Source organism: Bacillus sp. SIMBA_154 (assembly GCF_046536015.1).
GTDB classification, from domain to species: domain Bacteria; phylum Bacillota; class Bacilli; order Bacillales; family Bacillaceae; genus Bacillus; species Bacillus pumilus_P.
The window spans coordinates 57,672-114,736 of the sequence record NZ_JAWJBV010000007.1; the positions used below are offsets into that span (position 1 = coordinate 57,672).

Here is a 57,065-nt window from a genome sequence, read left to right on the forward strand (position 1 = left end):
GCGCATCAGGTTTTTCTTATGTAGCAAAAAGATCATTGACTGAAAGCGTTTTTAATATTATGATTTTTTAAAGTTAACCAACAGTTAACCAATAATATATCACTAATTGATGATATTGTGGTGTCATATTACATAAACAAGGGGGGATGGATCTGCGGCAAACAAGGGCTGACAGCACTTGACATTACAGCTTAGAGAAAGCTGTTTATCACAACGTCAACCAAAACAGCGGTTTGATTTGACAAAGAGTGTATACAGATGAACTCCCGTTAGATGAGACAATGACGATAAATAAACATCCTAAAAGCATGACATTCTTAACAAAGAGGAGAGAGAACATGACCAAAACAGATGTACAAACGTTGAAAAATTATATTGGCGGACAATGGATTGAGGCAGAAACAAGCCAAACGGAGGCTGTTTATAACCCGGCTACTGGCGAAGTCATCGCAGAAGTTCCACTTTCAACGAAAACAGATGTAGAACGTGCGGTACAAGCAGCACAAAAAGCATTTACCACTTGGTCTAAAACAGCTGTCCCTAGACGTGCACGTATTTTATTTAAATACCAACAGTTACTCGTTGAGAAATGGGATGAGCTAGCAGAGCTGGTCACAATTGAAAACGGAAAAAGTTTAACAGAAGCAAAAGGAGAAGTGCAGCGCGGGATTGAATGTGTGGAATTTGCTGCTGGTGCACCGACCTTAATGATGGGAAAACAATTGCCAGATATCGCGACAGGGCTGGAATCTGGCATGTACCGATACCCAATTGGCGTCATCGGTGGTATTACACCATTTAACTTTCCGATGATGGTCCCATGCTGGATGTTCCCGCTTGCCATTGCTTGCGGCAATACATTTGTCTTAAAACCTTCAGAGCGAACTCCCATTCTCGCTGCACGGTTAGCAGAACTATTTGAAGAAGCGGGACTGCCAAAAGGTGTTCTCAACATTGTAAATGGTGCTCACGATGTCGTAAACGGCCTGCTTGAACATCAAAAGGTCAAAGCCATTTCATTTGTCGGCTCTCAGCCAGTCGCAGAATACGTCTATAAAAAAGGAACAGAGCATGGCAAACGTGTACAAGCACTTGCCGGCGCAAAGAATCACTCCATTGTGTTGAAAGACGCCGATTTAGATGCGGCAACAAAACAAATCATTGGGGCTGCTTTTGGATCAGCAGGAGAGCGGTGCATGGCCGCAGCCGTTGTCGCAGTTGAAGAAGAAGTGGCGGACGATTTGATTCAAAAATTAGTCGATGAATCCAATCAGCTCGTGATTGGAAACGGAATCGATGAAGATGTCTTTCTTGGTCCAGTCATTCGAAAGGAGCACAAGGAGCGGACGCTTCAATACATCCAATCAGGGATTGAAGAAGGGGCCAGCCTCATTCGTGATGGCCGGCAAGACAATGAAACAAATGGAAAAGGTTATTTTGTTGGACCATCGATCTTTGATCATGTCACACATGAAATGAAAATTTGGCAGGACGAGATTTTCGCCCCAGTCTTATCAATTGTTCGTGTTTCATCACTAACAGAAGCGATCGACCTGTCCAATCAATCAAAATTTGCTAACGGTGCCTGCCTCTACACAGACAGTGCATCAAGCATAAGAGAATTCCGCGAAAATATAGAAGCAGGTATGCTAGGCGTTAACATCGGTGTTCCCGCACCAATGGCATTCTTCCCGTTTTCCGGCTGGAAAGATTCTTTCTACGGCGACTTGCATGCCAATGGAACAGATGGAGTGGAGTTTTACACAAGAAAGAAAATGGTAACCGCTCGTTATATGTAGTCTACATTCATTGAATAAAGAGGAAAAAATGCAGCTCCAGAATGGATGACTGCATTTTTTTGTTGCCTTCTAGTCAAAAGGTAAGGGTTTTCATCATGATGTTTGCAGTGATTTGCACTAGAAATCATCCTTTGTATTCATTCTTCATCACCACATATCAACATATTTTGAAATTGGGCGTAAACCCCAATATGAGGAAGATGAAAACAGGAGGAAAATGACACGATGAGGAAGAGGATGAAGTGCGGTGTAGGTTTTTTGATTCTTGCTTTGGTGCTGAGCTGTATACCGGTATATGATGCGAGTGCAGCAAGTACCCCCATTGCAAAACGAGTAGGAAATGCAAATCCGCTTATAGACCATCACTTGGGGGCGGATCCGTTTGCGCTCACCTATAACGGAAGAGTGTACATTTATATGTCGAGTGATGACTATGAATATCACAGCAACGGAACGATTAAGGACAATTCTTTTGCAAATTTGAATAGGGTCTTTGTCATCTCTTCGGCGGATATGGTGAACTGGACAGATCACGGAGCGATTCCAGTAGCTGGCGCAAATGGGGCCAACGGCGGGAGAGGGATTGCCAAATGGGCAGGCGCTTCCTGGGCTCCATCAGCAGCGGTGAAAAAGATCAATGGAAAGGATAAGTTTTTCCTTTATTTCGCAAACAGTGGCGGAGGGATCGGAGTCCTTACAGCAGACAGTCCAATCGGTCCATGGACAGATCCAATCGGAAAAGCGCTCGTCACGCCAAGTACGCCAGGCATGTCCGGTGTTGTATGGCTTTTTGATCCCGCTGTATTTGTAGATGATGATGGTACAGGTTATCTATATGCCGGCGGAGGCGTTCCAGGCGGGTCAAATCCAACGCAGGGACAATGGGCCAATCCTAAAACAGCAAGAGTCCTGAAACTAGGGCCAGATATGACAAGTGTTGCCAGCAGTGCATCAACCATTGATGCCCCTTTTATGTTTGAAGACTCGGGGATGCATAAGTATAACGGAACCTATTACTATTCGTATTGCATCAATTTTGGCGGCTCCCACCCAGCAGATAAACCACCTGGTGAGATTGGCTATATGACGAGCTCAAGTCCTATGGGCCCCTTTACGTATAAAGGACACTTCCTGAAAAATCCGGGTGCGTTTTTCGGCGGCGGCGGTAACAACCATCATGCTGTGTTCAATTTTAAAAACGAGTGGTATGTCGTGTATCATACGCAAACTGTCAGCTCAGCATTATATGGAGCCGGCAAAGGCTACCGTTCTACCCATATTAATAAGCTTGTGCATAATGCAGACGGTTCCCTTCGAGAAGTAGCAGCCAATTATGAAGGGGTGAAACAGTTATCCAATCTGAATCCATATCAACGGGTTGAAGCTGAAACATTCGCTTGGAATGGACGTATTTTGACAGAAGCTTCCTCAGCACCCGGAGGACCGGTCAATAACCAACATGTCACAAACATTCAAAACGGAGATTGGGTGGCTGTCAGTCACGTAGATTTCGGATCAAGCGGTGCTAGAACCTTTAAAGCCAATGTCGCATCCACTACAGGTGGAAAAATAGAAGTGCGCCTTGGCAGTGCAAACGGCAAGCTTGTTGGAACACTAAATGTTCCTTCCACAGGCGGAACGCAAAACTGGCGAGAAATAGAAACTGCGGTAAACGGAGCAACAGGCGTGCACAACGTATTTTTTGTCTTTACCGGAACAAGCTCTGGAAACCAATTTCAATTTGATTCCTGGCAGTTTACTCAAAGATAGCAAAAGAAAGACAAAAACAGATGCTGCTATTTCTATAAATGTTTGATGGAGGAGTGGGGAAACTTGATGTCAATTGTAAAAAAACCAATTTGTACTTTATTGGTCTGCTTTACGATGCTTTCAGTCATGTTCATTGGACCAGGAGTGGCTGAGGTTTCAGCAGCAAGTGATGCAAATATTAATATCAATGCGGAAAGACAAGTGATTCGCGGCTTTGGCGGAATGAACCACCCGGCTTGGATTGGTGATTTGACAGTGCCTCAAAGGGAGACCGCCTTTGGCAATGGACAGAATCAATTAGGTTTTTCTATTCTTAGAATTTATGTAGACGAGAACAGAAATAATTGGCACAGAGAAGTCGCCACAGCCAAAAGGGCGATAGAGCATGGAGCTTTGGTGATTGCTTCGCCTTGGAATCCTCCAAGCAATATGGTCGAGACCTTTAACCGTAATGGTACGTCTGCAAAACGGCTTAGATACAATCAATACGCAGCATATGCTCAGCATCTCAATGACTTTGTAACGTACATGAAGAATAATGGAGTAAATCTTTATGCCATTTCTGTACAAAACGAGCCCGATTATGCACACGAATGGACATGGTGGACCCCGCAGGAAATCCTGCGTTTCATGAGAGAAAATGCCGGCTCCATTAATGCCCGCGTCATTGCGCCAGAATCCTTTCAATACCTCAAAAATATATCAGATCCCATTTTAAACGATCCGCAGGCGCTTAGAAATATGGACATTCTCGGTGCACATCTTTACGGAACCCAAATCAGCCAGCTTCCATATCCTCTTTTCAAACAAAAAGGAGGAGGAAAGGAGCTATGGATGACAGAAGTATACTACCCGAATAGTGACAACAATTCAGCGGATCGCTGGCCTGAGGCATTAGGCGTTTCAGAGCATATTCACCATTCAATGGTAGAAGGAGATTTCCAGGCGTATGTTTGGTGGTACATCCGCAGATCATATGGTCCTATGAAGGAAGATGGAATGATCAGCAAACGCGGATACAACATGGCGCATTTCTCCAAATTCGTGCGTCCTGGCTATGTAAGGATTGATGCAACGAAAAATCCTGAACCGAATGTTTTCGTATCAGCCTATAAAGGTGACAATAAAGTCGTCATTGTGGCGATTAATAAAAACAACGCAGGAGTCAATCAACACTTTGTGCTGCAAAATGGATCTGCTTCGCAAGCGTCAAGATGGATTACGAGTAGTAACAGCAACCTTCAGCCTGTAACAGATTTAAATATATCAGGCAATCAATTTTGGGCCCATCTCCCGGCTCAAAGTGTGACAACATTTGTTGTGAAACGCTAAAGTCATCCGAATTGCAAAAAGCCAATTTTCTCACTCAAAAAAGAAAATTGGCTTTTTTCTGTGGTCAAACGGTGTTGATTTTTTCACTATGAATAAACATTGGGTATAATAATGACAATGACTTCATAGGAGTGATCAATGTATGTTACAGCTTCACAGCAAGGTATTAATTATAGATGACGAAAAAGAAATATTAGAACTGATCAACACCGTATTAACAAGAGAAGGTATTGATCGCGTGATCACTGCTTCGACTGCCCGTGATGGATTGGCAAAATTTCAGCAAGAACATCCCGATTTGGTCATACTAGATATCATGCTGCCAGACGGTGAAGGCTATGATATTTGCAAACAAATAAGAGAAATCTCCCATGTTCCGATTATCTTTTTGTCGGCAAAGGGTGAGGAAACAGACAAAATTGTAGGACTTGCGATCGGCGGGGATGACTACATTACGAAACCCTTCAGCCCTAAGGAAGTCGCCTATCGGGTCAAAGCGCAGCTGAGAAGATCATCTTACTTACAGCCTTCTCAAACCGATACCGTGATCAAAAAAGGACCCTTTGAATTAAACGAGCAGCAAGCAGAGCTCACCAAAAATGGAGCGGCAATTGAGCTAACACCGAAAGAGCTTATGCTCATGACCTATTTCTTACAGCACCCAAATCGCGTTATCAGTAAAGAAACACTTTATCAAACCGTATGGGGAGAAGACTTCTTCGGTTCTGACAATACGGTGATGGTTCATATACGTAGACTTCGGGAGAAAATAGAAGCCTCCCCGTCAACACCGGAGTTTCTCGTCACTGTTAAAGGGCTGGGCTATAAATTTGTTGTAAAGGATGCGTAAGGATGAATTGGCGATTAACAGGCAGATATATGGTCTCTGTCATTATCGTGACCATTATCACTGTCTTTATCAACTTATTTGGATTCATGATATGGCTTGTACTGCAAGCAAGCAGCCAGCATAGCGAAGAAAATACGCCCGAAACCTTCACAAGATCATTTGAGCAATATATCACCTTTTCCGATCAAGGAATCACCGTAAAAAAAGAAGGGCAGCAGGCTTTAAAACAGCAAAATGCGTGGGTTCAAATATTGGACGAAAATGGACAAGATGTGTATCATATCCGAGCACCTAAAGGATTAAAGGACAAATATACACCTTTAGAAATCGTGAACTTACATAAATATAAGGATAAGCAATTATTATCGACCATTTATGCCGGTGGAAAGAAAGTAAAGGGTAAGGAATACAGCTACTTTATCGGATTTAAGAATCCTTCACTCGGAAAATATCTATTCTCGTTCGACACGAAGGATTTAGTGACGAGATTCAATATCGGGACGATCATTTTATTATCAATAGATGCCATCATTGCGCTAATCATTGGCTATCTATTCAGCCGGCAGCTCACAAAACCGCTCGGCCGTGTCATTCATGGAATCCAGCGGTTAGCAAATGGCGATTACACGACAAACCTGCCAACTAAGGGGATGTATAAAGATGTCTTCTATAATGTCAATCACTTATCAGAACAACTAGCTTCAAGCAAAAAAGAAAAAGACAAATTAGAGCAAATGCGGGAAGAATGGATCAGTCATATTTCTCATGACATTAAAACACCATTAGCTTCTATTCAAGGCTATGCTGAAATCATCAAAGATCCAAACTATCCTCTTTCAGGTCATGAAATCAGACATTACGCCCGCATCATTGAAAATAAATCACTGTATATCAAAGATGTCATGGAGGATCTAAATTTAACGTCAAGGCTGAAAAATAACGACGTGATGCTGAATAAAGAGCTAGTGAACATTGTATCCCTGCTTAGGGAAACGTTAATTGATATTTTAAACGATTCTAGGTATGCGGATCAGTTGATTGAGCTTCAAACGAATGTAGAAAAACTGATGCTGAACATTGATGCGATATTGATTAGAAGAGCGGTCACGAATCTCATTTTAAATGCCCTCGTTCACAATGATCATGATGTGCAGATCGTTGTACAGATCGAACAAAAAGAACAAACCCATGTGACCATTAAAGACAACGGCAAAGGAATAGAAGAAGAGGAGCTAGAAAAGGTGTTTGACCGCTATTACAGAGGAACAAATACAGGAGTAACACATGCAGGCTCTGGTCTTGGGATGGCCATAGCAAAAGATATTATCCAAAAGCACGGCGGGGATATCACCATAAGCAGCACTTTAGGGAAAGGAACAACAATCGACATACAATTACCTTCATAAATGGCCATAAAAAAACGGTTCTGACCAATAACAGAACCGTTTTTTCCACTTATTATTCTGAAAACACTTTGATTCCTTTGACAATGTTCCAGATGAAGAAATAGATCGCCACAAGGAATGTCACAGCATACGTCGCAAGCACGAAAGGCCCAGCATGTCTGATATCGTTCATGCCAAGTAAACCTGAACCGATGATGCCAATACCAAAAATCAAATAAGGAATCAGATGCGTCCACAACGATTTTTTCGCATGATATTTCACATCTTCCTGACCTAAGAAATAGACAATAATCGGAAACAGAAACGGTGCAAAAAATATACTGAAGTAACATAATGAAGACAAAATTTTATTTTCTCTCAAACCTTTTCACCTCTATGATTTATTTAAGGGAGAATCTTTTGACTCAGCCCTTCACTGAAGTACAAACCTATTGTACAACCTCAACCTTAACCTGTATTAATCCCAACCTTACAGCAACCTTAAAAATGGCTAAAAATCTAATGATTATATTCTTGACCTTGAAGTATAGTTCAACCTTTATAATGGACATAGCAACAGGTGACTAACCTATTCATGAAAAATACGAACATAGGAGAAAGAAGATGGAGCTGATGACAAGAGGAGAACTTTCAAAAAGAACAGGAATAAGCGCTGCTGCCATTCGGTACTATGAAGAAAACGACATTTCACCTGTCCCAATACGCCATTCTAACGGTTATCGATTATATACAGAAGATGTCCTTTTAAAAATTGAATTCATAAAAGGGGCTAAATCGTTAGGTTATTCGTTAAAGGAAATCAAAGGAATCATGGGAATGCTAAGTGATGAGGTGAATCCAGTAACGTTAAGAGAGATCGTCCATCATAAACTTGAAGAGATTGAAGAGAAAATCAAAAGCTTACGTTTCATGCAAGACCTTTTATCTAACCTATTAAAGACTTCTGACAAAGACATACATGAATATCTTGAATTATTTCATGTGACAAAACAGGATGTTAAAGGAGAGGAAAGAAAATGAGTGTAGACATTTATCAAGGCGAACGTTCTAAAGAAAGTATTCAATTTGAAAAATTGTTATTTTCTCAAAGTAATAAAGAGAGTTTTTCTAGTATCGAAAACACCAAAATCTTTCTTGATCAAAAAAAAATCGAAAATACGCAGCCATATGTGATTGGGGATGATGTTCACTTTATTAGTGAGGTAAAGGAGCGAACATTCGAGGGCATGCAAGTCTTTACACTAAATGATCAATCGTCTCCTAAACAAAAAGTGATTTTATATGTACATGGGGGAGCATGGACAAATCAGCCTTTGAATTTGCACTGGTGGTTCATGGACAAAATGGCTCAATCCCTTCATGCGAAGGTGGTGGCACCTATTTACCCTAAAGTACCCCATTATAACTACAAAGATACGTACCCGAAAATCCTAACCCTTTACAAAGAAATGCTTGAAACGGTTGAAAGCCCTAATCAATTAACGATTATGGGAGATTCAGCTGGCGGAAACATTGCTCTTGGTCTGGCGCACCTCTTAAAGATGGAACAACTCGCGCAACCGAAAGATATCATCTTACTGTCTGCATGTGTTGATATGAGTTTGAGCAATCCACTAATCCCTGAATATGCTGAAAAAGATCCTATGCTGGCTCGTGAAGGAATGGAAGTCATTTCAAGCATATGGGCTGCTGATAAACACCTAACTGACCCATTGATCAGCCCAATTTACGGTGATTTTAAAGGGCTTGGGAAGATCACTCATTTTATTGGCACACATGAAGCTTTATATCCAGATGCGATAAAACTTGATGAAACACTAACCGAACAAGGAATTGCGATCAACACTTACGTTTATCCGGAAATGCTTCATGTGTTTGTTGTCATGCCAATCCATGAAGCAACAGATGCTCAGGAGAAAATCATTCAGGTTATGAATAGCTAAGGATTGTTTTTGAGTGATGAATTGTCTTTTCCCAATCAAAATAAATGTATATCCAATGTCAAATAATTTACCCTTAAATTTCTATTTTTGTTTACAAAATACACATTCACTATTAAGATGATGAATATTAGTTTCTTCAATGAAGTTGAACTGTAACCACTCAAATGACTGTTAAAGGAGAGTGACGTTATTAGTGTTTTCTTTCTTCAACCCATGGCTCTCATCTTATTTACGTTGCCATTATTGTATTTGGCTTGGGGGATTATTGGCTACTTAATCTTTAAGAAAGTTTATGTAGTTCTAATTATCACATTTTTATCCTCAACCATCTTCATATTTGCCTATACTGGGTTCGACATATCAAATATGTATTGGGTAGGGATTGTGACTTTTTTATGCATGTGTACGTCTGTCATAACAAAAATGATACGAGATATGTCAAAACGTTATAAATAAGCATAATCAAGAAGCTTATGTCCTCAAACATAAGCATTTTTTTGTCTCAAGTCGTAGGATGGGTTGCTCTTAATCTATACTCTACCCTTATTCACGTTCCCATATAATGAATGAGGACAAGGATGATATAAGTCGATGGAATATAGAAAAGCAGGCATATTCAAAGAACAGGGATGTAATGGTGATGGAAAAAATACTACTTAATGAAGCAGGTCCCAAAACGAGACCTGCTTTTCACTTATTCATTAATACAACAAGACGTTTTAACAACCGCAGACTTTAAAGCAACTGTTCAGACTCCCGTTTCAGGTAACTTAAGTTCTACACGTTTAGCAGATTCTTTATCACCAGTCATATAAGCAATAACAGAGCGAGCCTGCTCATAACCAGTGGCTAATAACATGTTGGTGCTCTTCCATTCTTTTAATAAGATGTGCAGCTGCAGCAATACCAACTGGGCCTCCGCCGATAATAACTACTGGTAAGTTCTCTTTCATTTTATGTAGCTCCTTATAAATCAATTTTTTTGATGAATAAATCATAAAATAAATAAAAAAAATCAATGTATTTATAAAAGAATTTACATAAACAATTGATTATATAATTAAATGATTATATAATCTTGGAGAAGTTAAGATTTCGTTCTTACATAAAGGAGGTTATTTAAAATTGAAAATGATCATCATTGGTTCTGTTGCAGCAGGTACCTCAGTTGCAGCTAAAGCACGTAGAAATAATGAAGAGATCGATATTACAGTTTATAATGCTGACTATGACATATCTTACTCTATTTGTGGTATCCCTTACTTTTTAGGGGGTGAAGTAGAGAACTTAAGTTCCTTAACACCAAGAAGTGCCTCATGGTTTAAAGATCGCTATAACGTTGATATTTTCACTCGTCATGAGGTTACTCAGGTCAATCCCGCTCAAAAAAATATAGCTGTTAAGGATCTTGAAACTGGAAAAACAAAAATTGACACCTATGATGTTTTAGTTTTGGCAACTGGCGCTTCTCCGGCTACACCAAATATTTCTGGCGTCAGCAAAGAGCATGTATTCCAAGTAAGAACCATACAAAATACATTTAAAATCGATCAATATATGAAAGAAGAAAATCCTCAAAAAGCAACGATCATCGGCGCAGGATATATCGGTCTTGAAATAGCCGAACAGCTAATTCATAAAGGCCTGGAAGTAACGATGATTCAACGCAGCAATCAAGTGTTGCCGAACTTGGATAAAGATATGGCATTCAGGGTTGAAGAAGAACTGCGAAGACATGGGGTTCAATTATTATTAAATGAAGAAGCAACATTAATAGAAGACAGGTCAGTAACGACAAAGTCCGGTCGGTCGATTCAATCAGATATTGTGATTTTAGCATCTGGCGTTCGCCCAAATACAACTTTAGCTGAAGATGCAGGCATCACACTAGGTTCAACAGGAGCTATAGCTGTCAATGCCAAAATGCAGACAAATTTTCATGATATATATGCAGTTGGTGATGTGGCCGAGAGTGTTTCAGTCATTACAGGGAAACCTTTATACAGACCGTTGGGATCGACAGCAAATAAAATGGGACGTATTGCAGGCGATGTCATTACCGGTGGCGATTTGGCCCACCGCGGTATTTTAGGCACAGGCATTTTAAGAGTGTTTAATTTAGCTGTTGGCCAAACTGGTCTTACCGAAAAAGAGGCGCAAGAACACGGCTATCATGTTGACATTTTATACAACATTAAACCTGCAAAGGCAGAATATTTAGGTGGAAAAGAATTAGTGATTAAGGCTGTTGCCGATAGAAAATCAGGACGTATTCTAGGTGTACAAATTGTCGGAGAAGAAGGTGTCGATAAGCGCATTGATGTTTTTGCTACGGCCATCACATTTAAAGCCAAGGCTGAAGATTTATTCCATTTGGATTTAGCTTATGCTCCGCCGTTTAGTACAACGAAAGACCCTGTAATGTATACCGGTATGGCCCTTCATAACTCTATTCAAAATAAAAATCGATTAATCACACCAAGGGAATTAATTGAAAGAATGGAAAACGAGGAAGAATTACAAATCATTGATACCAGGGTTGAAAAGCAATTTAAAGTATCACACGTACCTGGCGCTTTAAATATTCCTTTGTCAGAACTTAGAGAAAGTGCTAAGAATCTTCATCCTGATCTCCCAACCATAACCTATTGCAATAGTGGGGTAACAGGAAATGCAGCACAAAATATTTTGATCAATATGGGAATAAAAGAAGTTTACAACCTTTCCGGTGGGAATAAACATTTTCAAAGTTATTTAAAGAATTAGCAAACAAAATTTGTGTATCTATATATCACATGCATTTATATAAAAACACACTTATATACTGTGTTAAAGGGAGGGATTCAAATTTGACTACAGGAATGAAATTAGAGAGCACTAACATGTTGAACTGCTTAAAAATACTCAGTGATCAAACAAGACTGATGATGATGAAGCTGTTTTTAGATAAAGAGTATTGTGTATGTCAATTGGTAGATATGTTTGAAATGAGTCAGCCATCAATCAGCCAGCATTTACGAAAATTGAAAAACGCAGGCTTTGTAAAAGAGGATAGGAGAGGCCAATGGCGATTTTATTCGATCAACAGATCATGTCCTGAATTTGAGGTGATCCAGCATATTTTAGATCACATCGATGAGGAAGATAAACTTTTAAAAAGCATTAAACAACGAGAAACTAAAGCTTCTTGTTAGTAGGAGGGAGATTCAATTGATTTCAGCTGTTTTAGCTTGCGTCTTTTTTTTCATCACATTAGTGCTGGTCATATGGCAGCCCAAGAATTTATCTATTGGCTGGTCAGCCTGTGGAGGGGCCGTTTTAGCCTTAATTGCAGGAGTCGTGAATGTTCAGGATGTCATGACCGTTACAGGAATTGTCTGGAATGCTACCTTGGCTTTTGTAGCGATCATCATCATTTCTCTTATCCTTGATAAGATCGGATTTTTTGAGTGGGCAGCTCTTCATATGGCAAAGGCTGCTAATGGTAACGGTATTCGTATGTTTATTTATGTATCAATATTAGGAGCTGTTGTTGCTGCTTTTTTTGCTAATGATGGGGCAGCTTTGATTTTAACACCGATTGTCCTTGCAATGGTGCGGGCTTTAAATTTTGAAGAAAAACTGGTTTTCCCTTTTATTATAGCTAGTGGATTTATTGCTGATACCACATCATTGCCGTTGGTTGTCAGTAACTTGGTAAACATCGTATCAGCAGATTTCTTTAACATCGGTTTTATTGAGTATGCATCTAGAATGATTGTTCCTAACATGTTCTCACTAGCTGCCAGTATCATTGTTCTTTATCTTTTCTTTAGAAAAAGCATTCCTCGACACTATGATATGACAGATGTCAAACCCCCTGCTGAAGCAATAAAGGATCACAAAATGTTTCGAATGTCTTGGATCGTATTAGGAGTACTATTAGTTGGTTATTTTATTAGTGAGATTTTCTCAATACCTGTCTCTATCATAGCGGGTGTCATAGCAATCTTCTTTCTCATGATGGCTCAAAAGAGCTCAGCTGTTCAGACAAAGCAGGTGCTTAATGGTGCTCCGTGGGCAATTGTGTTCTTTTCCATCGGAATGTACGTTGTCGTATATGGATTAAGGAATGCCGGATTAACGGATGTCCTGTCAAATGTCATTCAAGCTGTAGCAGACCAAGGCCTGTTTACCGGGATCATAGGAATGGGATTTATTGCTGCCGTTCTATCCTCGGTCATGAACAATATGCCGACAGTTATGATTGATGCACTAGCCATTTCAGGAACTGATACTCAAGGAATCATGAGAGAAGCTCTGATCTATGCGAATGTGATCGGCTCTGACTTAGGCCCGAAAATAACGCCTATTGGATCACTTGCAACTCTTTTATGGCTGCATGTTCTTTCACAAAAGGGTGTGAAGATTTCTTGGGGAACATATTTTAAAACGGGTATTATATTGACGGTTCCAACCCTTTTTATTACCCTTGCTGGTCTTTATATTTGGCTACTGATTATTCATTAAGTTTGTGTAAAGGAGAAGATCAACATGTCAAAGAAATCAATTTACTTTTTATGCACCGGCAATTCTTGTCGCAGTCAAATGGCTGAGGGATGGGCTAAGAAACAGCTTGGAGATGAGTGGAACGTATATAGTGCTGGGATTGAGGCGCATGGATTAAACCCGAATGCTGTAAAAGCAATGAACGAAATTGGGATTGATATTTCTCATCAAACGTCTGACCTGATTGATCAGAAGATATTACATCAAGCTGACTTAGTTGTGACACTTTGCGGTGATGCAGCTGATAAATGCCCTATGACACCCCCTCATGTCAAACGTGTACATTGGGGCTTTGATGATCCAGCAAAAGCAGAAGGGACAGAAGAAGAGAAGTGGGCATTTTTCCAAAGAGTACGAAATGAAATTGGAGAACGATTGAAACAGTTTGCTGAAACTGGAAAATAACATCTTTCATATGTGAAGGGAGAAGTAAAATGAAAGAACCATCGTTCAGCACACATAAAGAGAGAACCTCAATCCGAACTTTATTCGAAATATTCATGGTTTCAACAAAACTTGGGCTCACCTCATTTGGTGGCCCAATTGCTCACTTAGGATATTTCCACGAAGAATATGTACGAAGAAGAAAATGGTTGGATGAAAAAAGTTACGCAGATTTAGTAGCCTTATGTCAATTCCTCCCTGGTCCAGCAAGCAGTCAAGTGGGGATTGGCATAGGAGTCATACATAGTGGGGTATTAGGAGGCATTGTGTCTTTTCTCGGATTTACTCTTCCGTCTGTTATCGCACTTATTACGCTCGCATTGCTGATGAAAGGAATGAATATTGAAACAGCAGGATGGATACACGGGCTTAAACTAGTTGCTGTAGCAATTGTTGCTCACGCTATTGTAGGGATGTCTCAAAATTTAACCCCTGACTTAAAACGAAAAGCTATCGCTTTAATGGCATTAGTCGTTACGTTATTATGGCAAACCACCTATACACAAATAGGGATCATACTAGTATCTGCTTTTATGGGCTATCTTATTTATCAAAAACATCGTGATCATCATCAATCCAATACCCATTTTCCCATATCACGTAGGTTTGCCATGATGTGTCTATCTTTATTTTTTGTCTTACTCATTCTTTTACCAATTTTAAGAGAAGTGACATCGATTCAGTGGATTGCGATGTTCGATCATTTTTACCGTTCTGGTTCACTTGTTTTTGGTGGCGGCCATGTTGTTTTGCCCTTACTTGAACGTGAATTTGTTCCAAGTGGATGGGTGAGCCAAGAAGCCTTTCTTGCTGGATATGGCGCCACACAAGCAGTTCCAGGCCCATTGTTTACGTTTGCTGCATATCTAGGAACTGTTATGTACGGTTGGGTAGGGGGGATATTAGCAACCATTTTTATATTTTTGCCTGCTTTTCTTTTAATTTTAGGTACACTACCATTTTGGAACCATTTACGCCGTCATCCAAAAGTAAAAGGAGCTATGATGGGCGTAAATGCAGCAGTAGTGGGCATCTTGATTTCTGCATTTTATCAGCCTATTTGGACAAGCGCCATTTTAAAGCCGATTGACTTTGCATTTGTGTCTATTTTATTCAGCATGTTAGCTTTTTGGAAGTTACCGCCTTGGTTCATTGTAGTAGTTGGTGCAGTTGGTGGTCGATTGTTAGCTTTTCTGTCATAAAACTTAGTTTGATAATGAATACAATACTTCGGAACGAAAAATGGATTCACCTTGAACACGGTGAATCCATGAGTGTTTATTTTAACCGACAAACACCTCTCCCTCAGGATAACGTATTGGGCTTTTCGTTCGTTTCATAAAGATAAATACGATGGTTAGAGAACCTACTCTACCAATAAACATAAGGATCGAAAGAATAACCTTACCTAAAAACGTTAAATCCGGAGTTAATCCCATTGAAAGACCTACCGTGCCAAATGCTGAAAAGGTTTCAAAAACAATATCAATGAAGGGGGCTTTTTCAGTCATTGTCAATAAAAAAATGGTGATAAATACAAAACATAAACTGATAAAGCTAATAGATAGGGCTTTAATGACCACATCGTGTCTAATTGTACGTCTAAATATGACGGGTTCTTTGTTTCCTTTCAGAAAATGGAGGACAGAGATCAAAATGATCATCATCGTTGTTAACTTAATCCCACTTCCTGTTGATGCACTCCCAGCACCAATAAACATAAGAAGCATCATCAGAGTTAAAGAACTTTCATGCATATGTGCGATATCAAGCGAATTAAAACCCGCGGTTCTTGTTGTCACAGCTTGAAAATAAGAGGCCCAGAATTTATCAAGAAGATTCATTGGACCTAGAGTATGTGGATTACCAAATTCCATTAAAAATATAAGTAACAGCGCAACACCATTTATTATGAGGGTTCCTATAATCATAAGCTTTGAATGGATTGATAATAATTTAAATCTCCGTTTATTCCAAATGTCAAAAATCACTGTAAAACCAAGACCACCGATGATAAACAGGAAGGTGATGGTCAGGTTAATCAGTGGATCATGTACATAGTTCATCAAACTATTTGAAAAAAGAGAAAAACCTGCGTTATTAAAAGCAGAAATGGCATGAAATAAACTGATGTATACCCCTTTAAAAAAACCATATTCCGGTATCCACCGAAATGATAATATACAAGTAGCTATTAACTCAAATGTTATTGAAAAGATAAACAAAACCTTTATAAGACGTACAATACCGCCTATATTTGTCAGATTAAAAGCCTCTTGAACCAATAACCTCTCTCGTAAACCTACCTTTTTACCAAATAACAAGATGACCATGACGGCTAAAGTTAAAAAACCAAGCCCGCCAATTTGTATCATCAGCATAATGACAATTTGTCCGAATAAAGTAAAGGTTGTTCCTGTATCAACCACAGCTAAACCTGTAACAGTTGTTGCTGAAACAGCTGTAAAGAAAGCATCAATGATTGAGATGGGTTCAACAGTAGAGATCGGTAGAGTTAAAAAAAAAGCTCCTATCACAATGACCGTCAAAAATCCAAACAATAAAATTTGAGGAGGCGTTAATTTTACTGGTTTTTTAAAAAAATGATCATATTTAAACATTTTCTAGCCTACTTTCAACCACTTGAAATTTTAATGTTATTATATAACGAAAAGGATTATGATTGTCTATCTATTATCAATTTGTTTTCATAACAAAATAAGTTTTATCCAAAATAATTTGAAAGACAACAAAAGGAGTCATCTATATGCCAAAAAAAGAATTTGCTGTTATCGGATTAGGCCGCTTCGGCGGGAGCATATGTAAAGCATTAAGCGAAGAGGGACTTGAAGTGCTAGCTATGGATCTAAATGAAGATCGTGTAAACGAATATGCGCAAATCGCTTCGCATGCGGTCATTGGTGATTCTACAGATGAAGCAGTGTTGAAAAACTTAGGAATGCGAAACTTTGATCATGTAATTGTGGCTATAGGTGAAAACATTCAGGCTAGTATTTTAACAACCATTATATTAAAAGAACTGGGCGTTAAACTGGTGACGGTAAAAGCACAAAACGATTACCATGAAAAGTTACTAAATAAAATCGGGGCCGATCGAGTTGTCCATCCAGAAAGAGATATGGGGAAACGAATAGCCCATAAAATCATTACAAATAATGTCATCGATTACCTGGAGCTATCTGATGAATATGGGCTAATTGAGGTTGAAGCAAACGGACATTTAGAAAATCAGTCATTACTTGACCTTGACATTAGAGCAAGATATCAAATCAATATTGTAGCTATCAAACGAGGGAAAGAAGTGATTATTTCCCCGATTGCTCATGAACAAATTCAGAAAAACGATATCTTAATTGTCATTGGAGCAATGAAAGATATCGCACGTTTTGAAAGAAATGAATTACAAAGTCAATCATTCTAACTATAAAGAGGAGAGAGGGTTCAAGACAAAATATTAAAGAACCCTCATTTTTTCACCCTGGGAAAGACATCAGGTATAAATTTGATTTTAAAAGATCACCCTTCATCCTCTAAATATCTGTATAGTGTTGTTTTACTTATACCTGTCTCAAGTGTAATTTGAGCAATGCTATATTTTTTGCTTTGATACATATCTAATGCACGCCTGACATTAGCATCAGGTTTTCTAGGCCGCCCAGTATTTTTCCCTTTTCGTTTAGCTTCATAAATTCCCGCTTTAGTACTCTCACTTAATACATCATGCTGAAAATCCCCAACACTCTTCATAAGCTTAAAAAACACTTTGCCTTCCACTGATGATGTATCTACTTGATCAATGATAGATATGAAATGAACATACTTACTTTGTAGTAATTGAACTAAATCAATTAGGTGGCGTGTAGAATCAGCAATACTATAAAATTTATAGACAATGACTTGATCTCCTGCATTTAAAGAATCCAGCAAATGATTGAGTTCAGGTCTGATTTTAGGAGATATGGTTTGTTCATAATAAATCTTATCACAGCCTTTATCTTCAAGAGCTTTCGTTTGTAGAGCCATATCTATATCATGACTAAATGGACGTGCATAACCGAAAATCACTTTATCATCTCCAAAGAATTGCTTACTGATATTATAACAAAAATTCAACTCGATGATTTCTAGTCCCAAAAAAGTTCGTTTTTGGGACAAAAAATGATGGACATTTAAATTGCGGTCTGTTAAATTTGAAGATGTTATCAACGGACCTGACTTCTATGAGAGTTAGAAGTCAATTCAAAAAAGAAGGAGTGTTTTTCATTTGTTCGTACAAAAACTTCATAACGAATGGTTTCCAAATGTAAAAGGAGACATTTTAGCAGGAATCGTTGTTGCTCTTGCGCTTATCCCAGAGGCCATTGCTTTCTCGGTGATAGCAGGTGTAGATCCAATGGTCGGACTTTATGCATCTTTTTGTATTGCCGTTGTTATTTCATTTATGGGCGGTCGCCCTGCAATGATATCAGCTGCTACGGGTGCTATGGCTCTGTTAATGGTGACCTTGGTGAAAGATCATGGAATTGAGTATTTATTTGCTACGACCATCTTAACTGGGATGATCCAATTCATATTTGGTGCACTGAAAATTGCTCGCTTTATGAAATTTATACCTAGATCGGTTATGGTCGGTTTCGTAAATGCGCTTGCTATCCTAATCTTTATGGCACAAGTGCCCCATTTTGTTGGAATATCTAACCTGACTTATATCGTGGTTGCGGTTACGTTACTCATTATTTATATTCTTCCCAGGTTCACTAAAGTAGTTCCTGCTCCACTTGTTGCCATTGTTGCAATGACGGTTCTAGCTATATTTGGTCATCTCGAATTACGCACTGTGGGCGATTTAGGAAAAATCACAAGCTCTTTGCCAAGCTTTATGATTCCTGATATTCCTTTAAACATTGAAACATTGATGATCATTTTTCCAACAGCATTAGCACTGTCTATTGTAGGGCTTCTAGAGTCTTTATTAACTGCATCTATCGTAGATGATATGACAGATACAGATAGTGATAAAAATAAAGAAAGCCGCGGCCAAGGAATTGCTAACATTGTTGCCGGATTCTTCGGAGGCATGGCGGGATGCGCTATGATTGGTCAATCAGTGATTAATGTGAAATCAGGAGGGAGAGGTCGCTTATCCACATTTGTTGCAGGCGTTTTCTTGATGTTTCTCATTATCGTCCTTGGCGATTGGGTCGTGAAAATTCCTATGGCTGCTCTAGTTGGTGTGATGATTATGGTTTCCATCGGTACATTTGATTGGTCATCATTACGAACACTTACAAAAGTTCCATTATCAGACTCTATTGTGATGGTTGTCACAGTTGTCACAGTTGTAGCAACTCATGACTTATCTAAAGGCGTTTTCGCAGGAATCATTTTGAGTGCTGTCTTCTTTGTAGCCAAAATATCAAAGGTCAGTGTAAAAGCTTCTTCAAAATCTTCAGATAAAGAAATAGTCTACGATATTAACGGTCAACTGTTCTTTGCCTCAGTACAGGATTTTGTTCAATCATTTTCGTTCAGTGATCAACCAAAAGAAAAAGTCACATTAAACTTTACTGAAGCCCATATATGGGATGATTCAGCTGTCGCAGCGATTGATAAAGTTGTATTGAAATTGAAAGAAAATAATAAAGACGTCCGTTTGACAGGGTTAAATGAAGCCAGCAAAAAGCTAATGAAGAAACTGGCTACTTATGATCAACCAAATGCAAAAGCATCAGGTCACTAATGAGGGGGATGAGAGATGTATAAAAAAATATTATTAGCTGTGGATGGTTCAGTTCATTCTGAGAGATCAACGGACCATGCGATTCAATTAGGGAAATTAACGACAGATGCAGAAGTAGAGCTCATCTATGTATTAGATTATTCTAAATCTAAAAGCGAAGTTTTGCATAGTGGAAGTGCAGAGGCACTAGAGCAAGCTAGAAGACTGAAGCTGAAAAAAATAGAAGAAAAATTTCAAACTGAAGAATGTTCCTATAAACTAACAATGAAACATGGTGATCCCGGGCCTACAATTGTTTCTTATGCCAATGACAATCATTTTGATCTAGTCATTATTGGCAGCAGAGGATTAAACTCGTTTCAAGAAATGGTCCTAGGAAGTGTCAGTCATAAAGTAGCCAAACGAGTGAACTGTCCAGTTTTAATTTTGAAATAACGAAGAGGCAGAAAGTAGAGTTTCACTTTCTAAAACACTTGAAATAAGCAGGTTTATCGCTTAAAATGAAAAATACTAAAGGCTTAAATATATAGGCGATGGAGTTCGCCGTAATTGCCATCGTGCTAATGACTCCTACCCACTTTATAGATGGGTAGGAGTCTATTTTTTTGCCTAAATGATTGAAAGAGGTGGTATAAAATGATTTATTTGTTAGTGGGAACAGGCGGAATAATTGGCAGTCTGCTTAGATATTACTTGGGAGTGTTTACCCATTCTTGGTGGGGATATGATTTCCCTTTAGGAACCTTACTCATTAATTTGATTGGCTGCTTTGTATTAGGCTGGTTTACGAGTAGAATTGTCAAACTTAAACAATTTCATCCACATGTGTTAGCTGGTCTAGGTACTGGATTAGTGGGTTCATTTACCACGTTTTCAACGTTTAGTGTAGAAACGGTGACTTTAATTCAACATCATTTAGCTGGGTTCGCCTTTCTTTATGTATTACTTAGCTTATTTGGAGGACTTATGATGTCGTGGTTAGGCTACGATATTGGGCATCGTTCTTTTAAACGATTACAGAGGAAAGGGGAATGAACATCATGACTGGATTATTGATTGCTATTGGAGGATTTCTAGGAGCTATCTCCCGTTTCACATTAAGTACATGGATACACAAAAAATTTAGTTCGAATTTCCCGCTCGGGACGTTGTTTGTTAATTTAACGGGTTCTTTTTTGTTAGGTTGGATAGTTGGTAGGGGTCTATCTTCAGACTTATATGCCCTTTTGGGGGTTGGATTCATGGGTGCGTTTACAACATTCTCTACATTTAAATTAGAAAATATTCAACTAAGGGAAAAAAGAAATCATTCCGTCCTTCTTTACTATTTGGTTTCCAGTTATGCTGGTGGAATTATTTTAGCTTTTATTGGTGTATTGATAGGAAATCATTAGACATGGAACAGAGTATGATGTATTCAAAATCCTTGCAAGAATATAATCTGCAAATGAGACAATCAAATCGCGTTTACACAAATTGGCCAATGATCTAATCATCATTATAGACACTCATCTATTTTCCATGGTGCAGTTCTAATCCATGGTTGACTAATGGCTTGATTGCAAACACCAACGACAAAAGCATTCGTAGGCTGGCGAAAAAGGTAGATGATACACTTGGTGCATGTTCGTACTCCGGTAATCACGGTGCACCATAATAGACTTTTGTGCTCTTTATGGGTAGCACGTACGGGGGTTAGCCCTTTTTTGGTTGTTGCACCAGCCTGCCTACAATATCTTTTGCATTGATCTAGGCGCAGCCTTTTTTGAAACTTTTTGGCTTGTTCCATTTTCTATTGTCTTTTCCCGGCATTTTTATACGAAAAAGTCACAAACTAATGATTTATCTCAGGCTTAAAACTTTTGTTGTTACTATTCAATGATACGTGCAATTCATGGTTCGCATTAACTGATGCAAAAAAAATATCAACCGTTTTCAGATCTTTTTTCTGTAACTCCTGAACAAGCCACTGTTCAGTTAAATTTAACTGAGTGAGCACCTGATTTTCTATGTTACCTTCGATAATAACAGGATAAGCAATATTTCCGGATACTTTTTTAACTCCTAAATCCTCTGCGGTGATAGTAGATTTATGAGGTTTTTTAAAAGCAGTTAGCTTCCCATTTGGTTCGATTAAGGCTAACTCTACATCATTTACATCAAAAATATCTTTTTCTCTTAACATTTGTAATACATTATCTAAGGAATATCGGATCTTTTGTAAATTTCCTACAATAAAAGCACCGTTTCGGATGACAATAGTTGGTTCAAATGTGATCAGTCGTCCCAAAAATCGATTTTTTAATTTTAATTTTGAAACAATGATTTGTAAGACTCCAATAGCTAATATTGATAAAAATGTATATAAATGAGGAATATCCGGATCAGCGATATCTGCACCTGCCACAGCACCTAGCACAATAATGATCAATAAATCAAATACAGGTACTTCTCCTATTGCCCGTTTCCCCATGAACAATGTCACAATTAAAAGCCAAGGAATTATAGTGATGATCCTTACATAAACCTTTAAAATATCTACTAAAGTTTCCATTATTTAAGATCCCCTTGGTATTCAAGTACAAGTTCTCTATTCGTATTTTCAATCTTTTCGTTCATATTTGAAATATTTGCTCTCCCTGCCACGGATGAGGAGGCAATAATCCCAAATATCAATTCGTTTTTATTCTTCATTCACTCAACCATCTTTCTTTATTTTTTTAAATGTTAGGCAAGAATTCTTATTTTATGGTTAGATTGTATTTTTATCATGGTAAATTGTTTTTATTCATCACCCAATACTTACTTCGGTTAATTTCAAATTACCAACAGGATGATTTATCCAAAAACTTTCAAGTAATAGCCTTTGTTATTGGATCGATCACAGAGTTTCTGCTCTAATCTGTCATACAAATTGCAATAAATGTAAAATAAACAGATGAAATTAATTCTTTTAGCTCTCTTGCTGGTGTTCTCCTATTAAAATTATACTAGAATTAAACACCATAGATTAGAGTGGAAGTATTGAAACGAAACTGGACTGAAGAAGAGTTTATAACTGATTTAATACTCATGCCAGATGAACTAAATTTACTTATGGGGAGTAGAAAGGAGGCAAAACGTGATCACCCGGATGGAGTCATTCAGGATACACCCAATTGTAAGTTCTTCCACAATTCATGAATATCATCAAGGATCTGTCCAGGAGTAGTCGGGAATATAAAGAGAAGAACAAAGATGCACGCCTCTTATCGTAGCCATTACCGAAAAGCCATTTGTGAGATTAAAAAAACCTTACATTACTATTTTGCTGTTGGGAACGACGTACCCCATTGAAGGCGTCATTCAAGCAAAATGGAAGGATGTTATTAGGATACAAGGGGCTTCGAACGGATTAATAAATCCATTACGAACCCAACTTCGTTGTAAGGGAGTTGGGATTGAAGGTGCAAGTAGATATCGAAACCAAGACGAAGACTTATCGCAAGATTATGAAGAATATTTTCAAGCTCTCAAAGTACCACTTGATGTAGAACCATTCATTGCAGGTATTAAGCAGACCATGAAGGATAAGCTCGATAAGCTACATGAAGGGATTTCAAATCGTAGCAATGATAAAGTGGCTGTTACCAATAAGGTAAACAATGGCTGAATCCGGATGACACCACTCGATAAACAGACCGGTCAGCCTCTTTTATCAATGATTAAACAAGAAGTAAAGAACCGTTGGTCCAATATTGATTTAGCTAGATTGTAAAAGAAACTGACTTCCATACCGGGTTTGCGATATTAAGAACTCTAAAAGGAGTAGGTATGATTCACTGAAGATAGGATGTAATCGTTTCAAAGTGCTTTTGGTGCAATGTATGTATGTCACATTCGCCACTTTTATTCATTAAGGGGGAACAAGTGAATGAAAAGGTATGACGCATTTCCAGAACCAATTGGCGGCTATACTGTCAGTCGAACCCAGATGGATGTTGAGTACACGGCATCAAATCACTCAAAAAGAGAACTGACGGCGTTTGTGTACTATCCGTCTGACAGCAGTGAAGGTAAGACTACATCAGCGTACATGTTTCCTGAAGTCTACGAGATGCTTAATGAGCAACCACTCGTCACAGAGTATCTTAAAAAGAAGGATTTTTTCTCTATCGATATTAAGACTCAGTGTTACGACGACCTTGCTCTCTCCGAGAAGGAAAATCGCTATCCGGTGTTATTCTATGTTTGCGGCGGGGGCGGTTCTCCAGAATGGGGTACAGTGATTTGTACAGACTTGGCAAGCATAGGGTATGTTGTCGTAAGCATCGGCCATCAGACAAAAATGGGCGCCTGTTTAATGTATCAAAGGATTTTTCGGATGTCATGATGGCGTTTTCTGAAGATCCGGAGATGATGGCGCTTTCTGGTAAGATGGAGATGCGGCCAGACGATGAAACGGCCATTGAAATGTGCCGTAACGTCCTTACACTGCCTATAATTAACCAGTTAACGAATTATAGTGAATTACAAGCAGAAGATGTCAGGTATGTAGCCGATCATCTTTACAAACTGGATTCTGGAGAGGTGAATTCCATCTTTAAGGACAGATTGTTGCTTGACATCGGCATGAGCATAGTCGGACATTCTTATGGAGGGCCTACGACGGCGATTGTTTGCCGGGACGACGACCGGTTCGCCTGCGGGATTGGCTTGGATAGTGGTGCGTTCGGTCTTATCGACAGCGACCTGAAGAAACCCTTTTTGCTGCTATTTTCTGAACCTAACTATAATATGAATGCGGTCATTGGCGCAAACAACAGCATGGAAACCTATTTTTTCTCTGTTGATCGTGCTGCGCATTTAGATTATTGCGACATCGTGTTTACCAGTGTGATTGAGGAACTCAGAGGCGAACGAGATGCTATGGAGATGCGACATCTTGTGACGGACTATACGAAGACCTTTTTTGATCGTTACATGCTGCAAAAGGCTGCAAGTGTGGAAAGTCTGGCATACGATGGTGTGGCCTTGATTAAGAAGACCAGCAACAAGTGACAATACCAGGGGAGTGCTGATAAACGCATGTCAAAGAGCTAGCCATTTGTTTTGTCTAAAAACTTTTATCATAATTATTTTAAAAAAGCACTTGAGAAAAATGAAATGGAATGAATGAGACAAATTAACATACTCAAACTGAAGAACCTTTTCATGATGTGAACCAAGCAACAAGTTTGTGTGATCAATCAATTAAATAAAAAATCCCACCCTACAAGGTGGGGATTTTTTTGGACTTACTTTACTTTTTGTCAGTTAAATGATTTAAACGTTTTCGAAGAACTAGGGATGAGACAGAGAAAACTGCGCAAGCCCCTGCTGATCCAGCAGCAAACATCAGCTCAAAGTTTTCTGTTGGGGATTTGAATAACAAAGAGACTGAGAGAATTAAAGCGGCACCACTAAGACCCAATCCTAATATCGACATTGCCAATAATTTATTCATAGAAACACTCCCAGACTCACAATTTGGAACAAGCTACTACTGCACCTATCCTCAATCCATCGAAAATGTTGAAGGAATGAAATCGACATTAAAAGATCTTGGATACGCAAACATTAGTGTAGTTAGTAACAGTATCCTATTAACATTTTAATAGATACTATTGTATGCATTATAAACACTAATCAAATAAGGAATCAATAATTTAAGCGGATCCATACTGAACGACTAATAAATCAAAATGAAATATCTATACGTTAGTAATCAATATTAAGAGTATTTAGGTTGTAGAAGATAATTTCCAAATTACTCTCAAAATGGGTTAAAACCTGCAATCATTTTAAAGGGAAACGCTAAAGAAAGTGTATAATGTAACAATACTATGTAGAAAGTGAGTGATTTAATATGATAGTCAAATCTTTACCTACATCTAACAAATTTCAGGTGCGGAAGTTTTAATCGTTCAGTTTAAAACCCTTCCGCATTTAATATCGGAGGGAAAAAGATGTTTAGTTATTATGGTTCATTAAGTACGGAAATATATGATTTTACGAAACCAGTGGGGTATTTCATTGAGGGTGATATTGATTATTATCTTGAAAGGTTAAAAGGGACTAAAGGGAAGGTACTTGAAGCTGCTGTCGGTTCGGGGAGATTCTTAATTCCCTTAATTGAAAGTGGGTTTATTGTTGATGGAATTGACTATTCGACAGAAATGTTAGATTCTTGTCGGAAACGATGCAAAGAAAGGGGCTTAAATCCAAAGCTCTATGAAGGTAACTTAAGTAGTTTTTCTTTGGAAACAAAGTATAAAGCTATCGTTATACCTACAGGCTCCTTTTGCTTGATTGAAAGTTTAATGGATGCTAAAGAAGCTCTAAAATGCTTTTATCATCATTTAATGCCAGGAGGACGTGTAATAGTTGATTTACAATTACCAATCAATTGGCGTACAGGAGAAATTACTACTGCAGCCTTTCCTCTTTCTGACGAAGAAGGCATTTCTTTAGAAAGCAAATCAATTGAAATAAACTGGATCGATCAATATACCTTAACTTATTTAAAGTATGAGAAATGGAGAAAAGGTAAGCTGATAGACACAGAATTACAGAAGTTCGCAATGAGATGGTATGGAATTGAAGAATTCAAACTTATATTAGAAAGCATTGGTTTTTCTAATATTACTTGTTCTGCGGACTATACTTATAAAAAAGAACCATCAAAAGATACCCAACTCATTACATTTGAAGCTGTACGAAAATAAGATAGATGTTTGAAAAAGAACGGAGCGTTTCTTTTCGCTCTGTTCTTTTATTTGTAGATCTGAGAGGCTCTACACAATTATTTTCAAAAGAAGCGGTGGATGTTGCAAAAGCTATACGTGGGTTCACTCCTGAAATTATAGAAATTTCAAAGAAAGACACAAATGATAACTTAATGGAAATAGGGATAAGGAAAGAACTTTATCAACTATTAAAGCCGTGATAAGATGAACGGCTAATAAAACATTAGCAGTAAAGGCAGGCAGAAAATTTTATGGAAATAGAGCAAAACGAGGAGGACAAGACGTAAAGGTTTTTCCAATCTCATTTTAAAAGAAGGCATTCATCTATATTTTTTAGTTTACATAATATATATTCTAGGAAGTTAAACCGAGAATCAATTTCTATTGTCTCAAAATTAAGTATACTTATCTTATTGAGATAAAAAAGAAAAAATCAAAATCCTTCGTTCATTCGTCAGATTTTGATTCTTCAAGATGTTTAATAAACTTCACAGGATTTCCACCGATTTCGTTACACCGGCGCCAGACGCAATGACAGCATTATCGCCAATGGTGACACCTTCAATGCCTTTTGCACGTTCTACTGGATCAAGCTGATGTCCAGATCAAAATTCAAAAAAATGCTCACCAACCTCGATATTGTATCCGAAATTGCGCTAAAATCTCCCTTCTATTTATTTGAATTCATGGTTTGAATGAATGCCTCTGTGAATTGTGTCGTCGTCTCGTTTCCTCCTAAATCCTTCGTTTTAACGTTCATTTTCATGATCTCATGAAGTGTACGTTCGATAAGAGCAGCCGTCTTTTTTAACCTTTCATCTTTATATTTCACATGTAACCAGTCACAAAGCATCACTGTAGAAAGAATCAAGCCCATTGGATTGGCAATATTTTGCCCAGCGATATCCGGTGCTGATCCATGTGCTGCCTGTGCCATGGCTTGGTTTTCGTTACAATTTAATGAAGGGGCTATTCCTAAACTTCCGACTAGTTCCCCTGTTAAATCTGATAAAATATCACCAAACATATTCTCTGTCACAATCACATCAAAATCACTTGCACGTCTCACCAAGTGAGCCGCCATTGCATCGATATGTACATCCTCTACCGCCACTTGCGGATACGCTTTTGCTACCTCTTGGCATGTTTGCAAAAACAAACCAGACCCTAATTTGATAACGTTTGCCTTATGAACAATAGTAACCTTTCGCCTGCGCTCCATCGCACTTTGAAAGGCTGCATGGGCAATACGTGTAATCGCTTTTTTTGTAAATACACCTGTAGATATAGCGACATCTGGTGTAATCAACCACTCTCCTACCCCATGATACATGTTCCGATCTGGATAGAAGCCTTCTGTATTTTCTCGAAAAATGACGAGATCGACGTCTCGTGCAAGGCTTTGTACCCCTGGTAACGATTGAGACGGACGAATGTTCGCAAATAGATCAAACGTATGACGGAGCTCTCCGCTTGGATTCCTCCTCTCTTTAAATATGTCTGGGTATGATGCAGAATCATGAGGCCCTAAAATCCACCCGTGGCATTTTTTCAATTCGTCTTTAGTAGATGTCGGCACAGGATCTTGGTGAGGAGAATGGATCGCTTCAAAACCGATTGGACATTCTACAAATTCCACAAATGACTCATGAAATTGTGAAAGCGCTGCCTTTAAGATGCGCATACTTGCTTGTACAATTTCTGGCCCAATCCCATCTCCTTTCAATACCCCGATTCGATATGACTGCATAAAATCCGCCCCCTTTGTCTTGATTTTACCTTCTCACAAGAAGCATTGTGAAGGCTTCATTTCTTTTGACTTAAATTTCAGTATAATCCTCCCTCATGTTATTTACGAATCAGGAAGTCTCATTTATAATCGAGTAGATTTGTTCTGTCATATATATCATTAAATGTGAGGGATTAGATGGAATTAAAGTGGTATAAAGCGATTATTGTCATTTTTACGATGTCTGGGATCTCCATCTCTACATGGTTTTCACGGACACCGGAAGTCAGAGATCTATTACAAGCGAATACAGGGACAATGGGTCTTATTTTACTTGGTTTATCTGTTGGTTCTATTGTTGGACTTGTCCTTTCCAATATATTCGTTCGTAAAAAAGGCGGACGAGTGGCCATTGTGATCAGCGCTTTTTTGATGTTCACTGGATTCACGACTCTCGCCATTGGTTCAACGCTCTCTTCTACCCTTGTGGTCACTGCCGGTCTTTTTCTTTTTGGAGCGGGCTCAGGCATGTGCAATGTGGCCATGAACTTAGAAGGGACGGAAATTGAGTACAACATCAGGAAAACCATCCTGCCTATTTTGCACGCTTCCTTCAGCATTGGCACGTTAATCGGTGCAGGTGCTGGGATTCTCTTTATCCATCTAGGGGTATCTGTGTTGATTCATCTTCTGATCATTGCCATTCTTTTCTTTCTCAGCATTTTGATTTGTACACGGTTTATTCCCCACGGGACAGGAAAGGAGCATCTTGAGAAGCAAACAAAAACAGTTGATGGTTCTCATGCAACATGGCTGAACAAACGGACGATATCTCTTGCGATGATCGCCTTATGTCTTGCATTTGTAGAAGGCTCTGCAAATGATTGGATTCCACTTGCGATGGTAGATGGCTACCAGGTTTCACATTCCATGAGTACCGTCATCTATGCTTTATTTTTATGCGGGATGATTAGTGGACGACTGATTAGCGGACGTTTAATTGATCGCTTTGGCAGGGTGTTATTGCTAAGAGTCGCTATTTTTTCAGCTGCTGCAGGACTATTGTTAGTCATTTTAAAGATTTCACTCGTAGTGTGTATGATATCCATCTTTTTATGGGGACTTGGCGCTTCTTTAGGCTTCCCACTGACCATTTCGGCAGCTGGGGATGATAGCCGCTACGCCGTCAAACGCGTCAGCATTGTGACCTTATCTGGTTACACAGCCTCCCTTTCTGGGCCACCAATTTTAGGACTGCTCGCCAATGAGGTAGGACTGCTTCATGCCTTTATATTTGTTCTATTCGCTATTTGTATTGCGGGAAACTTTACAAAAGCTGTAGCAAAACCTCATTCATTACATTCTCACTGAAAAGTGCCAGATTCTCATCATGGCACTTTTTTTAAATTTAAAAAATAAAATTGAAACCTTTCACGAAGTGAAACAGTCCTATAGATGTCCTGATGTTTACAGCATTTTAAATGAGGGAAAGTAAAAAAACAAGACTTTTCAAATAACTGAAAACGTGGTAAGATCATGAAAATAAACAGGGAGGGGTGAGAAAAATGAAAAAAAATATGCTGTTAAAATTAGCTGTCTTATTCATAGCACTGGCAAGTTTTCATTTGTTCTCAATGCCTCATTCCGTTCAGGTATACCATCATGCAAAAGTGGTTGCCGATCAAGAATCACATGAAATAAAAATCGTTCAGACAACAGGCGATGAAAAGAAACATGTGAACGCAGTATTTGCCGCATTTACAGCACTGCTGATCATTGGCAGTATGACAGCTGGATTTGCACGCATCACTTATACTGATCGATTTGACCGGAAAAAGAAGCATTTACTTGCAGTGTTCTATCAATCTTCTTATTTCCGAGCAGCTCGTGTTTAACCCAACCATTGAAATCAAAACAAAAATTGGGAGGTTTTACACGATGTTATTTTTCTTAAGATTATTCATTGTAGGTCTGTTCTCTGTCACTTCACTTTCACTTTTTGTCTACCAAGGAATAGAAGTGGTTCACGCCATTACAAGCTTGTTCGGCAACCACGAGAGCTAAATGACCCAAATTATAAAAATTACCCCCTGTCTATCTCAGGGGGTTTTCGTTTGCTTATTTATTCTCATCTGGAGTAGATTCCGGTGATAGAAGGACATGGGTCACTTCTCCCTGCTCCTCCTCATCTACAATAAATGATCCATTGCTATAACGATCATTCGCTCTTAAAGTAGAGATATCAAGCGGAATCATGGCACCCTTTTCCGTATCAATCTCAAGTGTATCGTGCAAAGATGCAGCGATCACAGCCACAATACGGTGCGGGTTTTTCTTTAATTCTCTTAGCATGAGCACTCCGCGTTTGGCTCTTGATGTCTTATCAAATTCAGAGAGGTTCATTCGCTTCACGGCACCTCTTTGTGTCGTCAAAACTAAGACATCGTTCTTCGGATCAATAATTTGTCCAGAGACCACCTCGTCCCCTTCCTTCAAGTTGATTCCTTTGACACCAGCCGCTCTTGGGCCTACAACGCTCACTTCTTCTTCATCAAACCACAATCCATAACCATTTTTCGTTGCAATAAACAATTCTTGCTGGCCTGTTGTGACGTGAACATCTATGAGTTCATCATCACCTTTTAGATTCAAGGCGACGAGCGGTTTTGAATATCGCTGCGCTTTATATTGGAGAAGCTCTGTTTTCTTCACCATACCGCCTTTTGTAAAGAACACCAGATAGGACGATTCATCAAATTCTTTAATTGGAATCGCTTTTTGAATAGATTCATCACGATCAATCGAAATAATATTCGTAATATGCTGGCCCATGTCTTTCCAGCGTATATCTGGTAACTGATGAACCGGACAATAAATGTAGCTCCCTTTATTCGTAAACAAAAGAAGAACATCCGTTGTATTCATTTCAAACTGATGAATCAGCCGGTCTGTATCCTTCATGCCAAAGTCCTTCCCGTTAGATGCGGCATAGGAGCGCTGGCTTGTCCGTTTGATGTATCCATCCTTCGTGACCGTAACGTATACATCCTCTGATGCGATCATCACTTCAAGGTTAATCTTAATTTCCTCGATCTTTTCCTCAATGACAGATCGTCTCTCATCAGCATAAGTTTTTTTGAGCTTTTTCAAACTGGTCGTAATCACTTTTAGCAGTTTTTTCTCGTTCCCTAAAATGTCTTCAAGTTCTGCTATACGCACGTCAAGCTCACTTGCTTCGTCTCTTAATTGCGTAATATCTGTATTCGTTAAACGATATAATTGGAGAGAAACAATCGCTTCTGACTGGGCTTCTGTAAAGTCATATTTCTCCATTAAGTTATTTTTCGCATCACGCTTATCATTAGACGAGCGGATTGTCGCAATCACTTCATCTAAGATGGAAAGGGCCTTAATTAAACCATCTACAATATGATGACGTTCCTTCGCTTTTCGAAGCTCATATGCTGAGCGGTTCGTTACCACTTCTTTTTGATGGGCAATATATGCATCAAGTATTGTTGTGAGCGTCATTAAGGTCGGTCTTCGATTATGTATCGCAACCATATTAAAGTTATACGGGATTTGCAAATCAGAATTTTTATATAAGAAATTCAAGACACCATTTGCATCAGCTTCTTTTTTCAGCTCTACAACAATTCGAAGTCCAGTACGGTCTGTCTCATCTCGAACCTCTGAAATACCTTCTACTTTTCTTTCAATTCGGAACTCGTCCATCTTTTTCACAAGGTTGGCTTTATTGACTTCGTAAGGGATTTCTGTGATCACGATTTGCTGGCGTCCGCCGCGAATGGTTTCAATCTCCGCTTTTCCGCGAATCATAATCTTTCCTTTTCCCGTTTCATAAGCCTTCTTAATGCCGTCCACACCTTGAATAATACCGCCTGTTGGGAAATCTGGTCCTTTAATGACTGTCATTAATTCCTCAACCGTACAGTGCGGCTGTTCGATTCGTTTAATGACCCCATCAATCACTTCTCCCAGGTGATGCGGAGGAATATCGGTCGCATAACCAGCTGAAATTCCTGTTGATCCATTTACTAGAAGGTTTGGAAACATCGCTGGTAATACAACCGGTTCTTTACTTGTATCATCAAAGTTTGCGACAAATTCGACTGTTTCCTTGTCTAAATCTTTTAAAAGCTCTGAAGCAATCGCACTAAGTCTTGCTTCTGTATAACGCATGGCAGCAGGAGGATCTCCGTCAATACTTCCGTTATTCCCATGCATCTCAATCAGCACATTTCGTACTTTCCATTCCTGACTCATTCTGACCATGGCTTCATAAACAGATGAGTCACCGTGCGGATGGTAGTTACCAATGACGTTACCAACTGTTTTGGCAGCTTTACGGAAGTTTTTATCTTGTGTGTTTCCTTCTGCGTACATCGCATATAAAATTCTTCGTTGTACAGGTTTTAGTCCATCGCGTGCATCTGGAAGCGCACGGTCTTGGATAATATATTTACTATAGCGACCAAACCGGTCTCCAATCACTTCTTCTAATGGTAAATCATGAAATCGTTCTTGTTGTGCCATGTTTAAACCTCCTCAGCTAGCGACAAGTTTTCATTTTCAAGAATGTTGCTTTCCTCATCAAGTCCAAAGGCGACATTCTTTTCAATCCATTTACGGCGCGGTTCTACTTTGTCACCCATAAGTGTCGTGACGCGGCGTTCCACTCGTGCAGCATCATCGATTTTTACTCTGACAAGTGTTCTCGACTCTGGATTCATTGTCGTTTCCCATAGCTGGTCGGCATTCATTTCACCTAAACCTTTATAGCGCTGAATCGTATACCCTTTTCCAACTTTCTTGAGTACGCCATCCATTTCTTCATCAGACCATGCATACTCAATAACTTCTTTCTTCCCTGAGCCTTTGCTGACTTTATATAGCGGAGGAAGTGCAATAAATACTTTCCCATGCTCAATCAGCGGCTTCATATAGCGATAGAAGAACGTAAGCAGAAGCACTTGGATATGCGCACCATCCGTATCCGCATCTGTCATGATCACAATTTTGTCATAATTGATGTCTTCTACATTAAAATCGACACCGACGCCACCACCGATTGCATGGATAATGGTGTTGATTTCTTCGTTTTTGAAAATATCAGCAAGCTTCGCCTTTTCAGTGTTAATGACCTTCCCTCGAAGCGGAAGCACCGCTTGGAACTTTCGGTCACGTCCTTGCTTTGCTGATCCACCCGCTGAGTCGCCCTCTACTAGGTACAGTTCGTTTCTTGCCGGGTTTCTAGATTGAGCAGGTGTTAATTTCCCGCTTAACGTCGCTTCGGACTTTTTACGTTTCTTGCCGCTCCTTGCTTCTTCTCTTGCTTTTCTAGCAGCTTCTCTTGCCTGCTGTGCTTTAATGGCCTTTTTCACAAGAAGAGTCGCCGTTTCCCGGTTTTCTTCAAGAAAATAAGCAAGTTTTTCAGAAATAACAGTGTCAACAGATGACCGTGCCTCACTTGTCCCAAGCTTTCCTTTTGTTTGTCCTTCAAATTGAAGCAGCTCTTCAGGAATTCTGACAGAAATAATGGCAGACAGTCCTTCTCGAATATCAGTGCCTTCTAAATTTTTGTCTTTTTCTTTTAAAAGAGTTACTTTGCGTGCATATTCATTAAAGGCTCTCGTCATTGCTGTTTTTGCACCAGACTCATGCGTACCGCCATCTTTTGTTCTTACGTTATTGACAAAGGAAAGGATATTTTCTGAGTAGCCATCATTGAATTGAAAAGCAAAATCTACTTCAATGGACTGATGCTCCCCTTCAAACGAGACGACTTCACTAAGTACATCTTTTTCCTCATTTAAATAAGCTACGAATGCTTCGATGCCCGTCTCATAATAAAAGGTTTCTTGTACATCGTGCCGTTCATCGATCAGCTCTATTTTTAACCCTTTTAATAAAAAGGCTGATTCTCTTAAACGTTCTGATAATGTATCGAAATTATAGGTGGTGACACTGAACATTGTTGGGTCTGGCTTAAAATGAATCAGTGTTCCTGTCTTTTTCGTTTTCCCGATTTTTTCAAGTGATGTTACTGGCTTGCCGCCGTGTTCAAATCGCTGGTGATAAATAAAGCCATCTCGTTCAATTGTTACAGTGAGCCATTCTGACAGTGCGTTTACAACAGATGCCCCAACCCCGTGAAGTCCACCACTTGTTTTATATCCGCCTTGACCAAATTTTCCGCCTGCGTGCAGGACAGTTAAAATGATCTCAGGTGTCGGTTTTCCAAGCTTATGCATACCAGTAGGCATTCCTCGTCCTTTATCTTGGACGGAAATGCTGTTATCTTTATGTATTTTGACAATGATATGATCTCCATGGCCAGCGAGCACTTCATCGACAGAGTTATCTACAATCTCATAGACAAGGTGATGAAGACCGCGTGAATCCGTAGATCCAATATACATACCTGGACGTTTACGGACCGCTTCAAGCCCCTCTAGCACCTGAATAGAATCATCGTTATAATCTACTTGCTGCTTTTTAACCAAATGCTTAATCCCCTTTCACTAACAAACATAACCGGCTAATCATCAAATGATCTCTCTAGATTTTAATGATGATCATGCTGCTCATTACTGTCCACTTTAATAAGCTGCATCATCACCATGCATGTGTGATTCAGCTATACATGCTCTTTTGCATGACTATGAGAATGGCCCATATTCTGCAATCAGAACTAGAAGTCCATTATAAACAAGACTGTTTCATAAGCCAAATGCAATCATATGATGGTTTTAGCAAAACAGAACGTGTGTTCCGTCTTTATCTTATCGCTCTTTTTCTCGATATGCAAGGTCATCGATATGTCCCTGTCGCCTTATTTTATCGTTTTCTTCTAGAATCGCAAATATATTTCTGTAACAAAAAAGTAAAAATCCTTGGTTTTTCAAGGATTTTTGACGATTTAATGAGTTTTTGTCATAGCATGAGCCACTTTAATGCATAAATCCATGATGGCCACTTTCCCTTTTTGCTCAATCAATCTTTTCGCTTCTTCGTGATATACGCCTTGCTGTGCCCAAAAAACAGGTGCGTCCATTTCAAGAAATTCTTTTGCCAGCTCAGGTAAAAATTCTGAACGTCTAAAGACATTGACAATATCAACAGGCTCTTGAATGTCTTTTAAAGACGCGACCGCTTTTACGCCAAGTGCTTCATCAATCGTTGGATTCACCGGAATGATGTCATAACCGGCATCCTGCATCGCTTTTGAGACCATATAAGACGTTCGGTGCGGCTGATCTGATAAACCAACAACAGCAATTCGTTTGCTGCTCTTTAATATACGACCGATTTCTTGTTTAGTAGGATGATTCATCCAGACACTCCTTTTCTTCTATTTTAGCGAATTTCTTCTGAAAAACAAAGCTCAATTCATTCTCCTTCTCTTTTTTCAAAAAAAGATCGCCATGTTTTTCATAAGATCATGTTAAAATGTAAGACAAGAGGGAGAATATAAAGGAGTTATGCAGATGTTAATTGCTTTGATGTTTATTTTGGCTTATCTACTTGGCAGTATTCCATCCGGTCTCATTGTCGGGAAAGCTGCAAAGGGAATCGATATCCGTGAACATGGCAGCGGGAACCTAGGTGCGACGAATGCATTTCGTACGCTTGGGGTAAAAGCAGGGTCTATCGTTATTACAGCTGATATTTTAAAGGGGACTCTCGCTTCAGCTTTACCGTTTTTCATGCAGCTGGACATTCATCCCTTACTAGCAGGAGTTGCTGCTGTTATCGGTCACAGCTTTCCTGTCTTTGCAAAATTTAAGGGGGGAAAAGCAGTCGCTACGTCAGGCGGCGTGTTGCTATTTTATGCCCCGTTCTTATTTATCACAATGATCGCTGCTTTTTTCTTATTTTTATACATTAGTAAATATGTGTCTTTATCATCAATGCTGACTGGAATCTATACATTCATTTACAGCATATTCACCCAAGACCTATTCTTAATTATTGTTGTAGCCGTTCTTGCTGGCTTTGTGATCTACAGACACATCGCCAACCTCAAACGAATTCTCAACAAAACTGAACCGAAAATCAAATGGCTCTAGCCGTTTATTAAGTTTAAATATGTGGTAAAAGTACAGAAAAGCTGTTTTTGCATTCTGCATGTAAAAAAACAGCATGACTTCAAAAAGGGGCGATCACATTGAAATTAACGATGAAAGATGATGCACTCAATTGGTACAAGGATGAACTGAATTTAGAAAAAGGTGATCATGTTCGCTTTTTTGTGAGATATGGCGGGTGCAGTAATGTACAAAAAGGCTTTTCTCTCGGCGTCGCAAAAGATGAACCTCAAAATGCCGGCGCAACCGCTGAATTAGAAGGTATTACTTTCTTTATTGAGGAAAGTGATATTTGGTATTTTGACAACCATGATCTGCATATTGATTATAACGAGTCCGTGAAAGAACCAGAGTTTCATTATGAATAACAAAAAAGATACCTCATCCCTCGGGTATCTTTTTTGTTTTATACATCAATATATAGTCCATACTCCTGAATGTTTCCTAAAGACCGCTCCTTTTGCAAGATCCTTTCTTGCGATTCACCGATCAGGTCAAAATGAGGAAAGCCTTCTCGAACATGAATCCATTCTTTTTTTAATCCATGTGTTTCTCCCCAAGCCATTAATTGCTTCATATCCTGACAGGCTGCCTTTGTGACGGTATTGGCATTTGGAAAACGGTCATCAAGCCAATAGTGTGTCAAAAAGGCGACTTTCCCTTGCCGAACAGCTGATTTCCATGCGTTCAAATCGCTTCTTTTAATACCAAATGCCATAGATTAACCCTGCTTTTTCGACTGTTCGTATACTTTGTGCCAGGCAGGAAAGGCTTTTCTAAACTGAATAGGTCTAAAGGTGTCTTTGTCTACACAAATATGTGAGGTTGTCCCCGTAATAGCTGTTTGTCCATCAGGCTTTTGAATTTCATAGCCATACACCGTTTTGACACCATTGTATTCTTCAATCCACGTATGGATGATTGCGGTTTCGCCGTACAGTAATGGTTTTTTATATCGAACCTGAAGATCTACAACAGGTGCAAGGACACCGTCTGCTTCTAGCTGCGCATAGGAAAATCCCAGTTCTTTAATCAACGCTGTTCTGCCGACTTCCATCCAAATTAAGTAATTGGCATGATAAACGATGCCCATTTGATCTGTTTCTGCATAACGGACTTCTATTTCTTTTTTGGATACATACACGTTTTCATCGCTCTCCTATCGAAACCTAAGGTCTCTGCCATTTTACCACATTCCAAAAGGTTCTTCTAAAAAGAGGCAATAAAATAAACCAGGAATCCCTGGTTTATTCGGTATAGCCATTCTTTCTTGCTGCTTCTTCGTCCTTTATCTCAGAACGCATGGCGTCAATACTCGTTCTGCGATTTTCATTTTTTTGCTTGATCATCTGCTGTTCTTCCTCTGTCGAAAGAGCCATCGCTGCTTCAGATTCATCAATATTTTCTAGCGTGTTCTCGATCATATCTTGGAGCTTTTCAACATTATCAGAACGATCATCTGGATTGGATTGATATGACTTGCCATTCATCATGCTTCCCTCCTATTATTCGCCCTTCGTCTGTATCACATCAGGCTGTTCATTTGATTTATTATGCATCTTTTTACCTTTATTGCGTTTGTACGCCACAGGTTTTGTCCCTAAATGGTCTGGTGTAAACTGTGCTTGTTTATCATGCTCTCTACCCATCATTCATCCCTCCCTCTTCTTTAGGATGAACGAAAACGGATAAAACATAACTTATTTCTGTCTAAAGCGCTCTTCCAACTTTTCTTCTAGCTGGTTTAAAAATTCCTCATTACTTAATAATTCTTTCTTATTTTCAAGCACAAGCTCTTCAAATGTACGGCGTTTTCTTCTTCTCATTCCGCTCACCTCCAGTGTATGTGTATTACATTTTCGCCAAAAAATTTAGAAAATAAGCAAAAGAGCTGAATCATTATAGATCCAGCTCTGTTTCAATTTCTTTTTTTGTCAGCATTTGATGCTTCACAGACATGATGCGTCCTTTTTCATCTAATATGTATGTAGTTGGATATGAAAGCACCTGATACCTCGCTTGAATGCCTTTTTGGTCCAATAAAACAGGAAGGGTCAGCTTTAATTCATCTCTGAATGCTGCGACATGATCCACACTCTTTTCAGTGGTCGTCAAATTCACTGCTAGTACTTCGACTTGATCATTCTCGCTTCTGATCGCATCTAGATCCGGCATTTCCGTTCTGCATGGTTTACACCATGTCGCCCAAAAATTGACGAGCACCTTTTTCCCGCGATAATCAGATAACGATGCGGTTTTGCCATCAAGTGTTTTGAGCTCAAAATCAGGGGCCTGATCCCCTATTTCAAGACCGATGGCCGGCTCTTTTGGCCCAAATAAATTCCACGCAAGTAAACCAATCAACACAAGTAAAACAGCGCTTGCCATTACTTTTTTCCACATGATTGATCCTCCACTATTTTAAAAAAGAAGAGAAAGCTTTCGAGCGCCTTCTCTTCTTCGTTTTATTAGTTGCTTGCCAATTTTTCACGCAGTACCATTTGAAGAATACCGCCATGACGATAGTAGTCAATTTCGACTTCACTGTCAAAGCGAACAAGCACTTCAAATGTTTTCTCATTGCCATCTGCATCGATTGCTTTTACAGTGACAAGATCACGCGGACGAACTGTTTCGTCAACATCTACTTCAAATGTTTCGGTTCCTGTTAGTCCATGAGTCTCTGCACTTTCTCCGTCTTTAAACTGTAAAGGAAGTACGCCCATGAAGACAAGGTTACTTCTGTGGATACGCTCAAAGCTTTCAGCTAGAACAAATTTAATCCCAAGAAGGTTTGTTCCTTTTGCAGCCCAGTCACGTGAAGAACCCATTCCGTAGTCTTTACCTGCTAAGATCGCAAGACCTGTTCCATCTTCTTTATAACGCATGCATGCATCATAAATGGATGTCACTTCACCAGTTGGCCAATACGTTGTATATCCGCCTTCTGTTCCCGGTGCAATCTGGTTCTTAATACGGATGTTTGCAAAAGTACCTCTCATCATAACATGGTGGTTCCCACGGCGAGATCCATATGAGTTGAAGTCTCTAGGCGACACGCCTCTTTCTTGCAAGTATTTACCTGCAGGTGTGTCCTTCCCAATTGCTCCAGCTGGAGAAATATGGTCAGTTGTGACAGAGTCACCGAATTTTGCAACAACGCGAAGTCCTTTAAGTGGCTCAACTTTGCCAGGTTCAACTGAAAGGTTTTCGAAAAATGGTGGGTTGTCAATATAAGTTGAATTCTCATCCCATTTGTATAGTGCATCATCGGTTGTTTTGATTTCATTCCAGCGATCGTTGTTATCAAAGACAGTTTCATACTCTGAACGGAATAATTCAGGTGTTACTGTGCTCTTAACAACACTGTTGATTTCGTCCATCGTTGGCCAAATGTCATTGAAATAGACGTTTTTGCCATCCTTATCGACACCGATCGGATCCTTTGTTAGGTCGATATCTACAGTACCCGCAAGTGCATATGCCACAACTAGTGGTGGTGATGCAAGGTAGTTTCCTTTGACAAGCGGATGGATACGTCCTTCAAAGTTACGGTTACCTGATAAAACTGAAGTGATCAGCAGATCATTTTCAGAGACAGCTTCCTCAATTTCTTTCTCAAGCGGTCCAGAGTTTCCGATACATGTTGTACAGCCATATCCAACAATGTTAAATCCAAGGTCTCTTAGGTATGGAAGAAGTCCTGAGTTCACAAGGTATCCTGTTACAACCTTTGAACCTGGCGCTAGTGACGTTTTCACATAGTTTGGTACCTTCATACCAAGCTCACTTGCTTTCTTCGCAACAAGACCTGCCCCGATCAAGACGTATGGGTTAGATGTATTCGTACAGCTCGTAATCGCTGCAATCGCAATCGCACCTGTCTTCATGACAGCTTTTTCACCGTTTGAAAGATCAAATTCGATTTGTTTATCCAGCTCTGATTTTTCTAAGCCGAATCCTTGGTTTCCTGCTGGGCTTTCAATATGTTTATGGAACGTCTCTTTCATTTCAGAAAGTGGAATCAAATCTTGTGGACGTTTTGGACCAGATAAGTTTGACTCAATTTTAGAAAGATCAATTTCCACGACATCAGTAAATACTGGTTCCTCAGCATCTGGCGTATAGAATAAACCATTTGCGCGAGAATATTCTTCAACGATATTAATTTGCTCTTCATCACGGCCAGTGAGACGTAGGTAAGCCAGAGCTTCCTCATCTACTGGGAAGAATCCGCAAGTAGCACCGTATTCAGGCGCCATGTTCGCAATCGTTGCACGATCAGCTAATGGCAGCTGTGCAACGCCTGGTCCGAAGAATTCAACAAACTTGTTCACAACGCCTTTTTCACGTAGTACTTGCGTGACTTTTAATGCCAAGTCAGTTGCAGTTGTTCCGTTTGGAAGCTCCCCAACTAATTTAGCGCCAATGACTTCTGGTACTGGGAAGTAAGAAGGTTGACCAAGCATACCAGCTTCCGCTTCAATACCGCCAACTCCCCATCCAAGAACACCAATTCCGTTAATCATTGTTGTATGAGAGTCAGTACCAACTAGTGTATCTGGGTAAGTGATGATCTCGTCATCTTCTTCAATCGCATGAACAACACTTGCAAGATACTCTAAGTTCACTTGGTGAACAATTCCTGTTGCAGGCGGAACAGCTTGATAGTTGTTAAACGCTTTCTTTGCCCAGCTAAGGAAGTTATAACGCTCTGCGTTACGTTCGAATTCTAAATCCATGTTAATGTTTAATGCGTCTTCAGTTCCAGCTTTGTCAACTTGTACCGAGTGGTCAATGACAAGGTCAACTGGAATTTCAGGGTTGATTTTATCCGGGTCTCCTCCGACATCTGCCATTGCTTTTCTTAAAGAAGCAAGGTCAACGACGGCTGGTACACCCGTGAAGTCTTGTAAAATAACACGAGATGGTTTAAATGGAACATCAATCTCTTTTACCTCGGCAGTTCCCCATTTTGCCAAGTTTTCAACGTGTTCCTTTTTGATCACTCTACCGTCTACTTGGCGAAGCACTGATTCTAACAGTACCTTAATGGAATAAGGCAGCTTAGAAACATTTCCGATTCCTTGTTTTTCTAGTGCTTCTAACGAATAATAGTGATACGTTTTCCCATTTGTCGAAAACGTTTTTCTAGATTGAAAAGCGTCTTGTTTAGCGACTTGCTGCTGTTTCGACATGTCCAAAATCCCCCTTTTGATGATCAAGATCAATTTCAATTCTCAGAAAAATCGTCGTATTTCACCACAATTTTCTCACAATTTCATCTTAAAACAAATTCATACATAAGTAAATAACAATGCTTTTATTAAATTCAATAAGTTTATCTTATCATTAGGAAATGATTACTCTTCATAAACCGAGTGGCGCGAGTTCATACTAATATTGAGGTGATAGAACATGACAAAACGCAAAGCAAATCATGTGATTAACGGCATGAACGCAGCCAAAAGCCAAGGAAAAGGTGCAGGCTATATTGAAAATGATCAGCTCGTTTTAACAGAAGAACAAAGACAAAACAATAAAAAACGCAAAAAGAACCAATAAGAAAGGAGCAAGAATCATGACGAATAAAAACACAGGGAAAGACATCCGTCAAAACTCTCCTAAGGAGCATCATGGCAGGCAGCCTGAGCCATTATCAGGCAGTAAAAAAGTGAAAAGCCGCAACCATTCAAGACAAAAGCACAATTCACATCATGATATGTAAACATTCCCTTCTCATCCCGTGACCAAACGGGATGTTTTAGGTCTTTCACACATTTCAGTTTTCAACATATGATTTATTATGAGATGTGATGGAGGAGTGTTTATGGAGAATGAAAAGCAAGTGAATTCCTCTGATTTTCTTGAAATAGATGATTGGCTCAATGTGTTAATGGATGATCCTTTTGCCTGGTATGATGAACACCTCCCAATTGATCTGTATGAAACAAGCCGTGATTATATTATTGAGATCGATATCTCTACCTTGTCGATCACTGATGTAAAGCTGACCTTCGCTGGATATGAGCTCACTCTAGCTTTCACGGCACAAAAGCCAAATGATGAAAGCGAACAGCAAATTGAAAAAAGTGTCATGCTCCCTTTTTATTTGAATAACAAAGACATTGACACAGAATACGAAAACCGAATCATATCGATAAAAATTAAAAAATATTCTCATCATCAAGACGGGGCATTTTCCTTTCAAATGCCGCATTTCAAACATTAAGAGCCCACCTTCATTTTGGTGGGCTCTCTTCCGTTCGTTTCAAGTCAATCCCTTTTGCGAACCACCATGGCCAAATAGTAGAGTCGCTATACGATAATATATGCTTTTTCTACTAAATGGTTTGGGTCCTTCTAGTAAATGGACGTCTATCAATGAAAAAGGGGCGCTTATAGAGAAAAGATACAGACATTTTTGTTATTTTCTTCTATCATCTCTTCATGTAAAATAAGATAGAGACATAAGGGGTATAAGGAGTGAGAACATGTTAAGCGGCTGGTTTTTGTGGTTCATTTTATTTTGGGGGACAGTGATGATCGGATTACTAGCAATCGGTGGCTTTTTTATGTTTCGCAAATTTTTAAAACGATTGCCGAAGGAAGACGGGAAATCAGAACTTGATTGGCAGGATGAATATATTCAAAAGAGCTTGCACCTATGGCGGGATGAGGACAAACAGCTTTTAAATGAGCTCGTATTACCAGTTCCAGAGCTGTTTCGAGATGTCGCCAAAGAAAAAATCGCGGGCAAAATTGGCGAACTGGCATTAAAAGAACAGGCTGCCAGCATTAATTTAGACTTAATTATTCGCGGCTATATAATCGCTACGCCAAAGCGAGACCATAAGTTTTTACTTAAGCGCCTGCAAGAAAAAAACATCGATCACACGCCATACGAATCGCTATTAAAATAACCTCCTTTTTATAAAGGAGGTTTCAGATTGTTGACAAAGGGCTAAAATGATCTTTATTTTAGCCCTTAGTCTTATTTTCAGCGTGATAGAAAACCTTTGAATTCTAGGAAGGACGAGCACTGGAGCGGATTTGACATTCGTGAGCACCAGCGCGCAGGACTGACAACGAATGCGAGGGTTTGTCTACACGCTGTAACCTCCTTTTTATAAAGGAGGTTTAATTCATTTGAGCCTGCTGGGGATCTAATTGTTTAGACAGCTTTCTAAACGATAAATACATAGCGACCCGCCAAGGCACAATCATGCCAAAGGCAAGGATCCAAAACATCCCGCTTAACGCACCATAATCAATGGAAGAACTCAGGATGGTCTTCATGCCAATACGAATAATAAGAAGACCAATGAGAATGAACACAAATGCTTTTGATCGCTTTAGATAAATTTCATTCCCTCTAATTTCAAATTTTGATGTTTTAATTAAAAATATGGAGAAAAACATCCCCACTGTGATCGCCTCAAGAAATTCAGCTCCAGTTACTTGAAACATAGGGACCAAAAACATCAGAGCACCAGTGCTCATGAATATAGGAGGTAAAATAATTTTTTTCGCGGTTGCAGGTTTTGCAGATGATTTAATGCGAATAAACATGACGGCTACCGCCATACATACCGCAATTATAGAAGAGATTATGATCATCATATCAAATCATTCCTTTATTCTTTAAGGTCAGTCTATGTATAATATACTCCAATTGACGAAAAAAAACCATTCGCCGCGACTGTAGAAAACGATTTCAAAAGCCTGTAAATCCACCAAACAATGATGAGAACATAATGATAATCCATGTTAGAAGATCAAAGAACAGTAAAATCCCTACCACAATCATAATGATCCCGCCAATTCTCATGATGAGCTGCTGACGCTTTCTGATCCACGCCATTTTCGTGATGAAAAAGGACAGAACAAAAAACGGAATGGCAAAGCCTAATACATACGCAATCATATAGGTCACAGCGGACTCCGGTTTATTGCTGGCAAGTGTGATGACAGCTGATAAAATCGGGCCGGTACAGGGTGTCCATCCAGCGGCAAAACCCATTCCAATGAGAATCGATCCAAAAAAACCAGCCGGACGATTTTTGAACTGCATTCTCTTTTCCCCCATCAGAAAAGAGGGCTGAAATACACCAAGAATCATAAAGCCAAAGAAAATAATGAGAATGGCCCCAATTTGACGAATCGCTTGATGATATTCAATAAAGAACGAACCAACGAACGATGTCCCAAAGCCAATCGCAATAAAAATGATAGAGAACCCAATTAAAAAGAATAATGTATGAAGCAGACTTCTTCTTCTCAGCATCACTTTCTCAGATTTCACTTCATCAATACTAACACCCGTGATATACGATAAAAAGGCTGGGTAAAGCGGAAGACAGCACGGTGAGATAAAAGAAAGAAACCCTGCTCCAAAAGCTAAAAAATAATTCAGATCTGACAAAAGAACACCCCCCTTCTTATAATATACAACAAGAGATGACAAAATCATTTCATTTTTTTTACATCATCTCAATAAAGATGGTCTATTCTCTTAAAACCTTATATAATTTAATTTGACATCGAGATAACGAATCCTTTAAATTTGAAAATAAACCTTAATATGGATATAATAGAATCGATTCTTTTTATCAAGATTTGCATGAAAGGAACATGACTTTGGTAAAAACATCATTATTAACTCAAATCGAAGAAAAAAGAGAAGAGCTGATGAAAGTTGTCTTGCATAATGGGATGACATCAACAGTGACCATCGAACATAGCCAGCAGCTAGATCATCTCCTCTTACAATATCAACGACACCTACACTCAAACTCAGCCAACTAATCATATCTCATGATATAAACCATGCCGCACGATTTTAGAAAAGTTGATATGTGTGACAATAAACGAAACAAAAACCTCTGATCACAGGGGTTTTTTGTTTTTGGTCTTTTAGATGATGCATGACGCCATAATAAAAACCACCTTCCCTGCTTCATTCATGCAAGTACAGTGGTTTTAAGCGTCTGATGAAGGTGACTTCATAAAGAAAGGACATAGCTTGTCCATTCTTTATGCCCATGTTCCATCTATGATCATAATATCGTACGTATTATTTCGCTTGGTTGTTCATGGCTTTCATCATTTGATTGATTTTCTTTTGGGACGGTTTCATGCCCATTTGCATCATCATCATTCGAAGCATTTGTTCATTAATTGGTGGATTCTTTTTCAAGTAGCTCATCATATACTTACGAGCAATAAAGAATCCGAGTGCAACTCCTGCAAGCAGTGCAACAACGCCTACAAGGATGACAACCCATAAATCCATAATTCTTCCTCCTTCATGTTGTCTCGTATAAAGTGTACTAAACAAAAGGCTATTATACAACATTTCACGTTCAATTTTATTTTTTTAAACAAAATTCCTCACTTTTACCGGATTGAGCCACCCGTGCTTCTTTGATCCAAAGTCCATGGCAAGGAAGCAAGGACTGATTTTTCTCAGCACTTCAAAAAACACCGCTTCTGCCTCATAACTACCTGTGGCAGACATTTGAATATAACGATCTTTGATGATGAATGCAGCTGTTCCTTTTCCATCTGGTAAGGAGGCGCTGTAAATCGAGCCTATTTGTGTATAGTGAATGTTCGTTAAGTTGTTCATTAATCGCTGGTGCATATGAAAAGCAGGGATTCGTTTCGTCACGTAATCCACTTGTTTCACAAGCATAACCAATTCATCTTCCGTGCGGTTCGTCCAGTGTAACGACTCAAACAAATGAAACAAAATCGATTCTCTACCAAAATAATGATGCGCAAATTCATCCTCAATCCAATAAATATAATAATGGCGTTCCATGTCTATCCCTTCCTTTCACATTTCGTCAATCTCGTATATTGCTTGTATTATACAAAAATGTGAAAGAAAGAATTGTCTATATATGAAGCAAGAAGAAACTAGTTTTGTCAAAAAAACAAGAAAAAAGAAAAAAGTTTGCAGAGCGGATGGAAATGCTCTGCAAACAGGTAGCAAAAAAGCATGATGCTTGGAAATCGATTATTTATTAAGCTTCGCTTTCACACGGCTGACCACGTTGCTTACAGTAAATCCGTATTTCTCAATAATGGTTTCACCTGGAGCAGAAGCGCCAAATTTATCAATCGCAATCACGTCGCCATCAAGACCAGTGTAACGCTCCCAGCCAAATGAAGCACCCATTTCAATCGCAATACGTGCTCTCACTGCTTTAGGTAGGACTGACTCTTTGTATTCGTCTGACTGCTGATCGAAGCGATCCCATGCAGGAAGACTCACAACAGAAGCACGGATGCCTTCTTTTTCAAGTGCCTTTTGCGCTTCAATCGCTAAGCCTACTTCAGATCCTGAAGCGAGTAAAAGTGCTTCTTGCTGAGCATCAGCAGCTTCAACGACAACGTATCCACCTTTTTCTACTCCCTCATATGCCTTCTCTGGTGCTTGGTCAATCGTTGGAAGGTTTTGACGAGTGAGTACTAGTGCTGTTGGTTTATCCGTTGAAGATACAGCCAGTTTCCACGCTGCAGCTGTTTCGTTTCCATCTGCTGGACGAATGACAGAAAGGTTAGGCATCGCGCGTAATGAAGCAAGTTGTTCAACCGGCTCATGCGTTGGCCCATCTTCACCGACGGCAATACTATCATGCGTAAAGACATACGTGACTGGCAGTCCCATTAATGCAGCAAGACGAATAGCTGGTCTTAAGTAATCTGAGAAAACAAAGAACGTTCCGCCGAATACACGGAGACCGCCGTGAAGTGCCATACCGTTTAACGCGGCACCCATTGCAAATTCTCTGACACCAAACCAAATATTTTTGCCGGCGTAATTATTTTTACCAAAGTCGTCAGTGTTTTTAATTGTTGTTTTATTTGATCCAGCAAGGTCAGCAGAACCACCAATAAAGAAAGGTACTTGCTTCGCAATGCCATTTAATACTTCGCCAGAAGAAGCGCGAGAGGCAAGACTTGAGCCTGATTCATAAACAGGAACCTCTTGATCCCAATTCTCAGGAAGCTTTCCTTCAATCGCAAGCTTCAGCTGAGCTGCTAGCTCTGGATATTCTTTTTCATATTGCTCAAATAGCTCATTCCACGCTGCTTCTTTTTTCTGACCAGCGTCTTTTACAGCTTCTTTGAAATGATCGTACACTTCAGAAGGTACATGGAAATCTTCTTCAAACGTCCAAGAATAAGCTTCCTTCGTCAGCTTTGCTTCGTCGCTGCCAAGCGGTGCACCATGCACACCAGACGTTCCCGCACGGTTTGGAGATCCGAAACCGATCGTTGTTTTCACTTCAATGAGAGTAGGTTTGTCCGTACTTTGTTTGGCTTTTTCAATAGCAGCAGTCACTTCTTCGATGTTGTTGCCGTCTTTTACGTAAAGAACTTCCCAGTTCATCGCTTCAAAACGATTCTTCACATTTTCAGAGAATGAACGATCTAGGTCGCCATCTAAAGAAATATCATTTGAATCATAAAGAACAATTAAACGGCCTAAGCCTAAATGACCAGCAAGTGAAGCAGCTTCAGAGGAAATTCCCTCCATTAAGTCTCCGTCTCCGCAAATGCTGTATGTATAGTGGTCCACAACGTTAAAGTTGTCTTTGTTATACGTTTCCGCAAGATGTCTTTCTGCAAGTGCCATTCCAACTGCCATGGCAATCCCTTGTCCTAAAGGACCTGTTGTGGCATCTACGCCTTCTGTGTGTCCAAATTCAGGATGTCCAGGTGTTTTGCTTCCCCATTGGCGGAATTGTTTTAGATCTTGGATGCTAAGGTTGTATCCGCTTAAATGAAGCATGCTATATAAAAGCATAGAGCCATGTCCCGCAGATAAAACAAAACGGTCTCTGTTAAACCAATTTGGGTTTTGCGGACTTACGTTTAAGTGATTCGTCCATAAAGCGTATGCCATTGGTGCAGCACCCATTGGCATTCCAGGGTGACCGGAATTCGCTTTTTCAATTGCGTCTATGGAGAGAGTACGTATTGTTGCAATAGATTTCAATTCAATCGTTTCCATATAAATTTAAATCCCCTTCCGTATCTTGTGTACACCATTATCATAAATCTACTGTCCTTTTTTCACAACTATTTCACGCTGAAAAAGAAGGATTTTGTCACATTTAGTTTATCGATCACCTAAAAACTTATGCAAATAAGAAAAAAGATGAGAATATTCTTCCCATCTTTTCAAAATTCAAGAAATCCTGATCTTAATGAAGGTTCTGATCTCTTTCTCTTTTTAATTTTTCTGGTGTGACATCGTTTCCTTCAGGATCGACGATTTTCACGGTTTTAAGTGTATTTTTCATAGAAGAACGAAAAGCTTTTAAATATTCTTCTCTTAAATGCTTTTGTTCTGTTTTTTCAGCGTCCGACAAACCGGTCTCTTTCGACTTTTTTGAAAGCTCATTTATTCTTGCAAGCTGCTTTTTAGAAATCATGACAAACTCCTTTAAAACATTTTCTCTAAATACTACTAAATATCATTCATTTTTACAACAATTCACACTTTACGTGGTAAGAGCTTTTTCATATTCTTGATACCTTCTATGCACCGTCGCCTTTGAAATGTCAAAGCCTAGTCCCTGAAGTGTTGCTGCGATTTCGGCGAACGTCATGTTGTTTTTTCTTAATCGAACAATTTCTGAAATCGGTACTTCAATTCGCTCACGGCCAGGCGCCTGCTCACGGTGTTTTAAATTGAGTTCAGGCTGATACCCGCGCTCAACAGCCCTCTTCATTCCCCGCTTAATTTTCAGGTTATGAATTTTTCGTTGATACTCTTCCACGATTCCTACAATCTCAATGACCATCTCATCTGCTTCTGAAAGCTCAAGCTCTCCTCTATGAAAAACACTATACACCTTTACTTTCTCTTTAAAAAGACAATGAAGAAGCGCAATTTTTGCTTGTCCTCTTCCAAGGCGCGTCTCATCCTGAATGAGAACAGCATCTATTGACTCTTCTTTCAGCGTAGCAAGCATATCAAAAACACCATTACGATCTAGATCGTATCCACTCGCTTTTTCTTTAATGACTTTGACCACATTCATCTTGTGCAAAGCAGCTAAAGCTAGCAATTCTTCTTCTTGTCTTTTCAGCGAGGTTTCCTGCTCTTCTTTGACAGTACTGACTCTCGCATAAATGATTGCGTTCATCTCTTCAATCGACCTTTCTACTGTACTGTTGCAAGTTGATATACGACTGGATGCTCTTTTTTGACTGGTATCACAAGGATGTCTCCAGGCTGGATTTCAGTTGAAGCAAGATCATTGTGTTCGGTTACCCAGTCAATAAACGCATTTTTGTCGATTGATTTACTGTCGTTTACTTGATCAGCTAACCCCCAAAGAGTATCACCTGATTGAACCTCTATTTTAACATATTGATTTGGATCATTATGGCTAGTGACTGCGATAAGTGAGAGAAATATGCCAACGATGAATGAGAATACCCCAATAAAAATAATAGATTCTTTTAACCTCATAATGTCATCTCCCCTAACAGAATATGCGTTCGCTCTTTCTGTCATTCATTATAAATACGAACAAACGTTTCTGTCAAACGTTTTTTTCGAACCTATGTTTGTACTGTTAGGAAAAACATGCTATAATTTCTTTAAAATTGACGTTTTGAGGTGCAAAAGATGACGAAGCTATCAAAAAGACAACTCGATATCCTGACATTCATCAAAGAAGAAGTAAAAAGCAAGGGCTATCCCCCATCCGTTCGTGAAATTGGAGAAGCTGTCGGTCTAGCATCCAGCTCAACTGTCCATGGACATTTAGCTAGACTAGAAACAAAGGGTTTAATTAGAAGAGACCCGACAAAACCTAGAGCGATCGAAGTACTAGATGAAGAGGAAATGAATATTCCAAAGAGTGCTGTAATGAATGTACCAGTCATCGGAAAAGTAACAGCCGGCTTGCCTATCACGGCTGTTGAGAATGTAGAAGAATACTTCCCTCTTCCAGAGACTTTTGCAGCGCCAGATGAACAAGTATTTATGCTTGAAATTATGGGAGAAAGTATGATTGATGCGGGTATTTTGGACAAGGACTATGTCATTGTCCGTCAGCAAAGCACTGCCAACAATGGAGATATTGTGGTCGCGATGACAGAGGAAGATGAAGCCACAGTGAAACGTTTTTATAAGGAAGATACACACTTTAGATTACAGCCAGAGAACCCATCAATGGAACCGATTATTTTACAGAATGTGAGTATACTAGGTAAAGTGATTGGCGTATTTCGAAATATTCATTAAAACAAGCCGGTATTTCATCAGTTGCTGATGAGAACCGGCTTTTTCTTTTATGAACAAGAATAAGCAAGAATACTCGAACTTGGGAACGAACCAAATGTAAAGTTCGGCCATATAAAGCCTGTTGTACGGCCAAAAGGCTGTGAGGAAAGCACATACATTAAAAATACTTGACCGTTTCTAAGGAACACAATCGTCCATCTTCTATTACATCCCGCTGCAAACTGAACAGTTTGCTGGCCTCCACTTACACTTTGCCCTGAAATAAGTGACTGCATACTTTGAGGCTGAGAGACTGCTTGCTGATACTGTGAGATGATATGCTGCGGCGGAGCTGGCGGGGCTGATTGTCCGCCTGAACCTTGCCCTGGCCCAGTACCTCCCCCTCCGATTGGAAACCCAGGAAATCCTCCAACTTGAGGAACAGGAAGCGATGGCCATCCTTGTACCTGCCTATCATATAAGTACCCATTCCACATACCTTCATACGGATGATACATATTAAACACCACTTTCTTAGACATTCATCACGACAGTATATGTCATAAATGAAAAAGGGTGTTGAACGTCCAAATAGAAATTTTTCCAAAAGACGTTTTGTTCTTCTGTAGAACGGTTAAATAGTAGTGAAGAAGAAAAAATAAAAAAATGAAAACTTTTTGTCTCGCTCAAACGTTATATAGGTAGAAAGAAAAGAAATAAAAAACTTTTAGATTTAACACTTGTAATATCAATGTAATTATTGTAACATTTGTAACATAAGAAGTTTTCATTTAAAAAAGGAGGCAATCGCCTTGAAAAAATTATTTGTTTTATTAACTGCTATTATGCTTATGATCTCATTACAATCAACAACACTAGCCGCTTCCAAAAAACCAGCCGCTTTAACAAATAAAGAAGCGTTACATATTGCCCTTGATGCACGAGAACACTTTTGGAGTGCGATGTCAGGCTACAAAATTAATGAACATTCAGATTACAAATTAAAATCATTTAGTTATAAAGACATGACATACAACTATCTTTCTAAAACATTTGATACAAAGAAAAAACTAAACAGCTACCTATCTCAAGTTTTCACAAAAGATGCGATCACTCATGGTTTAAAAGACTATCAGTTTATTGTTCATAATAGGAAAATGGCTGTTCCAGTCGGTGACGGAGACAACATGCTCAATTGGGAGAAAGCAACACCTAAACTTGTCTCTAAGAAAAATACAATCCGCACATATGAATTCACAGTCCCAACACTTGATGGACGTGAAGTAAAACGAACTGTCACTTATGAGAAAGTACAAAAGGATTGGAAAGTAACAAAAATTGACGCTGTGATCTAAATAAAAACCAGGCCCGTTACTAGGCCTGGTTTTTATTTAGGAGAAAATTCAGTCATGTGATCTAGCGCGTGGGCAAGTGATGATGCCGTGCGAAATTCATGAAAAGGAAGCCCGAGCTGCACAGCTGTTTGAGCGATTTCTGGTCTGATCCCTGAAATGGTCGTCTCCACCCCAATTAACCGAAGTGACGTGACAAGATCAAACATTTGATGAGCCACCATTGTATCAATAATGACGACACCCGATAAATCAATGCACAAATGCTGAACACCTTTTTGCGAGCACTGTTTTAATGTATTTTCTAATATAATCTTTGCTCTCGCCGTGTCAATGTCACCTACTAAAGGCAATAATGCAATATGGCTTTTTAAGACGATGACGGGAGAGCTCAGCTCATAAATCATATCTCTTTGAGCAACGAGCTGTTTGGTTGTGTTTTTCACATATTGCTGGATGAACACATGGATTGAAATGTTAAACGCCTCTGATATTAAATCATACCAATAAAATATGCGATCGATATCAATATCACCTTGCCGCTGTTTAATAAACTCTTTTAAGTAATGAAGGACCACTCTTTGATTAGACATATATTCTCTGACGACATAATCTAATGGTGTGTTTAAATGTTTCGGATCACTTGCTAAGTCTTCCGACCACTTTTTAAACTCAGTATGTAAATACGTCTCGTCTTCAATAAGAGCACGTATAAAATGCTGATAATAATCTTGATTTTGCCGTTTAAGCTCTGCTATGATGCTCGAATCTGTTGAACGATAAATAGATTCTGGATCATCATCCTCAATTGATTCATACCATGTTTTAGTTAATTTCTCTGCATGTTGCATGAAAAAATCGTATAATGCACGGTTCTTGTCCATAAGCATATGTCCCTTCACATTTTCTTCTTGTCATTATAGATTGATTGTACCACTGAATCTTTTGTCCCTGCTAGCTCGAATACGCTCTATCTGTAAACAAAAAAAGCCCCTCACGAAAGGAGCCTCTTCCCCAGTTTTATTTCACAATAAATAAAATTCTTTTTCCATCAGGATAGCCGCTTATTTGGTGTCCGACCCATGAGCCTGCTCCTCTATTATCTGATGGACTGACATATTGAACACTTGCACCCTTTCCTCCCTCAAGACAAACCGCCATCGGCCATTCATCCCGGTCAAAGCCAGGCTTTGTGGGAATTCCTTTTAACGATTCTTGCCTGCGGACATCTGCCCCGTTTCGGTCAATGGTACACACATCTGAATGCCCTTTTCGAATGGCTTCTTGAATATGACTGCCTGTTTCAGGATACCGTTCCTTTGGAAATTGAATGACATGATCATAACGATCTGCCCCTTTTGCCGCCTGATTCTCTCCAATTCCACTTAATAACACACCCATCCATATCACAAAGCATAGGACGACAGCAGTGAACCAGTCTCTCCTCATCTTCAAAAGCTTGTGACCCCCTCATACTTCTTCAGGTATGATCTTGACTTTAAGGAAATGAGTCATTTTTAATGTATGAGTGGTTAACGGATGACATGTGAAAAAAATGATGATTATGAGCCGCTTGATGAATCTCTCAGATTAGAAAAATAGAAAACCAGCAAATTCTGTTCAAAACAAAAAAGCTCGTCCCCTTTGAAGGAAACGAGCTTTATGCTCTATTTTTTATTGCGCTTTCGCATAGTTTACAAATTCAACAAAGGCTGCTGTAGCTTTTGGACCACCATTGATCGTTCCATTTGAATAGCCTGCGTTATGAACCCCGACGATTTGTTGGTTCTGATCGAGCATCGCAGAACCTGAATTTCCGCTAAACGTATCAATCGTATAGTATGCTAGATTCGTATCTTCTCTCGTCACAGGACCTGACATCTCCCACTGTGACACCTTGCCAGTCGACCTCATTTTATCTCCTGGATATCCAGAAATTTTAATCGTTGTTCCAGTCAGATTTGTCACCTGACGGATGGAGCGGTAACCGACCGTATTTCCGATGTTCGTATCTGTTTTAATGACGGCAAAATCATATTGGCTCGCACCTGTATTGATATATCCGCTTGGGACATAGAATTCAGTCATGTTTGCTGAGCCGTTCACGGCCGTACTATCATTCATGCCTGGATACACAGACCCTTTTGCACTATAGCTTCTCGATGCTGTATTGTACACGCAGTGTCCGTTTGTCAAAATTTTGTTGGGGGCAATGAGTGTACCAGTACAGCTGGACCCGCCAAATGTAATATAAGCAATCGAATTGTATGGCGCAACTCTTGTGTTCGCTACTTTTGTTCTACCATCGTCTCCAATGACTACTTTTGTTTGAAAGTCTTTTAAATATTTTGTTAGTGGTTTTACTTTTTCGCCAACAGTAGAAGAAAGATCATCCACTTTGTCAAAGGATGAGGGGGCTTTCGTATCATTGTGGAAATCACTTGAAGAGATTACCTTTCCATCAGAAGTCACCATGTCATAATCAGACGTTAGTACTGAATCCGAGGCGGCATGGGCAAAACTAGGCACACTTAAAGCACCAAAAACGAGTAGAGAAGGGATTAACATTTTCACCTTTTTCATCATATTCCTCCTTTATGTCCTATATAAAAAATCATACGATTGTTTCATATTGGAGTAAATGAGAGAATATTCTTATTTTTTACAAAATATTTCATTTTTAAATTAGGTGTTTTGTATCTTCCCAACATTCATTCTATCTCTTTCTATGTAGAAAAAAACCGCCAAATTGGCGGTTTTCGCTGTTTGTTAGCTCCATACATCTTTTACATATCTATTGTCATTTGAAAGTGATGTCAGCCAATTTTCAGCTGTTTCTTTCGAGCACTGTTTCACGGCTTGATACAGATCGACAAGTGTAGCCTCTACATCTGGTGCCATGACTTTTCCATCCCCGCAAATATACAGATACGCACCTTGATCAAGTAATTCAATAAGCATGTCGCCATCCTCTTTCATCAAGTGCTGGACATACACTTTTTGCTCATCATAACGAGAGTAAGCCCTGTGGATGGAGACAACTCCTTTTTGCTCTGCCAGCTGCATTTCCTCAAAATACAGATCATCTTCATGAGGGTGACGGCAGCCAAAGTAAAGATGGGCTTCACCAAGTTGTTTTCCTTCATGCTGCCACACTTCTCTTGCCTGAATAAACCCTCTAAATGGGGCAATTCCTGTTCCTGGTCCGATCATGATCATCGGTATTTCAGGTGAAGGCGGCAGCTGGAATCCTGCCTGCGCTTCATGCAGGAAGCAGGCCACTTCTTCTCCTTCTTGCAGATCACATAAATAGTTTGATGCGACCCCGGCGTATTCTCCGCGGCCACTCCACGCTTCGCCTTTCACAACTGCTACTGTGATACTGACCCTTTCTTCATCTACCTTTGGTGAGCTAGAAATCGAGTAATAACGCGGCTTCAAACCTGGTAAAAGCGCCAAAAAGTGTACAAAGGGCAGCTCACACGCTTCATATTGATCTAATAAATCCAGCATGGTCACTCGCTTCTTTAATATGGATTCTTGATAGGATTCACCAGCCATTTGTTCAAGTTCTATTCGGTGAGGCGGACATACTGTATATTTTGCAAGCTCTCTTAGCTGCGTACGTGTCGCAGGCTCTTGAAGCTCAACATGTGACGCGAGTAGTTCTCTGATTTGAACCGGCTGATCTAATGGTAAATGACTTGCCTCTTTTTCAGAAGAAAGCTTAATATGCTGCTGAGGATCTAGTTTAAAGCGATTGGTCACCCGCTGAACGAGTGCAACACTATTTTTCGGTACAATCCCGATATGATCTCCTTCTTTGTATTGTTTCCCTTCAGGCAATTTCAGTTCAATATGCCTTGTTTGCCGTGGGCTTTTTTCAGATTGTAATTCTGTATTTCTCAAGACAACAGCTGAAAAGGCACCATATGTTTTCGCCACAGGACGTTCCACTAGCTCATTCGTATAAGCAACTGATAAATTTGGCTTTTCCTGATTTTTCTCTTGGAAAGTGATATTAAATTCTTTTGAAAGCTCTTCGAAAACAGTCTTCTGGAATATTTCTTTATCTTCATCCATGTCACCGCCTGCATCGCCTTCGCCTAAATCAGCAACACGCTTCGCTCCTTTTCTTTCAAATGCCTCATCAATGAGACGTGGAATACGCTGATACGTACTCGCCCAATTTCGATCTCCACATCCAAAGACTGCAAATGTCACGTTTGATAAATCCTGCTCCTCATCCTGCGTCACCCAATCCACAAATTGTTTCGCATTGTCAGGCGCATGTCCGTTGTAGGAAGCCGTCACGATCAATACAGCGCCTGAATCTGGTAATTGGCGTGTATAGTCATCAAGTGGTGCAGTGGTTACGTCAAACCCTTTTGCTTTTCCGTCTTCAGCAAATTCGTTTGCCATTTGCTGCGCTGTGCCAAGATTTGATCCATACAAGACAAGCAGAGGTGTACCGTGACTGGCCACTTTTGACTCATCAGATGCAGTGCTTTTTTTCGGTTCCTCTTTCGGAGGTGCCATAAAGAATTGCTGCTTCCTTGGCCGCACTTTGATTTTAAAATCGTTTGGCTTAATCGTTAAAGATTCTTTTAAATCAAGTTTATATGATGTGTGATCAATCAATTCCAGATTGTGCAGAACCATAGCCAGAACCATAGTGGCTTCATGAAGTGCGAATTGCATACCAATACATGCACGCTGGCCGTTCCCAAAAGGCTTATAGGCATGCTGTGGGATGTTTTCAGGATGCATAAACCGCTCTGGTTTAAATTCTTCTGCATCCTCTCCCCAAACCGCTTGATCACGGTGTAATTTAGGAAGCAGCACAGTCACACTTTGATTTTTCTCAATCGGATATTCCCCTCCGATCACTGTGTCTTCTTTAGCGTAAAGTGAGAAAGAAGGGGCAGTCGGCCAAAGTCGAAGTGCCTCATTTAACACCATACGGGTGTAGCTTAGCTTTTGTACCTGCTTAAAT

64 protein-coding genes, 2 pseudogenes and 1 riboswitch (1 of these 67 only partly in view) are annotated in these 57,065 nt (G+C 39.5%); of the genes and pseudogenes, 34 read left to right on the plus strand and 32 right to left on the minus strand.

Annotation, left to right across the window (positions count from 1 at the left end):
• The first annotated feature begins 338 nt into the window (after positions 1-338).
• From R0K30_RS11720 to R0K30_RS11740, 5 genes are all read left to right on the plus strand, one after another.
• Positions 339-1,799: a CoA-acylating methylmalonate-semialdehyde dehydrogenase gene (locus tag R0K30_RS11720; RefSeq protein WP_099728384.1), complete on the plus strand. Its 1,461-nt coding sequence runs from the start codon at positions 339-341 to the stop codon at positions 1,797-1,799.
• Between the two features lie 225 nt (positions 1,800-2,024).
• A complete protein-coding gene (locus R0K30_RS11725; RefSeq protein ID WP_410610815.1) occupies positions 2,025-3,569 on the plus strand; it encodes a glycoside hydrolase family 43 protein in 1,545 nt (514 codons plus the stop codon).
• Between the two features lie 66 nt (positions 3,570-3,635).
• A complete protein-coding gene (gene xynC, locus R0K30_RS11730; RefSeq protein WP_410610941.1) occupies positions 3,636-4,901 on the plus strand; it encodes a glucuronoarabinoxylan endo-1,4-beta-xylanase XynC in 1,266 nt (421 codons plus the stop codon).
• A gap of 142 nt (positions 4,902-5,043) precedes the next feature.
• The gene (locus tag R0K30_RS11735; RefSeq protein WP_099728381.1) at positions 5,044-5,751 is read left to right on the plus strand and encodes a response regulator transcription factor; all 708 of its coding nucleotides are present in this window, start codon (positions 5,044-5,046) and stop codon (positions 5,749-5,751) included.
• A gap of 2 nt (positions 5,752-5,753) precedes the next feature.
• Positions 5,754-7,157: a sensor histidine kinase gene (locus R0K30_RS11740; protein WP_410610818.1), complete on the plus strand. Its 1,404-nt coding sequence runs from the start codon at positions 5,754-5,756 to the stop codon at positions 7,155-7,157.
• Positions 7,158-7,209: 52 nt separating this feature from the next.
• Here R0K30_RS11740 and R0K30_RS11745 read toward each other — a convergent pair whose 3' ends face one another.
• Positions 7,210-7,518, minus strand: a complete 309-nt coding sequence (locus R0K30_RS11745; protein WP_099728379.1) for a magnetosome magnetite crystal formation protein family — start codon at positions 7,516-7,518, stop codon at positions 7,210-7,212.
• 242 nt (positions 7,519-7,760) lie between these two features.
• Here R0K30_RS11745 and R0K30_RS11750 point away from each other — a divergent pair, with 242 nt between their 5' ends.
• The 3 genes from R0K30_RS11750 (at position 7,761) to R0K30_RS11760 (ending at position 9,556) form a co-directional block, all read left to right on the plus strand.
• Positions 7,761-8,177, plus strand: a complete 417-nt coding sequence (locus R0K30_RS11750) for a MerR family transcriptional regulator (protein WP_410610820.1) — start codon at positions 7,761-7,763, stop codon at positions 8,175-8,177.
• Entirely contained in the window at positions 8,174-9,100 is a 927-nt protein-coding gene (locus tag R0K30_RS11755; protein ID WP_410610822.1) for an alpha/beta hydrolase fold domain-containing protein, read from the plus strand. Before R0K30_RS11750 ends, R0K30_RS11755 begins: the two co-directional genes overlap by 4 nt.
• 213 nt (positions 9,101-9,313) lie before the next feature.
• Complete coding sequence (locus tag R0K30_RS11760) at positions 9,314-9,556, plus strand: DUF2651 family protein (RefSeq protein WP_230030535.1); 243 nt, start codon at positions 9,314-9,316, stop codon at positions 9,554-9,556.
• A 292-nt stretch (positions 9,557-9,848) separates the two neighbouring features.
• On the opposite strand, the gene R0K30_RS11765 is transcribed toward R0K30_RS11760, so the two are convergent.
• Positions 9,849-10,004, minus strand: a complete 156-nt coding sequence (locus R0K30_RS11765) for a hypothetical protein (RefSeq protein WP_410610950.1) — start codon at positions 10,002-10,004, stop codon at positions 9,849-9,851.
• 221 nt (positions 10,005-10,225) lie between these two features.
• On the opposite strand from R0K30_RS11765, the gene R0K30_RS11770 reads away from it, so the two are divergent.
• The 5 genes from R0K30_RS11770 (at position 10,226) to R0K30_RS11790 (ending at position 15,294) form a co-directional block, all read left to right on the plus strand.
• Positions 10,226-11,866 (plus strand): FAD-dependent oxidoreductase, encoded by a 1,641-nt coding sequence (locus R0K30_RS11770; RefSeq protein ID WP_410610825.1) that lies wholly within the window; start codon positions 10,226-10,228, stop codon positions 11,864-11,866.
• Positions 11,867-11,961: 95 nt separating this feature from the next.
• Complete coding sequence (gene aseR / locus R0K30_RS11775) at positions 11,962-12,294, plus strand: metal-responsive transcriptional regulator AseR (protein ID WP_099728397.1); 333 nt, start codon at positions 11,962-11,964, stop codon at positions 12,292-12,294.
• A gap of 16 nt (positions 12,295-12,310) precedes the next feature.
• On the plus strand, positions 12,311-13,609 hold the full coding sequence (locus tag R0K30_RS11780) for an arsenic transporter (protein ID WP_410610827.1): 1,299 nt from the start codon (positions 12,311-12,313) through the stop codon (positions 13,607-13,609).
• A 24-nt stretch (positions 13,610-13,633) separates the two neighbouring features.
• Positions 13,634-14,053, plus strand: a complete 420-nt coding sequence (arsC, locus tag R0K30_RS11785; protein ID WP_099728373.1) for an arsenate reductase (thioredoxin) — start codon at positions 13,634-13,636, stop codon at positions 14,051-14,053.
• A 29-nt stretch (positions 14,054-14,082) separates the two neighbouring features.
• Positions 14,083-15,294, plus strand: coding sequence for a chromate transporter (locus R0K30_RS11790; protein ID WP_230030216.1), 1,212 nt, complete (start codon positions 14,083-14,085; stop codon positions 15,292-15,294).
• A gap of 81 nt (positions 15,295-15,375) precedes the next feature.
• On the opposite strand, the gene R0K30_RS11795 is transcribed toward R0K30_RS11790, so the two are convergent.
• On the minus strand, positions 15,376-16,713 hold the full coding sequence (locus tag R0K30_RS11795) for a TrkH family potassium uptake protein (protein WP_230030215.1): 1,338 nt from the start codon (positions 16,711-16,713) through the stop codon (positions 15,376-15,378).
• A 146-nt stretch (positions 16,714-16,859) separates the two neighbouring features.
• Here R0K30_RS11795 and R0K30_RS11800 point away from each other — a divergent pair, with 146 nt between their 5' ends.
• A complete protein-coding gene (locus R0K30_RS11800) occupies positions 16,860-17,534 on the plus strand; it encodes a potassium channel family protein (RefSeq protein WP_410610830.1) in 675 nt (224 codons plus the stop codon).
• A 95-nt stretch (positions 17,535-17,629) separates the two neighbouring features.
• Here the strand turns inward: R0K30_RS11800 and R0K30_RS11805 are convergent, their stop codons facing one another.
• Positions 17,630-18,319 carry a recombinase family protein gene (locus R0K30_RS11805; protein WP_230030214.1) on the minus strand — a complete coding sequence of 230 codons (690 nt, stop codon included), beginning with the start codon at positions 18,317-18,319 and terminating at the stop codon, positions 17,630-17,632.
• Between the two features lie 58 nt (positions 18,320-18,377).
• Here R0K30_RS11805 and R0K30_RS11810 point away from each other — a divergent pair, with 58 nt between their 5' ends.
• From R0K30_RS11810 to crcB (R0K30_RS11825), 4 genes are all read left to right on the plus strand, one after another.
• On the plus strand, positions 18,378-19,853 hold the full coding sequence (locus R0K30_RS11810; protein WP_256499620.1) for a SulP family inorganic anion transporter: 1,476 nt from the start codon (positions 18,378-18,380) through the stop codon (positions 19,851-19,853).
• A 15-nt stretch (positions 19,854-19,868) separates the two neighbouring features.
• A complete protein-coding gene (locus R0K30_RS11815) occupies positions 19,869-20,288 on the plus strand; it encodes a universal stress protein (protein WP_410610833.1) in 420 nt (139 codons plus the stop codon).
• An 85-nt stretch (positions 20,289-20,373) separates the two neighbouring features.
• Positions 20,374-20,433: riboswitch (Fluoride riboswitch) on the plus strand.
• A 56-nt stretch (positions 20,434-20,489) separates the two neighbouring features.
• Positions 20,490-20,888, plus strand: a complete 399-nt coding sequence (gene crcB, locus R0K30_RS11820) for a fluoride efflux transporter CrcB (RefSeq protein ID WP_099728367.1) — start codon at positions 20,490-20,492, stop codon at positions 20,886-20,888.
• A 2-nt stretch (positions 20,889-20,890) separates the two neighbouring features.
• A complete protein-coding gene (gene crcB / locus R0K30_RS11825) occupies positions 20,891-21,247 on the plus strand; it encodes a fluoride efflux transporter CrcB (protein ID WP_180275551.1) in 357 nt (118 codons plus the stop codon).
• 440 nt (positions 21,248-21,687) lie between these two features.
• On the opposite strand, the gene R0K30_RS11830 is transcribed toward crcB (R0K30_RS11825), so the two are convergent.
• Entirely contained in the window at positions 21,688-22,407 is a 720-nt protein-coding gene (locus R0K30_RS11830) for a DUF421 domain-containing protein (RefSeq protein ID WP_410610835.1), read from the minus strand.
• Positions 22,407-22,547, minus strand: coding sequence for a hypothetical protein (locus tag R0K30_RS11835; protein ID WP_410610837.1), 141 nt, complete (start codon positions 22,545-22,547; stop codon positions 22,407-22,409). The genes R0K30_RS11830 and R0K30_RS11835 overlap by 1 nt, the downstream gene beginning before the upstream one ends.
• 583 nt (positions 22,548-23,130) lie before the next feature.
• On the opposite strand from R0K30_RS11835, the gene R0K30_RS11840 reads away from it, so the two are divergent.
• Both R0K30_RS11840 and R0K30_RS11845 read left to right on the plus strand, forming a co-directional pair.
• The gene (locus R0K30_RS11840; protein ID WP_410610839.1) at positions 23,131-23,505 is read left to right on the plus strand and encodes a hypothetical protein; all 375 of its coding nucleotides are present in this window, start codon (positions 23,131-23,133) and stop codon (positions 23,503-23,505) included.
• A gap of 261 nt (positions 23,506-23,766) precedes the next feature.
• A pseudogene (locus R0K30_RS11845) lies at positions 23,767-24,893 on the plus strand (alpha/beta hydrolase).
• Positions 24,894-25,134: 241 nt separating this feature from the next.
• On the opposite strand, the gene R0K30_RS11850 reads toward R0K30_RS11845, so the two are convergent.
• Positions 25,135-25,338, minus strand: coding sequence for a hypothetical protein (locus R0K30_RS11850; protein WP_256499619.1), 204 nt, complete (start codon positions 25,336-25,338; stop codon positions 25,135-25,137).
• 502 nt (positions 25,339-25,840) lie between these two features.
• Between R0K30_RS11850 and R0K30_RS11855 the strand changes: the two genes are divergently transcribed.
• Together R0K30_RS11855 and R0K30_RS11860 are read left to right on the plus strand one after the other, a co-directional pair.
• Positions 25,841-26,599 carry a class I SAM-dependent methyltransferase gene (locus tag R0K30_RS11855; protein ID WP_410610841.1) on the plus strand — a complete coding sequence of 253 codons (759 nt, stop codon included), beginning with the start codon at positions 25,841-25,843 and terminating at the stop codon, positions 26,597-26,599.
• 5 nt (positions 26,600-26,604) lie between these two features.
• Positions 26,605-26,820: a hypothetical protein gene (locus R0K30_RS11860; RefSeq protein ID WP_410610843.1), complete on the plus strand. Its 216-nt coding sequence runs from the start codon at positions 26,605-26,607 to the stop codon at positions 26,818-26,820.
• Positions 26,821-27,108: 288 nt separating this feature from the next.
• Here the strand turns inward: R0K30_RS11860 and R0K30_RS11865 are convergent.
• Together R0K30_RS11865 and R0K30_RS11870 are read right to left on the minus strand one after the other, a co-directional pair.
• Positions 27,109-27,225: pseudogene (locus tag R0K30_RS11865) on the minus strand (acetyltransferase); the annotation flags it as partial.
• Positions 27,226-27,290: 65 nt separating this feature from the next.
• Positions 27,291-28,370, minus strand: a complete 1,080-nt coding sequence (locus R0K30_RS11870; RefSeq protein ID WP_410610845.1) for an isocitrate/isopropylmalate dehydrogenase family protein — start codon at positions 28,368-28,370, stop codon at positions 27,291-27,293.
• A 177-nt stretch (positions 28,371-28,547) separates the two neighbouring features.
• Between R0K30_RS11870 and R0K30_RS11875 the strand changes: the two genes are divergently transcribed.
• From R0K30_RS11875 to R0K30_RS11885, 3 genes are all read left to right on the plus strand, one after another.
• Positions 28,548-29,720, plus strand: coding sequence for an MFS transporter (locus tag R0K30_RS11875; RefSeq protein ID WP_410610847.1), 1,173 nt, complete (start codon positions 28,548-28,550; stop codon positions 29,718-29,720).
• 194 nt (positions 29,721-29,914) lie between these two features.
• Entirely contained in the window at positions 29,915-30,244 is a 330-nt protein-coding gene (locus R0K30_RS11880) for a hypothetical protein (protein ID WP_230030212.1), read from the plus strand.
• A gap of 43 nt (positions 30,245-30,287) precedes the next feature.
• Positions 30,288-30,413, plus strand: a complete 126-nt coding sequence (locus tag R0K30_RS11885) for a hypothetical protein (protein ID WP_256499615.1) — start codon at positions 30,288-30,290, stop codon at positions 30,411-30,413.
• 54 nt (positions 30,414-30,467) lie between these two features.
• Here R0K30_RS11885 and parC read toward each other — a convergent pair whose 3' ends face one another.
• The 3 genes from parC to R0K30_RS11900 form a co-directional block, all read right to left on the minus strand.
• A complete protein-coding gene (gene parC / locus R0K30_RS11890) occupies positions 30,468-32,906 on the minus strand; it encodes a DNA topoisomerase IV subunit A (RefSeq protein ID WP_099728358.1) in 2,439 nt (812 codons plus the stop codon).
• 2 nt (positions 32,907-32,908) lie between these two features.
• Positions 32,909-34,876 (minus strand): DNA topoisomerase IV subunit B, encoded by a 1,968-nt coding sequence (gene parE, locus R0K30_RS11895; protein WP_099728357.1) that lies wholly within the window; start codon positions 34,874-34,876, stop codon positions 32,909-32,911.
• 416 nt (positions 34,877-35,292) lie between these two features.
• Positions 35,293-35,706 (minus strand): CoA-binding protein, encoded by a 414-nt coding sequence (locus tag R0K30_RS11900; RefSeq protein WP_327925224.1) that lies wholly within the window; start codon positions 35,704-35,706, stop codon positions 35,293-35,295.
• A 154-nt stretch (positions 35,707-35,860) separates the two neighbouring features.
• On the opposite strand from R0K30_RS11900, the gene plsY reads away from it, so the two are divergent.
• Positions 35,861-36,442 (plus strand): glycerol-3-phosphate 1-O-acyltransferase PlsY, encoded by a 582-nt coding sequence (plsY, locus tag R0K30_RS11905; RefSeq protein ID WP_099728355.1) that lies wholly within the window; start codon positions 35,861-35,863, stop codon positions 36,440-36,442.
• A 110-nt stretch (positions 36,443-36,552) separates the two neighbouring features.
• Entirely contained in the window at positions 36,553-36,828 is a 276-nt protein-coding gene (locus R0K30_RS11910) for a HesB/YadR/YfhF family protein (protein WP_410610945.1), read from the plus strand.
• Between the two features lie 38 nt (positions 36,829-36,866).
• Here R0K30_RS11910 and R0K30_RS11915 read toward each other — a convergent pair whose 3' ends face one another.
• The 7 genes from R0K30_RS11915 to acnA form a co-directional block, all read right to left on the minus strand.
• A complete protein-coding gene (locus R0K30_RS11915; RefSeq protein ID WP_099728353.1) occupies positions 36,867-37,178 on the minus strand; it encodes a hypothetical protein in 312 nt (103 codons plus the stop codon).
• 3 nt (positions 37,179-37,181) lie between these two features.
• The gene (locus R0K30_RS11920; protein WP_099728352.1) at positions 37,182-37,604 is read right to left on the minus strand and encodes an acyl-CoA thioesterase; all 423 of its coding nucleotides are present in this window, start codon (positions 37,602-37,604) and stop codon (positions 37,182-37,184) included.
• Between the two features lie 103 nt (positions 37,605-37,707).
• The gene (tlp, locus tag R0K30_RS11925; protein WP_099728351.1) at positions 37,708-37,950 is read right to left on the minus strand and encodes a small acid-soluble spore protein Tlp; all 243 of its coding nucleotides are present in this window, start codon (positions 37,948-37,950) and stop codon (positions 37,708-37,710) included.
• A gap of 15 nt (positions 37,951-37,965) precedes the next feature.
• Positions 37,966-38,109, minus strand: a complete 144-nt coding sequence (locus tag R0K30_RS11930) for an acid-soluble spore protein N (RefSeq protein ID WP_008357830.1) — start codon at positions 38,107-38,109, stop codon at positions 37,966-37,968.
• Between the two features lie 51 nt (positions 38,110-38,160).
• Positions 38,161-38,286, minus strand: a complete 126-nt coding sequence (locus tag R0K30_RS11935) for an FbpB family small basic protein (RefSeq protein ID WP_003211002.1) — start codon at positions 38,284-38,286, stop codon at positions 38,161-38,163.
• Positions 38,287-38,359: 73 nt separating this feature from the next.
• Positions 38,360-38,863: a TlpA family protein disulfide reductase gene (locus R0K30_RS11940; protein ID WP_099728350.1), complete on the minus strand. Its 504-nt coding sequence runs from the start codon at positions 38,861-38,863 to the stop codon at positions 38,360-38,362.
• 65 nt (positions 38,864-38,928) lie between these two features.
• The gene (gene acnA, locus R0K30_RS11945) at positions 38,929-41,658 is read right to left on the minus strand and encodes an aconitate hydratase AcnA (RefSeq protein ID WP_099728349.1); all 2,730 of its coding nucleotides are present in this window, start codon (positions 41,656-41,658) and stop codon (positions 38,929-38,931) included.
• Between the two features lie 220 nt (positions 41,659-41,878).
• Between acnA and sspO the strand changes: the two genes are divergently transcribed.
• From sspO to R0K30_RS11965, 4 genes are all read left to right on the plus strand, one after another.
• Entirely contained in the window at positions 41,879-42,025 is a 147-nt protein-coding gene (sspO, locus tag R0K30_RS11950; protein WP_099680711.1) for a small acid-soluble spore protein SspO, read from the plus strand.
• Between the two features lie 16 nt (positions 42,026-42,041).
• On the plus strand, positions 42,042-42,188 hold the full coding sequence (locus R0K30_RS11955) for a small acid-soluble spore protein P (protein WP_410610855.1): 147 nt from the start codon (positions 42,042-42,044) through the stop codon (positions 42,186-42,188).
• Positions 42,189-42,290: 102 nt separating this feature from the next.
• Entirely contained in the window at positions 42,291-42,692 is a 402-nt protein-coding gene (locus R0K30_RS11960; RefSeq protein WP_256499611.1) for an Hsp20/alpha crystallin family protein, read from the plus strand.
• A gap of 262 nt (positions 42,693-42,954) precedes the next feature.
• The gene (locus tag R0K30_RS11965) at positions 42,955-43,383 is read left to right on the plus strand and encodes a DUF2621 domain-containing protein (protein WP_034323742.1); all 429 of its coding nucleotides are present in this window, start codon (positions 42,955-42,957) and stop codon (positions 43,381-43,383) included.
• A gap of 217 nt (positions 43,384-43,600) precedes the next feature.
• Here the strand turns inward: R0K30_RS11965 and R0K30_RS11970 are convergent, their stop codons facing one another.
• Positions 43,601-44,083: a CcdC family protein gene (locus tag R0K30_RS11970; protein WP_230030207.1), complete on the minus strand. Its 483-nt coding sequence runs from the start codon at positions 44,081-44,083 to the stop codon at positions 43,601-43,603.
• A 94-nt stretch (positions 44,084-44,177) separates the two neighbouring features.
• Entirely contained in the window at positions 44,178-44,885 is a 708-nt protein-coding gene (locus R0K30_RS11975; protein WP_034323747.1) for a cytochrome c biogenesis CcdA family protein, read from the minus strand.
• Between the two features lie 209 nt (positions 44,886-45,094).
• On the opposite strand from R0K30_RS11975, the gene R0K30_RS11980 reads away from it, so the two are divergent.
• Positions 45,095-45,268: an aspartyl-phosphate phosphatase Spo0E family protein gene (locus tag R0K30_RS11980; protein ID WP_369810454.1), complete on the plus strand. Its 174-nt coding sequence runs from the start codon at positions 45,095-45,097 to the stop codon at positions 45,266-45,268.
• A gap of 268 nt (positions 45,269-45,536) precedes the next feature.
• Here the strand turns inward: R0K30_RS11980 and R0K30_RS11985 are convergent, their stop codons facing one another.
• From R0K30_RS11985 to yneA, 6 genes are all read right to left on the minus strand, one after another.
• A complete protein-coding gene (locus R0K30_RS11985; RefSeq protein ID WP_003212379.1) occupies positions 45,537-45,755 on the minus strand; it encodes a YneF family protein in 219 nt (72 codons plus the stop codon).
• Between the two features lie 84 nt (positions 45,756-45,839).
• On the minus strand, positions 45,840-46,286 hold the full coding sequence (gene sirA, locus R0K30_RS11990) for a sporulation inhibitor of replication protein SirA (RefSeq protein ID WP_012010100.1): 447 nt from the start codon (positions 46,284-46,286) through the stop codon (positions 45,840-45,842).
• A gap of 198 nt (positions 46,287-46,484) precedes the next feature.
• On the minus strand, positions 46,485-48,488 hold the full coding sequence (tkt, locus tag R0K30_RS11995) for a transketolase (protein ID WP_410610858.1): 2,004 nt from the start codon (positions 48,486-48,488) through the stop codon (positions 46,485-46,487).
• 193 nt (positions 48,489-48,681) lie between these two features.
• A complete protein-coding gene (locus R0K30_RS12000; RefSeq protein ID WP_099725716.1) occupies positions 48,682-48,912 on the minus strand; it encodes a DUF896 domain-containing protein in 231 nt (76 codons plus the stop codon).
• Positions 48,913-48,981: 69 nt separating this feature from the next.
• The gene (locus tag R0K30_RS12005; RefSeq protein ID WP_099725717.1) at positions 48,982-49,629 is read right to left on the minus strand and encodes a YneB family resolvase-like protein; all 648 of its coding nucleotides are present in this window, start codon (positions 49,627-49,629) and stop codon (positions 48,982-48,984) included.
• Positions 49,630-49,646: 17 nt separating this feature from the next.
• A complete protein-coding gene (gene yneA / locus R0K30_RS12010) occupies positions 49,647-49,958 on the minus strand; it encodes a cell division suppressor protein YneA (protein WP_034660770.1) in 312 nt (103 codons plus the stop codon).
• Positions 49,959-50,117: 159 nt separating this feature from the next.
• Between yneA and lexA the strand changes: the two genes are divergently transcribed.
• On the plus strand, positions 50,118-50,738 hold the full coding sequence (gene lexA, locus R0K30_RS12015) for a transcriptional repressor LexA (RefSeq protein ID WP_003212311.1): 621 nt from the start codon (positions 50,118-50,120) through the stop codon (positions 50,736-50,738).
• Positions 50,739-50,785: 47 nt separating this feature from the next.
• Here the strand turns inward: lexA and R0K30_RS12020 are convergent, their stop codons facing one another.
• Positions 50,786-51,235 carry a hypothetical protein gene (locus tag R0K30_RS12020; protein WP_099725718.1) on the minus strand — a complete coding sequence of 150 codons (450 nt, stop codon included), beginning with the start codon at positions 51,233-51,235 and terminating at the stop codon, positions 50,786-50,788.
• A 294-nt stretch (positions 51,236-51,529) separates the two neighbouring features.
• Between R0K30_RS12020 and R0K30_RS12025 the strand changes: the two genes are divergently transcribed.
• Positions 51,530-52,072, plus strand: a complete 543-nt coding sequence (locus tag R0K30_RS12025) for an IseA DL-endopeptidase inhibitor family protein (RefSeq protein ID WP_410610862.1) — start codon at positions 51,530-51,532, stop codon at positions 52,070-52,072.
• Between the two features lie 32 nt (positions 52,073-52,104).
• On the opposite strand, the gene R0K30_RS12030 is transcribed toward R0K30_RS12025, so the two are convergent.
• The 4 genes from R0K30_RS12030 to R0K30_RS12045 form a co-directional block, all read right to left on the minus strand.
• The gene (locus tag R0K30_RS12030; protein ID WP_230030206.1) at positions 52,105-52,953 is read right to left on the minus strand and encodes an STAS domain-containing protein; all 849 of its coding nucleotides are present in this window, start codon (positions 52,951-52,953) and stop codon (positions 52,105-52,107) included.
• 136 nt (positions 52,954-53,089) lie between these two features.
• On the minus strand, positions 53,090-53,470 hold the full coding sequence (locus R0K30_RS12035) for a sporulation protein (RefSeq protein WP_410610947.1): 381 nt from the start codon (positions 53,468-53,470) through the stop codon (positions 53,090-53,092).
• Between the two features lie 273 nt (positions 53,471-53,743).
• Positions 53,744-54,652, minus strand: a complete 909-nt coding sequence (locus R0K30_RS12040; protein WP_099725722.1) for a trypsin-like serine peptidase — start codon at positions 54,650-54,652, stop codon at positions 53,744-53,746.
• Between the two features lie 186 nt (positions 54,653-54,838).
• Positions 54,839-57,065: the 3' portion of a bifunctional cytochrome P450/NADPH--P450 reductase gene (locus tag R0K30_RS12045; RefSeq protein WP_410610865.1), read on the minus strand. 917 nt of this gene lie beyond the right edge of the window; 2,227 of the gene's 3,144 nt are visible here — the last part of the coding sequence; its start codon lies beyond the right edge, outside the window; its stop codon occupies positions 54,839-54,841.

Bases quoted from the DNA above. Each gene is read 5' to 3' on its own strand.
- R0K30_RS11720 (WP_099728384.1), top strand. From the start codon at position 339: ATGACCAAAACAGATGTACAAACGTTGAAAAATTATATTGGCGGACAA.
- R0K30_RS11725 (WP_410610815.1), top strand. From the start codon at position 2,025: ATGAGGAAGAGGATGAAGTGCGGTGTAGGTTTTTTGATTCTTGCTTTG.
- xynC (WP_410610941.1), top strand. From the start codon at position 3,636: ATGTCAATTGTAAAAAAACCAATTTGTACTTTATTGGTCTGCTTTACG.
- R0K30_RS11735 (WP_099728381.1), top strand. From the start codon at position 5,044: ATGTTACAGCTTCACAGCAAGGTATTAATTATAGATGACGAAAAAGAA.
- R0K30_RS11740 (WP_410610818.1), top strand. From the start codon at position 5,754: ATGAATTGGCGATTAACAGGCAGATATATGGTCTCTGTCATTATCGTG.
- R0K30_RS11750 (WP_410610820.1), top strand. From the start codon at position 7,761: ATGGAGCTGATGACAAGAGGAGAACTTTCAAAAAGAACAGGAATAAGC.
- R0K30_RS11755 (WP_410610822.1), top strand. From the start codon at position 8,174: ATGAGTGTAGACATTTATCAAGGCGAACGTTCTAAAGAAAGTATTCAA.
- R0K30_RS11760 (WP_230030535.1), top strand. From the start codon at position 9,314: ATGGCTCTCATCTTATTTACGTTGCCATTATTGTATTTGGCTTGGGGG.
- aseR (WP_099728397.1), top strand. From the start codon at position 11,962: ATGAAATTAGAGAGCACTAACATGTTGAACTGCTTAAAAATACTCAGT.
- arsC (WP_099728373.1), top strand. From the start codon at position 13,634: ATGTCAAAGAAATCAATTTACTTTTTATGCACCGGCAATTCTTGTCGC.
- R0K30_RS11790 (WP_230030216.1), top strand. From the start codon at position 14,083: ATGAAAGAACCATCGTTCAGCACACATAAAGAGAGAACCTCAATCCGA.
- R0K30_RS11795 (WP_230030215.1), bottom strand. From the start codon at position 16,713: ATGTTTAAATATGATCATTTTTTTAAAAAACCAGTAAAATTAACGCCT.
- R0K30_RS11800 (WP_410610830.1), top strand. From the start codon at position 16,860: ATGCCAAAAAAAGAATTTGCTGTTATCGGATTAGGCCGCTTCGGCGGG.
- R0K30_RS11815 (WP_410610833.1), top strand. From the start codon at position 19,869: ATGTATAAAAAAATATTATTAGCTGTGGATGGTTCAGTTCATTCTGAG.
- crcB (WP_099728367.1), top strand. From the start codon at position 20,490: ATGATTTATTTGTTAGTGGGAACAGGCGGAATAATTGGCAGTCTGCTT.
- R0K30_RS11830 (WP_410610835.1), bottom strand. From the start codon at position 22,407: ATGGAAACTTTAGTAGATATTTTAAAGGTTTATGTAAGGATCATCACT.
- R0K30_RS11835 (WP_410610837.1), bottom strand. From the start codon at position 22,547: ATGAAGAATAAAAACGAATTGATATTTGGGATTATTGCCTCCTCATCC.
- R0K30_RS11850 (WP_256499619.1), bottom strand. From the start codon at position 25,338: ATGAATAAATTATTGGCAATGTCGATATTAGGATTGGGTCTTAGTGGT.
- R0K30_RS11855 (WP_410610841.1), top strand. From the start codon at position 25,841: ATGTTTAGTTATTATGGTTCATTAAGTACGGAAATATATGATTTTACG.
- R0K30_RS11860 (WP_410610843.1), top strand. From the start codon at position 26,605: ATGTTTGAAAAAGAACGGAGCGTTTCTTTTCGCTCTGTTCTTTTATTT.
- R0K30_RS11870 (WP_410610845.1), bottom strand. From the start codon at position 28,370: ATGCAGTCATATCGAATCGGGGTATTGAAAGGAGATGGGATTGGGCCA.
- R0K30_RS11875 (WP_410610847.1), top strand. From the start codon at position 28,548: ATGGAATTAAAGTGGTATAAAGCGATTATTGTCATTTTTACGATGTCT.
- R0K30_RS11880 (WP_230030212.1), top strand. From the start codon at position 29,915: ATGAAAAAAAATATGCTGTTAAAATTAGCTGTCTTATTCATAGCACTG.
- R0K30_RS11885 (WP_256499615.1), top strand. From the start codon at position 30,288: ATGTTATTTTTCTTAAGATTATTCATTGTAGGTCTGTTCTCTGTCACT.
- parC (WP_099728358.1), bottom strand. From the start codon at position 32,906: ATGGCACAACAAGAACGATTTCATGATTTACCATTAGAAGAAGTGATT.
- R0K30_RS11900 (WP_327925224.1), bottom strand. From the start codon at position 35,706: ATGAATCATCCTACTAAACAAGAAATCGGTCGTATATTAAAGAGCAGC.
- plsY (WP_099728355.1), top strand. From the start codon at position 35,861: ATGTTAATTGCTTTGATGTTTATTTTGGCTTATCTACTTGGCAGTATT.
- R0K30_RS11910 (WP_410610945.1), top strand. From the start codon at position 36,553: ATGAAAGATGATGCACTCAATTGGTACAAGGATGAACTGAATTTAGAA.
- R0K30_RS11915 (WP_099728353.1), bottom strand. From the start codon at position 37,178: ATGGCATTTGGTATTAAAAGAAGCGATTTGAACGCATGGAAATCAGCT.
- tlp (WP_099728351.1), bottom strand. From the start codon at position 37,950: ATGAATGGCAAGTCATATCAATCCAATCCAGATGATCGTTCTGATAAT.
- R0K30_RS11930 (WP_008357830.1), bottom strand. From the start codon at position 38,109: ATGGGTAGAGAGCATGATAAACAAGCACAGTTTACACCAGACCATTTA.
- R0K30_RS11935 (WP_003211002.1), bottom strand. From the start codon at position 38,286: ATGAGAAGAAGAAAACGCCGTACATTTGAAGAGCTTGTGCTTGAAAAT.
- R0K30_RS11940 (WP_099728350.1), bottom strand. From the start codon at position 38,863: ATGTGGAAAAAAGTAATGGCAAGCGCTGTTTTACTTGTGTTGATTGGT.
- acnA (WP_099728349.1), bottom strand. From the start codon at position 41,658: ATGTCGAAACAGCAGCAAGTCGCTAAACAAGACGCTTTTCAATCTAGA.
- sspO (WP_099680711.1), top strand. From the start codon at position 41,879: ATGACAAAACGCAAAGCAAATCATGTGATTAACGGCATGAACGCAGCC.
- R0K30_RS11955 (WP_410610855.1), top strand. From the start codon at position 42,042: ATGACGAATAAAAACACAGGGAAAGACATCCGTCAAAACTCTCCTAAG.
- R0K30_RS11960 (WP_256499611.1), top strand. From the start codon at position 42,291: ATGGAGAATGAAAAGCAAGTGAATTCCTCTGATTTTCTTGAAATAGAT.
- R0K30_RS11965 (WP_034323742.1), top strand. From the start codon at position 42,955: ATGTTAAGCGGCTGGTTTTTGTGGTTCATTTTATTTTGGGGGACAGTG.
- R0K30_RS11970 (WP_230030207.1), bottom strand. From the start codon at position 44,083: ATGATGATCATAATCTCTTCTATAATTGCGGTATGTATGGCGGTAGCC.
- R0K30_RS11980 (WP_369810454.1), top strand. From the start codon at position 45,095: ATGACTTTGGTAAAAACATCATTATTAACTCAAATCGAAGAAAAAAGA.
- R0K30_RS11985 (WP_003212379.1), bottom strand. From the start codon at position 45,755: ATGGATTTATGGGTTGTCATCCTTGTAGGCGTTGTTGCACTGCTTGCA.
- sirA (WP_012010100.1), bottom strand. From the start codon at position 46,286: ATGGAACGCCATTATTATATTTATTGGATTGAGGATGAATTTGCGCAT.
- tkt (WP_410610858.1), bottom strand. From the start codon at position 48,488: ATGGAAACGATTGAATTGAAATCTATTGCAACAATACGTACTCTCTCC.
- R0K30_RS12000 (WP_099725716.1), bottom strand. From the start codon at position 48,912: ATGATTTCTAAAAAGCAGCTTGCAAGAATAAATGAGCTTTCAAAAAAG.
- R0K30_RS12005 (WP_099725717.1), bottom strand. From the start codon at position 49,629: ATGAACGCAATCATTTATGCGAGAGTCAGTACTGTCAAAGAAGAGCAG.
- yneA (WP_034660770.1), bottom strand. From the start codon at position 49,958: ATGAGGTTAAAAGAATCTATTATTTTTATTGGGGTATTCTCATTCATC.
- lexA (WP_003212311.1), top strand. From the start codon at position 50,118: ATGACGAAGCTATCAAAAAGACAACTCGATATCCTGACATTCATCAAA.
- R0K30_RS12020 (WP_099725718.1), bottom strand. From the start codon at position 51,235: ATGTATCATCCGTATGAAGGTATGTGGAATGGGTACTTATATGATAGG.
- R0K30_RS12030 (WP_230030206.1), bottom strand. From the start codon at position 52,953: ATGGACAAGAACCGTGCATTATACGATTTTTTCATGCAACATGCAGAG.
- R0K30_RS12035 (WP_410610947.1), bottom strand. From the start codon at position 53,470: ATGGGTGTGTTATTAAGTGGAATTGGAGAGAATCAGGCGGCAAAAGGG.
- R0K30_RS12040 (WP_099725722.1), bottom strand. From the start codon at position 54,652: ATGAAAAAGGTGAAAATGTTAATCCCTTCTCTACTCGTTTTTGGTGCT.